A 56,652-nucleotide genomic window follows, 5' to 3' on the forward strand; every position below is an offset into this window, starting at 1 on the left:
GACGATCGTCGCCGCCCGTCGGCTTGGGCCCGTCGGCTTGGGCGCGACGTGGCCTTCCTGCGCGAACCGCTCCGACCAGCGGCTGGCACTCGACACGCTTACACCGAACCGGGCCGCCGCTCGATGGAAGGAGGCGCCCTCGGCCACGGCCGCCACGACACGCTCGCGCAGATCGACAGACAACGGTGAAGGCATCGAGGGCTCCTTCACCACTCAACGCGGCAAACCGCTAACCCGTCGCAACGCGGCCGGGCACGGCTCTAGGACGTCCTTTAGGGCTGATGGAAAGAACCTGAACGTGTCAGGTCCGAACCGTCACACCACATCGCGGGATTCTGCACCGAGGAGAGCTGCGACTCTGTAATCGCGCGGGCTCACGCCATGGTGGTGCTTGAAGCGTCGGGAGAAGTGCGCTTGGCTGGTGAAGCCGTTCTCGTAGGCCAGCATGCCGATAGAGACGTGGACGCAAGCGGGATCCGACAGGCGCGCGCTCGCGGACTCCAGCCGTCGCCGCCAGATCCAATCGGAGATGAGCTGTCCCCGGTCTTGAAACAGCTCCTGGAGCCTGCGCAACGATACGCCGACGGCGGCGGCAAGGCGCGGCGGGTCGAGGTCCGGGTCGCCCAGGTGAGCCTCGACGTACGCCTTGGCACGCTGAATCACGAGGCTGCCCTGAAGCGGCCGAGGAACCTCCCTCGCGAGCCGCTCGGCGATAGTGGCCACGATCAGGTCGGTGCCGACCTGCGCCATGCGGGCTCCGGCTTCGCCGTCGAGGTCGTGATGCACCCGGATCAATTCGTGAAAGAACCGGGTGGTCAGGGCCGTGGAAGCAAGGTCCCTGCCCATCGTCAGGGACGTATAGAACCGGCTCGGCCCGAGCATGGCTTCGAGGCGCTCGCGCGGGATCTCCATGAACAGGGTCTGGCTACCGACGCTCGACTCATGTGTCGCGGGGCGATGGTCGAGGACGACGAACTCCCCGGCCTGCTGCACAGAGGATCGGTCGTCCTGGCTGCGCCTCGCCAAGCCCGCAAGCTTGAAGATCACGACGACCGTTCCCTCCTTCCCGTTGCGGCGGATCAGACCGGGCGTCGCCTCGCTGCGAAGTGCGTCGTGCGAGACCCTGGTGATGAGGAGCGGGCCGACGTTGGCGATCTCCAGTCTTCCGTTGAACGGACCCTCGTCGATGCGTCTCTGCTCAAGGGGAACGCCGCGATCCATCAAGGTCTCGCGCCAGCGCGCATAGCGGAGGCGTGAATCGAAATGATCCGTCGAAAATAGCGTTTTCATCAGAGACAGGTCGAAGCGACGTATCGAGACATTACAGATGTCGATCAGGAACAATTTTCAGCATTTTATCCTTCCCTGAGCTACCTTTGGCGATGACCAAGACAAAAAGTCGTATCCGTGCCTGAAATATCGGCAGAATCTATTGCAAAAAGATTTCAAAAAACCTCCCTTACAATATTAAAATGACATCTATTTGAATTCCTAGAATGATCAATGTCAATAATAACTATCATCCACGCTGCCTTCAGTTTATGACAACAGCATCGATGTGAGCAAGAGTGCGCGACGCGTCTCGATCATCAGTGCGTATGATTTCGCAAATTAAGCATCGGACAATCGATGGCTTCCTCGAAATTACTAGTCGTGCGTATTTTGCCCGCTGAAATGACGATGGATGTGGTGGAAAACTACGTAGATCGTTCGATTATCGCCTGAATGAGTGTCCCCGATACCGATACCGAGAATGCTGCGATGTCCGGTTCAGCGGTCAGCACGCGGTGACGGCAGCCTCGTGGAGGTCGTAAGGCCCTCTGGATACGGAGACTGGCAGCGAATGGCGCTGCATTGCCCCCGTATCCCGATCCCTGATCCGTTCTCGTCACGCCGTTCTCGCCGGCACGGGCCGAAGTCGGTCGCCAGGGCAGATGACCTCCATGCTGGCCGAGGCGGATGATCCGGGCACGACAGCCGCGGCGGTGGCCCGGACCATACGTCCCGACCGATCGGCTGCCCCGGAGGCGGACGCCTGCGCAATCCGCTCCTCGTCGAGCGCTTACCGGCCCACCGCCTTGAGGTGCGCTGCGGAGCAATACGGACAGCGCGGTTCCTTCATGGCGGCGAATCCCCGGGTCGCGTTGCCGCGCTCGCCATGCCGGACTCCCCGACAGGGTCGGGGCGGCATCCGATGCAGATCCTGATCGGACCGCCGACAAACGTTACAGGTCGGCGTGGGCGCGCATGCGGACATGGCCGGCCGCGTCGACAGCCACCCCATCGAACGCTGACCCCGCGATCCGGCCGCACACGCGAAACGTCTGATTCGCGGTCATCGGCGACACGCCGCGATAGCGGAACGTCCGTGGCACGCGTCCGAGCAGCGTGGCGGCGAGGTTCATCAGCAAGCTCGCCTGCATGGGTCCATGCACCACGAGGTCGGCATAGCCTTCGACCTGGGTCGCATAGGGTTGATCATAGTGGAAGCGGTGGCCATTGAAGGTCATCGCCGAGTAGCGGAACAGCAGCGTCGGCGTCGCCGGTACGTCCCAGACGAGGTCGTAGGCTGCCGGATCGTCGCGTTCGGGCGCCGCATTCGTCCCGGACTGCGCCCCCGCCGCCTCGCGATAGACGATGTCCTGCCGTTCGCGCAGCGCGAGGCCGCGGCCGGTCGCGACCGCGTGGTCGACGGTGACAAAGCACAGGCGCCCGCTTCTGCCCGCCTTGAAGGCGATGTCCCGCACCGTTTCGGTCCGCGTCACCGGATCGCCTGCGCGGAGATCGGCCAGCGTCTCGATCTCGCCACCGGCCCACATCCGCCGCGGCAGCGGCACCGGGGGCAGGAAGCCACCCTTTGCGGCATGGCCGTCCGGTCCCAGGGCCTCGGCCGGCGGCGTCTCCGGCGCGAGGCACCAGTGCAGGGCCGGCGGCGCCACCCCGTCTGGGACGGGCGCCAGATGCGGCGCGAAGGTGGCGCGGAACTCGGCCAGCAGGCGCGGTGTGACGAGGTCCGACGCGTCGCGCGTGCGGCCGATCCAGGCGGAGAGATCGGACATGTCAGTACGAGCGCGGCAGGCCGAGGACGTGCTCGGACAGGTAGGCCAGGATCAGGTTCGTGGAGATCGGCGCGACTTGGTAGAGGCGCGTCTCGCGGAACTTGCGCTCGATGTCGTATTCCTCGGCGAAGCCGAAGCCGCCATGGGTCTGGATGCATGCATTGGCCGCCTCGAACGAAGCGTCGGCGGCGAGCATCTTGGCCATGTTGGCTTCGGCGCCGGGGTTTGCGCCGCCCTCGTAGAGCGCCAGCGCCTCCCGGACCATCAACTCGGCCGCGCGCATGTTGGCGTAGGCCTTGGCGATCGGGAACTGTACGCCCTGGTTGGCACCGATCGGCCGGCCGAAGACGGATCGTTCGCCCGCGTAGGCTCTGGCCCTGTCGATGAACCACTTGGCGTCGCCGATGCACTCGGCGGCGATCAGGATCCGCTCGGCGTTCATGCCCGACAGGATGTAGCGGAAGCCCTTCCCTTCCTCCCCGATGAGGTTCTGCACGGGCACCCGGAGATTGTCGAAGAAGACCTCGGTGGTGGCGTGGTTCATCATCGTCCGGATCGGGCGGATCGTGAGCCCGTTGCCCTTCGCCTCGCGCATGTCGACGAGGAGCACCGACAAGCCGTCGGTGCGCTTCATGCCTTCGGCCTTCGGCGTCGTCCGGGCGAGGAGCAGCATCAGGTCCGAATGCTCGGCGCGGCTGGTCCAGATCTTCTGGCCGTTGACGACGTAATGATCGCCCTCCAGGCGCGCCGTGGTCTTCAGGCTGCTCGTATCGGTACCGGAGGTCGGCTCCGTCACGCCGAAGGCCTGGAGCCGCAGGCGCCCCTCCGCGATCGCCGGAAGGTACTCGGCCTTCTGGGCCTCCGATCCGTGCCGGAGCAGCGTGCCCATCGTGTACATCTGCGCGTGGCAGGCGCCTCCGTTGCAGCCCGCCCGCTGCACCTCCTCGAGGATCGCGGCGGCCGCGGAGAGCGGCAGGCCGGAGCCGCCATACGCCTCGGGGATCAGCACCGACAGATAGCCGCTCTCGGTCAGCGCGTTCACGAACTCCGTCGGGTAGGCCATGTCCCGGTCGAGGGCGCGCCAGTACGGTCCCGGAAAGCCCGCGCAAAGCTTGGCGACCGCCTCGCGGATGTCGGTATAGGTCTCCATCGACAGACTCCTCAGGCTGTGCGGCCGCCATCGACGGGGAGATCGACGCCGGTGATGAAGGCCGCCTCGTCGGAGGCGAGGAAAAGGGCGGCCGCGGCGATGTCGCTCGCGTCCGAGAGGCGTCCGAGGGGGATCGTCGCGATGAACCGGTCGCGATTCTCGGGCGTGTCGAGGACGCCCATGAAATGCTCGAGCAGCCCGGTCGCGCCCATGACGGGGCAGAGGGCGTTCACCCGGATCTTCCAGGGCGCGAGTTCGAGGGCGAGGGACTTCGAGGCGAGGCTCGCCGCCCCCTTGGAGGCGTTGTACCACGTCAGCCCCGGCCGCGGCCGCAGCGCCGCCGTCGAGCTGACATTCAGGATGGCGCCGCCGCCCGCGTCGCGCATCAGCGGCGCGACTTCCCGGACGTAGTGGAAGATCGACTTCACGTTCACCCGGAAGACCCGGTCGAATTCCTCCTCGGTCACCTCCATGAGCGGCTTGTTGCGGTGGGTGGTCCCGGCGTTGTTGACGAGGATGTGCGGCACGCCGAAGCGCTGCCGGGTCTCGGCAACGCTGGCGGCGACATCGGCGGCGAGGCCCACATCCGCCGCGATGGCCAGGGCCTGGTCACCGATCTCGGCCGCGACCCGTTCTGCCGCCGCCCGGTCGATGTCCACGCAGGCCACCTGCGCGCCTTCGGCGGCGAAGCGCTGGGCGATCCCGGCCCCGAAGCCGCTGCCGGCGCCCGTCACGAGCGCGATCTTGCCGTCGAGCCTCATCGTCTCCTCCCGGGGTTTGATTCTGCCGCCGTATCTAGGGGCTCAGGTCCGCCGCGCGAACTCCGCCCGGATTTGCTTTCCATGCGCGTCAATCGCCGGCACCGGCCCGAGGGCGCGGGCCTCACCGTCGATCAGAACCGGCGGCGCAACGATGCGGGCGGGGCCTGCGGGCGTCTCCACCTCCGCGCGGATCAGGGCCGGGTGCGTGGCGAGATCCGCCAGGGTGTTGACGAAGCCGTAGGCGGTGCCGGCGGCCTTCAGCCGGGCGGCGGCCGCGTCGCGGCTCAGCCGCACCAGCGCGGCGCCGATCCGCAGATCGACGGCGGCACGGTTGGCCACCCGGGCGTTGTTGGACGCGAACCCCTCGGCCCGAGCGAGGTCCGGCTCGTTCAGTACGCCGGTGCAGAAATTGGCCCATTCGCGCTCGTTCTGGATCGAGATCAGCACGAGGCTGCCATCCGCGGTGGGGAAGGCACCGTAGGGGCAGATCGACGGATGGGCGAGGCCGAGCCGCTGCGGGACCGACCCGGTGCCCTCGAAGTAGAGCAGGGGCACGTTCATCCAGTCGGCGGCGCCGCTGAACAGGCTGACCTCGAGGGCGCAGCCCTGCCCGGAAATCCCGCGGGCGATCAGCGCCTCCAGGACCGCGGCATGGGCGTCCATCCCGCAGGCGACGTCGCAGACGGAGACGCCGACGCGCCCGGGTCCGGCCGGATGGCCGGTGATGCCGGCAAGCCCGCTCTCCGCCTGGACCAAGAGGTCGTAGGCCTTCATGTCGCTGTAGGCGTTGCCGGCGCCGTAGCCGGAGATGTCGACGGTGATCAGGCGCGGGTAGCGCGCGCGCAGCTCAGCCGACCCGAAGCCGGCGCGGGCGGCCGCCCCGGGGGCCAAGTTCTGCACGAACACGTCGGCCTGCGCGAGGATCGCGTGCAGGAGGCTCGCGTCCTCGGGATTCTTGATGTCGGCGACGAGGCTCTCCTTGCCGCGATTGAGCCAGACGAAGTAGCTCGCCAGCCCATTGACCGCCGCATCGTAGCCGCGGGCGAAATCGCCCTCGGGCCGCTCGATCTTGATGACCCGCGCCCCGGCATCGGCCAGCCGCGACGTGCAGTAGGGGGCGGCGACCGCCTGCTCGAGGGCCAGGACGGTCAGTCCTCGCAGCGGCAGGTTCGGGCTCATCCGCGTCCTTCGGTCTCGAGGCGGCCCAGCGGGCCTTCCGCCGGTTGATCTGGGTCGCCACCGAGCCCTGCCAAGCGCAATAGGGTGACACGGGCGCGTGGCCGTCGGCCCCGCGCCGGCCTGTCTCGTCCCCTTTGCAGAGACGCAATCCCTCTCGGCTCACTCCGCCGCGCGCAGTGCGGGCGGTCCGCGGACCTCCTCCACCGGCTCCGGATCGCCGCTTGTGGCGTCCACGGTCTCCGGCTTGTCCCGGAAGGACAGGCGGTGCGCCAGCCGGTCGAGGTAGATGTAGATGACCGGCGTGGTGAAGAGCGTCAGGATCTGGCTGACCGCGAGGCCGCCCACCATGGCGTAGCCCAGGGGCTGACGGATCTCGGACCCGGTGCCCGTGGCGAGCATGAGCGGGATGCCGCCGAGCAGGGCCGCCATGGTGGTCATCAGGATCGGGCGGAAGCGTAGCAGGGCTGCCTTCCGGATTGCCACCTCCGGGCTCAGACCCTCCTCGCGCTCGGCCACGATGGCAAAGTCGACCAGCATGATGCCGTTCTTCTTCACGATGCCGATGAGGAGGATGATGCCGATCAGCGCGATCAGGCTGAAGTCGAACCCCGCCCACATCAGCACCGCCAAAGCCCCGACGCCCGCCGAAGGCAGGGTCGACAGGATCGTGATCGGGTGGATGAAGCTCTCGTAGAGGATGCCGAGGATCAGGTAGACCACGAACAGGGCCGCCAGGATCAGGAGCGGCACCGTCGAGAGCGATTGCTGGAAGGCCTGGGCTGTCCCCTGGAAGCCGCTCACCACGGTCGGCGGCACCTGGATGTCCCGCATCGCTTGGCCGATCGCCTCGGTCGCTTGGCCGAGGGCGACGTCGGAGGCGAGGTTGAAGCTGATCGTCACCGCCGGGAACTGGCCCTGGTGGTTCACGGCGAGCGGCGCCACCGGATCGGTCGTCCAGCGGGCGAAGGCCGCGAGCGGCACCTGGCCGCCGCCGATCGGCGCCTTGATGTAGATCTTGTCGAGGCTGTCGACGCTGCCCTGCAGCGCCGGCAGGACCTCCAGCACGACGTGGTAGCTGTTCAGCTGCGTGAAGTACTGCGCGATCTGGCGCTGGCCGAACGCGTCGTAGAGCGTGTCGTCGATGAGCTGGGGCGTGATGCCGTAGCGCGAGGCGGCGTCGCGGTCGATCGACAGCGTCAGCGTCGTGCCCCGGGTCTGCTGGTCGGTGGCGACGTCGCGCAGCTCCGGCAGGGTCTTCATCTTGTCGAGGATGCGCGGCGCCCAGGCGTTCAGCTCGGCGAGGTCCGGATCCTGGAGCGTGTACTCGAACTGGGTCCGCGAGGTGCGGCCGCCGGTGCGCACGTCCTGGGTCGCCTGGATGAAGGTCCGGATGCCCTCCACGCGCTCCAGCTTCGGGCGCAGGCGGCCGATCACCTGGAAGGCGTTGGCGTCGCGCTCCTCGCGCGGCTTAAGCGTGATGTACATCCGCCCGGAATTGAGCGCCTGGCCGTTGCCGCCGAGCGACATGCCGACGGTCGCGACCGCCGGATCGGCCTGGACGATGGCGCCGACCTTCTCTTGCAGGGTCTTCATCGCCGAGAACGAGATGTCCTGGGACGCCTCGGTGACACCGATCATGAAGCCGGTGTCCTGCTGCGGGAAGAAGCCCTTCGGGATCGCCACGAACAGGTAGCCGGTCAGCGCCAGCGTGGCGAAGAACACCAGCAGCGTGACGCGGCGGAACCGCAGGGCGACGTCGAGGGCGTCGGCGTAGACCGACAGCAGCCAGTCGAACCCGGCCTCGCTCATGCGGTAGAGGCGCCCATGGCGCTCGGCGTCGTGCGGCTTGAGCAGCCGCGACGCCATCATCGGGGTGAGCGTCAATGAGACGAAGGCCGAGACGGCGATCGTCATCGACAGCACGACGGCGAACTCACGGAACAGCCGGCCGATGATCCCGCCCATCAGAAGAAGCGGGATCAGCACGGCGATCAGCGACACGGAGATCGAAACGATGGTGAAGCCGATCTCGCCCGCGCCCTTGAAGGCGGCCTCCATCGGCCGCATGCCTTCCTCGACGTAACGGCTGATGTTCTCCAGCACCACGATGGCGTCGTCGACCACGAAGCCGACCGAGATGGTCAGGGCCATCAGCGAGAGGTTGTCGAGGGTGTAGCCCGCCATCCACATCAGCGCGCAGGCGCCGAGCAGCGCCAACGGCACGGTCACGCTCGGGATCACGGTCGCCCAGAAGCTGCGCAGGAAGATGAAGATCACCCCGACGACCAGGGCGATCGTCAGGAGCAGGGTGAACTGGACGTCCTCCACCGAGGCGCGGATGGTCTGCGTCCGGTCGCTCAGGATGCCGACCTTGATGGCGGCCGGAAGCGTGGCGGTGAGGCGCGGCAGCTGGGCCTTGATGCTGTCCACCGTGTCGATGACGTTCGCGCCGGGCTGCTTGAACACCACAAGGAAGATGCCGCGCTTGCCGTTGGTCCAGCCCGCCTGCTTGGTGTCCTCCGGGCCGGCGACCGCGCGGCCGATGTCGCGCACGCGGAGCGGCGCGCCGTCCCGATAGGCGACGATGACGTCATCCCAGTTCTTCGCCGCGGTCAGCTGGTCGTTGGCGTAGATGGTGTAGCTGTGGCTGCCACCGTCGATGCTGCCCTTCGGGTTGTTCACGGTGGTGAGCGTGAGTTGCGCGCGCACGTCCTCCAGGGACAGACCCTTCGCGACGAGCTTGGCCGGATCGATCTGGACGCGCACGGCCGGCTTCTGCTGGCCGCCGATGAAAACCTGGGCGACGCCCGAGATCTGGCTGATCCGCTGGGCGAGTTGCACGTCGACCGCATCGTCCACGTCGATCAGCGGCATGCTGTCGGACGTGGCCGAGAGCAGGAGGATCGGCGAGTCGGCCGGATTGACCTTGCGATAGGTCGGCGGGGTCGGCAGATTCTTCGGCAGTTGTCCGCTGGCGGCGTTGATCGCCGCCTGGATGTCGCTCGCCGCACCGTCGATGTTGCGGTTGAGGTCGAACTGCACGGTGACCGTCGAGATCCCGAGGGAACTCGTCGAGGTCATCTGCGACACGCCCGGGATCTGCGAGAATTGTCGCTCGAGGGGCTGGGCCACCGAGGAGGCCATCGTCTCCGGGCTCGCGCCGGGGAGCTGCGCGGTCACCTGGATCGTCGGGAAGTCGACCTGCGGCAGCGGCGCGACGCCCAGCAGCGGATAGGCCACGACCCCGAGGAACAGGATGCCGACCATGATCAGCGTGGTCGCCACCGGAAACCGGATGAACGGCGCGGAGATGCCGCCCTTCACCGTCCAGCCTCGCGCGGAACCGCTCGCGTCACCGCCGCTTCGCTCACCCTCACCGGACTGTCTCCGCCTGCGCGGTGTGGGCGGCATGCGGGTCACCCACGAGGCTGCCGTCCTGAACCTTGTACTGGCCTGCGACGATCACCCGCTCGCCGGGCTGCAGATCCCCGCTGAGGATCCGGGTCCGCCCGGAATCGGAGCGTCCCGCCTTCAGCGCGCGCTGATGGGCGCGGTTTCCATCATCCACCGAGAAGACGAACAGACCCTCGGGACCGTGCTGGATGGCATTGTCGGGAACCGTCATGGCGACGGCGACCGTTCCGACCCGCATCTTGGTGGAGACCGACAGGCCCGGCCACAGGGCGTGGTCCTTGTTTTCGTAGACCGCCTTGAGGCGGATCGTGCCGGTCGCCGCATCGACTTGGTTGTTGAATAGGGCAAGCTTGCCGTCCGCGAGCTTCGTCAGCCCGTCCGAACTCCAGGCTTCCACCGGCACGTCGCCGTGATGCAGGGCTGCGGCGATCGCGGGCAGTTGATCCTCCGGCGCCGTGAACACGACGAAGATCGGCTCGACCTGCGTGATCGTCACGATCGGGGTCTGGCCCGCGGCGTTGACGATGTTGCCGATATCGACCTGCCGGAAGCCCGTGACTCCGTCGATCGGCGCCCGCACCGTCGCGTAGCCGAGCTGGGTCGTCGCGTTGTCGATCGCAGCCTGATCGGAGGCGACCTGCGCGGTGAGCTGGGCGACCAGGGCGGTCTGCGTCTCGGTCTGCTGGCGGGACGCGTAGGCGCCCAGGCCGGTATAGCGGACGAGATCCGCCTTGGCGTTGCCGAGATTGGCGGTGTCCTGCTCCTTCTTGGCCTTCGCCTGATCGAGGGCGGCCTGGTAGGGCCGCGGATCGATCTGCACCAGCACGTCGCCCTTATGGACGGTCTGGCCCTCCCGGAACGCGACCTTCTGAATCTCGCCGTCGACGCGCGTGCGGACCTGGACGGTGTTGTAGGCCTGCACGGTGCCGAGTCCGTTCGAGACCAGCGCGAACGGCCCCTGTTCCACGCTGCCGAGGGTGACGGGCACGGGCTGCGGCGCGGCCGCCCTGGACTTCACGGCGGGCTGGTTCAGTCGCGTATAGCCGTAGGCGCCGCCGCCGGCAGCCGCGAGCAGCAGCAGGAGGAGGAGTCCGGCCGCGCGGGAGCGCTTCGGCGCCGGTACCGTCGCGGTTCGATGGCCCGAAGCAGCGCTCCGATCCACGCCACTCTCGTCCGATCGCGACTCGTCGCGATCGTGAACGTCCCCACTCAACATGAGCCGATATCCGCCCGTTGGTTCGACCGATCCGAGCACCCGGATAATTTTGCATTCAATAGCATGCAATCCGCCCGCCGGACATCGTAGCGATTTGCCGGGCGTGCCGATCCTGCGCGGCCCGAAGGCGTGCAACCGCCATCCACACAGGTTAGCGTCGGCCAGTCCGGCGCCCCGCGCGGACGGTCAGTGCCGCGCGCGGCGGTACGCGGTGTCCGCCGGGGCTGCGTCAACGAAAAGGGACCAGAACGGCGCATGGCCTCGACTCCGGAACTGGACGGCCTGAACGAGCTGCGCGATGCCCTGATCGAGGAGCGACAGATCATCGTCGCGTCGGTCCGCAAGCTGCGCGACGCGCGCCGGCAGAAGGGCACCTTCGTGCTGGGCGAYGGGGCCGAAGCAGGACCGCGGCTGGTCGCCGTGCAGGAGCAGATCGAGGTGGTGGAATCCATCATCGCCGCGCTGACGCACTCTCAGGCTTGACGCGCCGGGAAGTTGGATCTCGCACGAGACCGCACCAGCGAAGCCTGCCCGCCGGGATTGCCATAGTTCGGTGTCCGGGATGTTTCTGAGACATTCGCCTGCCTCTCGAAACTCCGGAGAATGCTTATTTCGATAATTCAGAAATTATCGACGGCGAATGATGTTGATATAGCGACCGATATATAAATCATATCCGTATTCGAAACTGATATCGTCTTGTTGATATTTTCATAGACCGCTGGCGTCGGTCCACGCTCAAGGCTGCGCTGCGGCCAAGCCGGTCAAAGCAGGGCGGCAGCGTCCTCGTTCAAGAGCCGGCAACTGTTTCGTCAAAGCATGACGATCGGGACGGATTGTACGGGATCTGCACAACTTTCGGGCTGGACCGGCGCGAGAAAGGTCTGTTAGCGCACCACAATTCAGGGCGCGGGACTTCGAACATGGACGCCTTCGATCATAGCGACACGGCGCGCGATGCCGACGTGACCGTCGGCACGCATCGCGAAACCGAGCTTCTGGCCCTCTGGCGCGCACTCGACGCGGACAGGAGCGCCCGCGACGAGCGGACCGCCCGCTTGCGCGCCATGCGCTTGATCGGTGGCGACGACGGGACGGACTGATCAATCGTCCGTGCCGTCGTCCGACAGTCGGCTCGCCAGCGCAAATCCCACGGCCATGGCCATCGCCTCGGCTTGCGCGATCAACTTCGGTTCGCCCGCGTCGCGCGCCGCCTGAAGCAGTGCGATCGCGTGCCGGCCGAGGCGAACGTCCACATCGGTGTCGCCGACAGGATGGGGATCGGGAAGTGGCCGGTCCTGGCCTCGGTTAGTCATTGACGTGCCTCGGTTTCGAAGCGGTGCGCATCGCCTTGAACGGCGTTGAGGCCGCGATCCAGGATTGCGTGTCGGCGACGTCGCCGAAGACGCGCATGACGGCACTCACCGAACGGTGGATCTCGTCGGCACCGATCCCGTCCAGACCGTGGCTCGCCGAAGCGTCGGACAGGAACGTGACCTCCTGACCGCGATGGAAACCGTCCACCGCCGTCGCGAGGCAGGACGATTCCCCGGCAAAGCCCGCGATGACCAGCGGCGGGCATCCCCGCTCCATAGCGTCGGCGAAGGCGGGGCTGGCGTAGCAGGACGGCCGGTCCCGGTCGAAGATCATGTCGCAGCCATGCGGCTCGAAGCCTTCGATCCACCGCGCGAAGCGGCTGCCCGCCTGGAACAGGGGCGCACCGACCCAACGGACATAGGCCACCGGCATGCCGCTCCCGCGGGCATGGTCGAGCGCCCGCCGGCAATTGCGCAGGGCCGGCGCGATCCCCGACAGGGCGAGGGGCCGCCCCGCGATCTCGTATTCCTGCTGCATGTCGACCAGGACCAGAACCGGGACGCTGCGGGGCCGGCGATACAACGCAGGGTTGATCGCCCGTGTCATTGCGCGGCGGCCTTTCGATCGACGGAGGGACGGGTCACGGCGCGGCCGCGCGACCTGTCGAGGGCGCCCGCCCGGTGCCAGCGGCCCTCGGGGCGGATGATGATGTAGGGGTCGACCCCGAGGCCGATGGCCTGCGGATGCGGCTCCGCCTCCATCAGCATCTCGACGTAGTCGAAATCCGAGAACACCAGCTCCTGGGCGCCGTCGAAGACGCGGAAGCCGAAGCGGCTCCAGAAGCCGACCAGACGCTTCTGGGCGTGGCCGTAAAGCCGGCGATAGCCCTTCACCCGCGCCAGTTCGATCCCGGCACGGACCAACGTGAAAGCCATGCGCGTGTTGCGGAATTCGGCCCGGACCGCCAAGCGCTCGATCTTGGCGAAATCGGCGAAGAACCGGATGCGCAGGCAGCCCGCCGGCTCGTCCCCGACATAGCCGATCAGGTGCGTCGCCGAGAGGTCGTTGCCGTCGAACTCCTCCTCGTAGGGGCAGGCCTGCTCCGCCATGTAGACGGCCGCGCGCAGTGCGATGACGCGGGACAGATCCTCCAGGCTCCGGGCGACCGCGACGCTGGTGCCGGTCCCGCCAGGCCTGTGGCTGTCATACGAAGGCGACGGTTCGGCCTTCGGATCGCGGGCGAAGTGATACAGTCCCCCGCGCGCGGTGCCCTGCGCCGCGAAGCCGAGCGCCCTCAGGAGATCCGCGCCCTCGGGGGTGGCCGCACGGGCGTAGAAATCCACGCCGCGATAGGTCGGGCTCGACAGCCGGTCGAACACGAGGCCGACGCCACCGGACAGCCGTCGCCGCGCGTAGACGGCCCAGACGTAGATCCCGGCCGGACGTTCGTGCTGCCCGGCCAGCATTTCCGTCGGCGGATCCGTCGCGTCGAGCGTTCCCTTCTTGAGCGCGGCCAGACCGTCGGCGTTCAGCATCAGGCAGGCGACGAAGCCTTCGCCCCGCGGGTCGGCGGCATCGAACCTGTGGCGCTGGGCGATCGCCAGGACGCTGTCGGGATTGACCGACATCACCCGCTGGACGGTGCGGACCGAGGCGAGATCCGGCAGGTCGACCCGGGCGGCCTCGATCAGGCGCGCCAGATCGTCCGGCGTCGGCATGAAGGTGACGAGATGACGAGCGACGCGGTCCACGCGCAGCGCGCTCGGTTCATGCGGTGGGGCCAAAGAGACTGAGTCTGTACCGAACTGATCAGCATCCCTCGCAACGAACTGTGCGCGAGCCATGTGCAGCGTCATCGGATGACCTGTCATTCGGTGGCGGATTGACGGTCCTGCACTTCGCATCTAGCGCTGCGGTTGTATGTGCAAAATTTGGAACAGGGGCGTTCCGCATATGGAACAGCGGGAGGCGGGCCGGGAGCTGATGCCCGACTGGGAGAGCATCCGGGTCTTCCTGACGCTCCAGCGCTCCGGCAGCTTCCGGTCGGCGGCTGCCAAGCTCGGCCTGTCGGTGAATTCGGTTCGCCGGCGGATCGGTGACCTCGAGGCTCTGATCGGTGCGCCGCTGCTCACCCGCCACGTGGACGGTATCCGTCTGACCGCCGAAGGCCACGTGATCCTCAAGGCCGCGACCCGCATGGAATCGGCGGCCTTCAGCTTGGTCCGCTCGGGGGACGTCGCGCCCTTCGCCGAGTCGGGCGAGGTCCGGATCGCCGTGACGGAGGGGCTCGGCGCCTTCTGGCTGGCCCCGCGGCTCGTAGAGTTCCAGAAGGCTAACCCGCGTCTCACGGTCGACCTCCGCTGCGCGATGGAATCCGCCGATGTCCTGCGCATGGAAGCCGACGTCGCCATCCAGCTCACGCGGCCGACCAGCCCGGACCTGCGGTTGGTCAAGCTCGGCCGAATCCACATGATGCCCTACGCCGCGCGGAGCTACGAGGAGACCTACGGACTCCCGAGCCGCCCGGACGATCTCGAGCGCCACAGGATCGTGGTCCAGGACGGCGGCCAGACCATGCGGCTCGAAGACTATGCGAGAACGGTCCCCGGCTTTCCCGCAACGGTTCCGATCACGCTGAAGGTGAACGTCAGCAGCGCCTATTACTGGGCGATCGCAAAGGGCGCCGGCATCGGCCTGCTTCCGACCTACGCCAGCGCCATCGGAGCCCAGGTGGTCCCGGTGGACAATCTCGGCCGATTCAGCGTCGACATCTGGCTGACCTATCACCCGGATGCGGAGCGGATCGGCCGCGTCCGGCGAACGATCGATTGGCTGCGGTCTTCCTTCGATCCGAAGCGCTACCCGTGGTTCCGGGACGAGTTCATCCATCCCCGCGATCTGCCGGCCACCATCAAGGGAGCGCCCCTGCCCGACCTGTTCGCCGGGTTCATCGCCATGACCTCCTGACACCATGACCTCCTGACGCAGCGACCGGCGACCGCGACCCGCGATGGTCCGCGTCCTGCAGGGCGCGCTGTCCCTTGACCGCGCCGCGCGCATGATCCTTGCTCCGGCCGCCGCGACGACGAGGTTGCCCGTGCTGCTGACGCCCCGAGAGAAGGACAAGCTGCTGATCGCCATGGCGGCGCAGGTGGCGCGCAATCGCCTCGCTCGCGGCGTGAAGCTCAACCATCCGGAAGCGGTGGCGCTGATCACCGATTTCGTGGTCGAGGGCGCCCGGGACGGGCGCTCTGTGGCGGACTTGATGCAGGCCGGCGCCACCGTCCTCACAGCCGACCAGGTGATGGAGGGCGTGCCCGAGATGATCCACGACATCCAGGTCGAGGCGACCTTCCCGGACGGCACGAAGCTCGTCACCGTCCACCACCCGATCCGCGGTGCGGCCTCGGCCGATGTTCCCGGCGCGGTGACGACAGGCCCGGGCGAGATCGTCTTCAACGTCGGCGCGGAGCGGACCGTGATCGAGGTCGCCAACACGGGTGACCGGCCGATCCAGGTCGGCTCGCACTATCATTTCTACGAGGTGAATCCGGGCCTTGTCTTCGCGCGCGAGCAGGCCCGCGGCAAGCGGCTCGACATCGCGCCGGGCACCGCCGTGCGCTTCGAGCCAGGCTCGACGCGGGAGGTGGCGCTGGTGCCGCTCTCCGGCGGACGCACGGTCTACGGGTTCCGCGGCGACGTGATGGGCAAGCTCTGACCATGGCCAACACCCCGAAGCCCGCGAGCCTCTCCCGGTCGGCCTATGCCGACATGTTCGGGCCGACCGTCGGGGACCGCATCCGCCTCGCCGATACCAGCCTGGAGATCACGGTCGAGCGCGACTTCACCACCTACGGCGAGGAAGTGAAGTTCGGCGGCGGCAAGGTGATCCGTGACGGCATGGGCCAGAGCCAGGTCACGAACGCAGCCGGCGCCGTCGACACGGTGATCACCAACGCCGTGGTGCTCGACCATTGGGGCATCGTGAAATGCGATGTCGGCATCGTCCGCGGCCGGATCTTCAAACTCGGCAAGGCCGGAAACCCGGACGTGCAGCCCGGCGTCGACATCGTGGTCGGACCGGGCACGGAGGTGATCGCCGGCGAGGGCAAGATCCTGACGGCCGGCGGCTTCGACAGCCATATCCACTTCATCTGCCCCCAGCAGATCGAGGAGGCGCTGTGCTCCGGCGTCACCACGATGCTCGGCGGCGGCACCGGACCGGCACACGGCACCTTCGCCACCACCTGCACCCCCGGCCCCTGGCACATCGCCCGGATGATCGAGGCGGCGGACGCGTTCCCGATGAACCTCGCCTTCGCGGGCAAGGGCAACGCGTCCCGACCCGAGAGCCTCGTCGAGATGGTGCGGGCCGGCGCCTGCGCGCTCAAGCTCCACGAGGATTGGGGCACCACGCCCGCGGCGATCGACACGTGCCTGTCGGTGGCGGACGCCCACGACATCCAGGTCATGATCCACACCGACACGCTCAACGAATCGGGCTTCGTCGAGGACACGATCGCGGCCTTCAAGGGCCGGACGATCCATGCCTTCCACACCGAGGGCGCCGGGGGCGGCCACGCCCCCGACATCATCAAGGTGGCCGGGCTGCCGAACGTTCTGCCGTCCTCGACGAATCCGACACGGCCCTACACGAAAAACACCATCGACGAGCATCTCGACATGCTCATGGTCTGCCATCACCTCGACCCGTCGATCCCCGAGGATCTCGCCTTCGCGGAGAGCCGGATCCGGCGCGAGACCATCGCGGCCGAGGATATCCTGCACGATATCGGTGCGCTCTCGATGATGTCCTCGGACAGCCAGGCCATGGGCCGGGTCGGCGAGGTCGTGATCCGCACGTGGCAGACCGCCGACAAGATGAAGCGCCAGCGGGGCGCCCTGCCGGGGGACGCGTCCGGCACCGACAACCTGCGGGCGCGCCGTTACGTCGCCAAGTACACGATCAACCCGGCCATCGCGCACGGCATCGCGAAGCACATCGGCTCTGTCGAGCCGGGCAAGCTCGCCGACCTCGTGCTTTGGACTCCGGCCTTCTTTGGGGTGAAGCCCGATCTCGTGCTGAAGGGCGGCAGCATCGCGGCCGCGCCGATGGGCGACCCGAATGCCTCGATTCCGACGCCGCAGCCGGTGCATTACCGGCCGATGTTCGGCGCCTATGGACGGGCACCCTTCGCAACCGCCCTCACCTTCGTCTCCAAGGCCGCGGTCGAAGACGGCCTGCGGGAGCGGCTCGGCGTCCAGAAGGAGCTGGTCGCGGTGGAGAACGTGCGCGGCGGCATCTCGAAGAAGAGCATGATCCTCAACGACGCCACGCCGGTGATCGAGGTCGATCCCGAGACCTACGACGTGCGCGCCGACGGCGAGCTGCTGGTCTGCGAGCCCGCCGAGGTGCTGCCCATGGCGCAGCGCTACTTCCTGTTCTGAGCGCAGAGACCGATGATCCGCGCCACCCGCATCCTCCGCCGCGACGCCCTCTCGGGCGGCGAGATCGTCGATCGCGTCGTCCTCGATCACGGTGACCGCCATCGCCGCCGCGTCGCCATGCGGGGCGCTGGGGGGCTGGGCTTCCTGCTCGACCTTCCGGCGCCGACCGTGCTGGAAGACGGCGATGCCCTGATCCTGCAGGACGGCCGCCTCGTCTGGGTCGAGGCGGCGCCGGAGCGCCTTCTCGAGATCCGGGCCTCGAGCGATCACGCCCTCAAGCGCCTGATCTGGCATATCGGCAACCGGCACATCCCGGCCGAGATCGGCCCGGAGGCCGTCTGGATCGCGTACGATCACGTTCTGGCCGAGATGGTGCGGGGGCTCGGCGGCACGGCCGAGCCGGTGGAGCGCCCCTTCCGGCCCGAGGGCGGGGCGTATTCCGGCAGCCATGGACACGACCACGCGCACGATCACGCGCATGACGGCCATCGCCCTCACCACCATGCCGCCGGCTGACGCCCTGGAGGCGCTCCGCCTGATGGCATGGCTGTCGCCGGGCTATCCAGTCGGCGCCTACGCGTACTCGCACGGACTCGAATGGGCCGTGGAGGCGGGTGATGTGCGCGACGAGGCGAGCCTGACGGATTGGCTCACGGATGTCTGCGTGCGCGGCGCCCTGCGCAACGACCTTATCCTGGCGGCCCACGCGCATCGGGCGGCGCTGTCACCGAAGACCGACGCGATCATCGATCTCAACGACCTCGCCCTGGCTCTGGCCCCCTCGCGCGAACTGCACCTGGAGACGAGCCAGCAGGGTCGGAGCTTCCTCGACGCGACCCGTGGCGCGTGGCCCTGCGCCGCCCTCGCCGCGCTGACGGAGCACCTGCCGGGTCCGGTCGCCTATCCGGTCGCAGTCGGCCTCGCGGCCGGCGCCCACCGCATGGCGCCGGAGCCCTTGCTCGCCGCCTACGGCCTCGCCTTCCTGCAGAACCTCGTTTCGGCGGCCCTCCGGGCGGCACCCGTGGGCCAGGCCGCCGGCACGCGGGTCGTCGCCGCCCTCACCCCGTGCCTTGTTGGGCTCGCCGTGGCGGCGGGCGAAGCGGAACTCGATGACCTCGGTGCCGCCACCTTCCGCCTGGATCTCGGCTCTTTCCGCCACGAGACCCAGTATTCCCGCATCTTCCGATCCTGAGCTCGCAGCATGACCTCCACGAACGGCCCTCTCCGCGTCGGTATCGGCGGACCTGTCGGTTCCGGCAAGACTGCCCTGATGGAGCAGCTCTGCAAGCGCTTCCGCGACCGCTACGAGATCTGCGCCATCACCAACGACATCTACACGAAGGAGGACGCGCGCATCCTCACGGTCGCGGGCGCCCTGCCGGAGGACCGCATCCTCGGGGTCGAGACGGGTGGCTGCCCGCATACCGCGATCCGCGAGGATGCCTCGATCAACCTCGCCGCCGTGGCCGAGATGAACCGGCGCTTTCCGAAGCTCGACCTCGTGCTGATCGAATCCGGCGGCGACAATCTCGCGGCGACGTTCTCGCCGGAACTCGCCGATCTCACGCTCTACGTCATCGACGTCGCCGGGGGCGAGAAGATCCCCCGCAAGGGCGGTCCGGGCATCACACGGTCCGACCTGCTGATCGTCAACAAGACCGACCTCGCCCCGCTGGTCGGCGCGGACCTGTCGGTGATGGAATTCGATACGCAGCGGATGCGCGGCACGCGTCCCTACGTTTTCGCGTCCCTGCGCGAGGGTATCGGCGCGGACGCGGTCGCGCGCTTCGTGGAGGAGATGGGCGGCTTGGGCCGTTGAGCCAACGAGCCGGTCGAACCCAGCGGCGCGTCACCTTTTTTCCTAGCGCCCGGCCTCGGCGGACCGCGCGCGGACCGACCGCGCCGTCGGTAAACCCATGAGTGCATCGAGGCGGCTCATCCGCGCATCGAAATCATTCATGACGCTCTGGCGCGCCTTGATCGCAGCGTTGTGCTGCACTTCGGGCGGGGTGTGACGGGCACGGGCCTCGGCCTCGACCGCAGAGACTGCGAGGAGCGCGGCCAGCGTCGCGATCGTGAGAGTGCGGGTCATGTCGTGAGATCCCTCGCACCACCGTGTCGAACGGCGGAGCCCTTCACGAGATTATGCGCGCCCGAAGCGTAGCCGCGTGCGCGAGCGCACAGCACGCAGAAGTGATCCCGATGCGCGAAACGTGGGCTTGGCGGCGTTGACAGGGGAGATCGACTGATCCAACCCGCGGTATCGGGGCCTTCTGAACGGTATCGCGCATGCGAAATCTGCGGTGGCTCGCCGCCCTGCCCTTCCTGGGCATCCTGCTCGGCCCCTTTTTCCTCAACCGGGTCGAGCCCTTCGTCGTCGGGCTGCCGCTGCTCCTCGCCTGGCTCGTGTTCTGCGTGATCGGCACGTCGGCCGTGATGGGGCTGATCTACCTGACCGACCCCCAGAATCGCACGCCGGAGGATCCGCGATGAGCATCGCACTCCTCATCGTGGCGGCCGGCTTCGCGCTGGCGATCGGGCTCGGGCTCTACGCGCGGATGGGCCGGGAGATGGGCCTCGAGCAGTGGACGGTCGGCGGCCGCGGCTTCGGGACCGTGCTGGTTTTCCTGCTGATGGCCGGCGAGATCTACACGACCTTCACGTTCCTCGGCGGCTCGGGCATCGCCTACGGCAAGGGCGGCCCGGCCTACTACATCCTCTGCTACCTGACCCTCGCCTACGTCACCTCTTACTGGCTGCTGCCGCCGGTCTGGCGCTACGCCAAGCAGAACGGGCTCTACACCCAGCCCGATTTTTTCGCGCGCAAGTACGGCAGCCCGGCCCTGGGCATGCTCGTGGCCCTGGTGGGGATCGTGGCCCTCGTTCCGTACCTCGTGCTCCAGTTCAAGGGCTTGGGGATCATCGTCTCCACGGCGTCCTACGGGGCGATCTCGTCGACCGCCGCGGTCTGGATCGGCGCGGCCGCCCTGACGGCCTACGTGGTGGTCTCAGGTGTGCACGGCTCGGCCTGGACGGCTGTGATCAAGGACACCAGCATCCTCTTCGTGGTGGTCTTCCTCGGGATCTACCTGCCGGTGCATTATTATGGCGGCTACGAGGGCCTGTTCCGGGCGATCGAGGACGCAAAGCCCGGCTTCCTCGCCCTGCCCGATCGCGGCCAGAGTGCGACGTGGTTCACCACCACGGTCCTGCTCACCGCGTTGGGCGGCTACATGTGGCCGCACACCTTCGCGTCGCTCTACACGGCCCGCGAGCCCAGCGCGTTCCGGCGCAACGCCGTGATCCTGCCGATCTACCAGCTGATCAACCTGTTCGTCTTCGTGATCGGCTTCACCGCCGTGATGCAGGTGCCCGGCCTCACCGGCCCGGACGTCGACCTGTCGCTGTTCAAGCTCTCGCTGGCGACCTTCCCGCCCTGGGTGATCGGTCTCATCGGCGCCACGGGCGTGCTCACCGCCCTCGTCCCGGGCTCGATGATCCTGATCGCCGGCGTGACGCTGGTGGCCAACAACCTCGTCCGCCCCCTCCGCCCCGGCATGGACGATGCCGCCACGGCGCGCCTGTGCAAGATCCTGGTGCCGGTTCTCGCGGTGGTCTGCGTCGGCTTCACCCTGTCGGGGGGCGACACGATCGTGCAGCTCCTGCTGATGGGCTACAATTTCGTCACCCAGCTCTTCCCGTGCTTCATCACCAGCTTGATGCGCCGCAACCCGCTCGACCGCCGTGCCGCGATGGCCGGCATCGTCGCCGGCGTCTCCACGGTGGCGGCAACCGTCCTGAGCGGGTTCAGCCTGTCCAAGCTCGCGTTCCTGGGGCCGCTTCAGGATGTGAATGTCGGCATCGTCGCGCTGATGGTGAACATCATCGTCACGGTCGCCGTGGCACAGCTCACGCGCGAGGGGACGACCGCCGCGCAAGCGGCCGAGTGACGACACGCATCAGGCCTGCGCCCGCCTTGCCGTGAGCCAGGAGGCGAGCAGGACCGCGGCGCTGACCAGCCCGACGAGGAGGGTCGAGGCCGCGTTGATCTCTGGATTCACCCCGAGGCGGACCTGGCTGTAGAGCCGCATCGGGAGCGTGGTCGCGCCGGGTCCGGAGACGAAGCTCGCGATGACGAGGTCGTCGAGCGACAGGGTGAAGGCCAGGAGCGCGCCGGCCGCGAGAGCAGGAGCCAGGAGCGGCAGGGTCACGGTCATGAGCACGCGCGCGGGCGTCGCGCCGAGATCGGCAGCGGCTTCCTCCAGCGACCGATCGAGGCCGCGCAGGCGCGCCGCGACCACCACGGCCACGAAACCCGTGCAGAACGTCGTATGGGCGATGACGATCGTGAGGAGGCCCCGGTCCAGCCCGATCCCGATGAACATCAGCAGGAGCGAGAGGCCGATCATCACCTCCGGCATGACGATCGGTCCGAACACCAGCCCGGTGAAGAGGGCGCGTCCGCTAAACCGCCTCTGCCGCTCCAGGACCAGGGCCGCCAGGGTGCCGAGGATCGTGGCCAGCAGGCTCGCGAGGAGCGCGATCTTCAACGAGACCCAGGCGGCCGCGAGCAGCGTCGCGTCGGACATCAGCACGCCGTACCAGCGGGTCGAGAAGCCGCCCCAGACCGTCACCAGGGGCGACGCGTTGAACGAGTTGACGATCAGCACCACGATCGGCGCGTAGAGGAAGGCGAGGCCGGCCGCGAGGGCGGTGCGGGTCACCCAGGTCACGGGGCATCTCCCTCACCGGCGCGCAGGCTGTCCCGGAACAGGACCACCGGGCCGATGACGATTGCGAGGATGAGAACCGCCACGGCAGAGGCCAGGGGCCAGTCGCGGTTCGAGAAGAACTCGGCCCACAGCACGCGTCCGAGCATCAGGGTCTCGGAGCCGCCGAGCAGGTCCGGGATCACGAACTCGCCGACCATCGGGATGAAGCAGAGGCCGGCACCGGCCGCGATCCCGGGCAGGCTCAGTGGCAGGGTCACGCTCCAGAACACCCGGGCCGGCGAGGCCCCAAGATCCGCGGCGGCCTCCCGCAGGGTCGGATCGAGACGGTTCATCACCGCGTAGAGCGGCAGGACCATGAACGGCAGATAGGCGTAGACCAGCCCGATGATCACCGCGGCGTCGGTATTCAGGATCGTCAGTGGCGCATCGATCAGCCCGAGCCGGGTCAGCACGAGGTTGAGCAGACCTTCCGGTTTGAGGATCGCGATCCAGGCGTAGATCCGGATCAGGAAACTCGTCCAGAACGGCACGACCACCAGCGCCACGAGGATCGGCTGCCAGCGAGGCGGCGTCCGGGCCAGGGCGTAGGCCAAAGGTGTCCCGAGGGCGACGAGGATCAGGCTGGCCAGGGCCGCGTAGGTCAGCGAGCCGAGGGCGGCGTCGCGGTAGAGGGGGTCGGCGTAGAGCGTCCGGTAATTGTCGAAGTTGAGCGCTTCGAGAAAGGTCGACCAGCCGTCGAGACCCGCATGCCAATCGAGCACCGGCAGATAGGGCGGGATCGCTGTCGCCGGCTCCGACAGGCTGATCTTGAGGGTGATGGCGAAGGGCAGGAGGAAGAAGGCTGCCAGCCAGAGGAAGGGTGGCAATCGCACCAGCCGATCGAACAGCCTCATGGATCTCCGGCCGCTCATGGGCGGGCGGCCTGCGCGCATCGGGCCGAGCCCGCACGAGAATCCGCGTCGGTCTGAGTCGGATTCATGCCGGCAGGATCACGGCGGCCCCGGGCGCGAAACCGGCATGCGACGCCGATCCGGCCGCGGCTTCGGTCTCCGCCGGTCGCCCGCTCGCCCGCAACAGGGTGCCGTCGGGCAAGCGCAGCGTGCGGCGCACGCGGTCTCCGAGAAATACGGAATCGGCGATCACCACGGGCAATCCCTCCGCGCCGAGGACGAGATCCTCCGGCCGCACGGCCACCACCACGGCGGCCCCCGTCGCCAGCGAAGCCGGCGCAACGCCCGGAACGGTGCCGTATGCGGTCTCGACGACGCGGGTTCCGTCGGGTTTTTCGGCTGCGAGGCGACCGGGGATGAGGTTCACGTCGCCGAGCAGCCCGGCCACGAAGCGGCTCGCCGGGCGCCGGTAGAGTTCCGCCGGCGGCCCGACCTGGACCAGGCGACCCCCCTCCATGACGCCGATGCGGTCGGCGAGCATCATCGCCTCCTCGGGATCGTGGGTGACGACGATGAAGGCGGTGCCGAGTCGCCGCTGGACCGCGCGCAATTCGCCCTGTGTCTCCTCACGCAGGCCGCGATCCAGGGCGCCGAGCGGCTCGTCGAGCAGCAGCAGCCTCGGCTCCCGGGCCAGGGCGCGGGCTAGGGCGACCCGCTGCCGCTGACCACCCGACAGCGTGTCGGGCCGACGGTCGCCGAACCCATCGAGGCGCACGAGCCTGAGGAGGTCCGTCACCCGGTCGGACATCGCGGCGCGGCCGAGTCCCTTGAGGCCATAGCCGATATTGCCGGCCACGCTCATGTGCGGGAACAGGGCGTAGGACTGGAACATCATGTTGACCGGCCGCCGGTGCGGCGGCAGCCCCGTCAGGTCCTGCTCGCCCAGCAGGATCCGTCCCGCGGTCGGCGTCTCGAACCCCGCGATCATGCGCAGGAGGGTGCTCTTCCCGCAGCCCGACGGTCCGAGCAGGCAGAAGAATTCCCCAGGCCGGAGATCGAGGGTCACCGCCTCGACGGCGCGGTGCGTGCCGAAGCGTTTGGTCAGCTCCTCGATCCGCAGGCGCGGCGCCGGCAGGCCGGACAACGGATCAGGAATCCTCGCGCAGCGCCTCGGCCACGCGCGCTTCGAGGAGATCCGGACGGCGCAGGACCAGGGCGCCGCGGGTGCGGTCGACCAGACCCTCGGCAGCCATCGCGGTGAATTCCCGGGTCACCTGCTCGCGGCGGCAGCCGATCCGGGCGGCGAGGACGTGGTGGTACGGCGGCGGCGACACCACCCGCTCGCCCCCGGCGCCCGACCTCGGTACGGACAGGCGCAGCAGCTCGGCATAGAGCCGGTGCTTGAGGTCGAGCAGGGCGTGTTCCATAAGCCGCGTGTTCAGCTCGCGCACGCGCTTGGCGAGGAGCCGGAACAGCCGGTCGGCGATCGCCTCGGAGGCGAACACGATCTGCCGGAACACCGCGGCCGGCACCACGCAGACTTCGCCGCGGGTGAGCGCGGTGACGTTGGCCGAGCGGCCGATCCCGTCGATCGCGGCGAGCTCCCCGAAGAAGGCACCGCCCCGCATCTCGCCGAGGATCACCTCCTTGCCGGACTGCGTCCGGTTCAGGATGCGGACCTCACCGGAGGCGATGAAGTACACATCCGTCGAGATATCGTCGAAGTCGACGAGGACTTCGTTCTCGTCGAAGCGGCGCCAGTGACAGCGGGATTCGTAGGTGGTGAGCTCGATGCCCGGATCCTTGAAGAAGGGTATCGTCCCCAACCGCGCCATCGATCGTGTTCCCTCAACTCCGGCCTCCGTCCCTGCCCTGACGGGGGCCGACCAGCAGATCTGGGGACGGGAGCAACCCGCACAGTGAAACCGCGCCCCGCCGGGGCGGTGCTGGATCGATCGGGCGAAGGTAATCGTGACGGTCGCGGGCTGGGCGGTCAAGCCGCGAGCCGATGAACAGGAGTTTATTAGCGTGCGTTGGCTACGAGGGCTAAATTCCTCGCCCGCCGTGGCGGGCAGTTGTGATGCACCAAGACGTTCCTTTCCTGCGTTCCACCTCCAGCACGGCACCCCGTCAGCAGGCGACGGTGTCGTGCGCGTTCGAGCGGTCCGGCCGAAGCCTGCATTCCGGGCGGCATGCGACCGTCCGTGTCAGCCCGGCACCGGCCGGCCATGGCGTCGTCTTTCGCCGTCGTCTCAAGGACGGCCGCACCGTCGACGTGCCGGCACAGTGGCGATACCGCGAGCCGCAACCGCTCTCCTCGGCGATCCGGCGCGAGGGGGTCCTCGTCCGCACCATCGAGCACCTGTTGGCATCGCTCAGCGCGCTGCGGATCGACAACGTTCTGGTCGAGATCGATGCGGACGAACTGCCGATCTTCGACGGCAGCGCGACGCCCTGGTGTGAGGCGATCCGCGCGGCGGGTCGGAGCAAGCAGGCCACGCCCTGCCGGGTGATCCGCGTGGCCCGCACCGTGGCGGTCGAGAACGGGCGGCGTCGGCTCCAGATCGAGCCGGGCCGGGGCCTGCACATCACCGGCCACGTCGCGCTCGCCCATTTCGGATCGATCGACTGGTCGGGCGCGATCACGCCGGAGAGCTTCGAGCGCGAGATCGCGCCGGCGCGCAGTTTCGGCCGCTACGTGCGTGCCATGGCCGGTCGCGCCTATGGCCACCTTTTGGGAAACGACTTCCTTCAGGGGGTGTCGCCACGCTCGGCGGCGCTGCTCGTGCGGGGGCGCGTGCTCGGCGGAATGCGTGTTCCCGGCGAACCGGTCCGGCACCGGATTCTCGACCTCGTCGGCGATCTTGCCCTGGCGGGTCATCCGATCGAGGGACGCGTCGAGGCACTCCACACCGGCCACGAACTCAATCACGCCCTCGTCGCGGCCCTGATGCGAGACCCGTCGGCCTGGGAACTCGTTTGACCGCTCGCCGTCCCGCCTGCGGTCTCAGGCGGAGGCCCGACGGGGCGTGTCGCAGGCGTCCGCGACCGCGCCGAACGCGCGGACCAGATCCATGTCGAGGCGCGAGTCCATCTGCGCGAGGATCGCGTAGGCTTCACTGGCCGACTTCGGAGCCTTGTAGGGGCGTGCCTCGATCAGCGCGGCGTAGATGTCGCAGATGGTGATGAGACGCACGAGATCGGGGATCTCCGCGCCGCGCAAGCCATCCGGATAACCCGAACCGTCCAGATATTCGTGGTGCGAGCGGACGACCGATAGGGTCAGCGCATCGTAATCGCCCGTCAGCAGCATCGCGTGACCGAGCGCGGGGTGGCGATCCATCTCGCGCCGCTCCTCCGGGGTCAGGGGGGCGGGTTTGTTCAGGATGGCGAGGGAGATCTTGGCCTTGCCGATGTCGTGGAGCAAAGCGCCTTTGACCAGATATCGGGAGTCGGCCTCGTTGAGACGCAAGGCCCGGGCGAATTCCGCAGCGAGGCCGGCCACGCTGAGACAATGGCGGTGGGTGACGTCGTCGAAGCTCGCGACCACCGCGAGCCAATCGCGCACCTTCGCCTCGCGGATCGCCTGATTCACGAGGTTGGCGCCGGACTCGACAATGGCCAGCGGCGGCGCCGCATCGGCCCGGAAGATGGCGGCGAAGGCGGAGCGGGCTTCCGTGACGTGTTGCTGCCAAGGGCCCGCCGGCCGCTTGACAGGCGCGCCGCCGGTCAGGGCGGCAACGGCGTTCAGGAGCATCGCATTCGCGGCGGAGGCCGGCATGATACGGGTCGCGCCGAGGGCGGTCGCCTGGATCTCGCCCCGCCCGAGACTGCCGTGGATGAGGGCGAGGAACGGCGTTGTGGGTCCGCGCGCGACGGTCAGGGCCTGTCGGAGGCGCCGAACGGATTCGGACGTCAGCGCGCTGACGTCGCTGATGATCAGCGCAGCCCCAGCGGGCGGAGGGACGTCCCCGTAGAGATCGTGGACCGAAACGGAACCGCCGGCGCCGAGATGGCGTGCGAGGCGCTCGCCGCGGCCGATCTCGTCGGTCAAGATCAGGGTCTGGCCCACCATCTCCCTCCGCCGTTCGACTCTATCCCGAGCCCCCGACGTCCCGGCGGGCGACCGTGATAGAACCGATAATCAGCTAATCATCTGCTAGATGCACAACACCCGCTGCTTGTTTGACGCCATTCCGTTAAAAATTCAGCCGTCCTTGCAGATCTCGTTGCGATGTGAAGCGCTCGGATCAAGCGGGACGCTCGGATCGCACGCGGCGCGGGGTCGGCCTTGCCTCGCCGCGTCCGGACGGCCAGAAGGCCGCCATGCTGCGCGTCAACGACCTCACCTATCGCATCGGCGACCGTCTGATTCTCGATTCCGCGAGCTTCACGATCCCGGAGGGCGCCCGCGTGGGGCTCGTCGGGCGCAACGGCGCCGGTAAGACCACCCTGTTCAAGGCGATCCTCGGCGACCTGCCGGTCGATGCGAAGTCCGTTTCGCTGCCCAAGGGCATGCGGATCGGCGCCGTCGCCCAGGAAGCCCCCGCGGGACCGGAGACGCTGCACGCGGTGGTGCTCGCCGCAGATACCGAGCGCGCCCGCCTGATGGCGGAGGCCGAGCACGCGGACGGCTTGCGCCGGGCCGAGATCGAGACCCGGCTCGTGGATATCGGCGCGCATTCGGCGCCCGCCCGCGCCGCCGCGATCCTGCACGGCCTCGGCTTCGATGCCGCGGCACAGGGGAGACCGTGCTCGGACTTCTCGGGCGGGTGGCGGATGCGCGTGGCGCTCGCGGCGGTGCTGTTCTCCGAGCCGGACCTGCTGCTTCTCGACGAGCCGACCAACTATCTCGACATCGAGGGTACCCTCTGGCTCTACGACTATCTGGAGCGTTACCCGCGCACTGCGATCATCATCAGCCACGATCGCGATCTCCTCGACACGAGCGTCGACCACATCCTGCATCTCGACCGCGGCAAGTTGGCGATCTACCGCGGCGGCTATTCGAGCTTCGCCAGGCAACTGTCGGAGAAGCGCGTCCTGCAGGCCAAGGCGAAGGTCAAACAGGACGCCGAGCGGGCGCATCTCCAGAGCTTCATCGACCGGTTCAAGGCCAAGGCGACCAAGGCGCGCCAAGCCCAGTCGCGCATGAAGCGCCTCGCGAAGATGGAGCCGATCGCCGCGCTCCTCGAGGACGACGTGCCGGTGATTCATCTGCCGAGCCCGGAGAAGCCGCTGTCGCCGCCGATCGTCGCCATGGAGCGGGTCAAGGCCGGTTACGGCGACCGGGTCGTGCTGACCGGCCTGGACCTCAGCCTCGCCCCCGACGACCGTGTGGCGCTCCTCGGCGCCAACGGCAACGGCAAGTCGACCTTCTGCAAGCTGATCGGCGGCCGGCTCGGGCCGATCGGCGGCGAGGTCAAGCGCTCCTCCAAGATGGAGGTCGCCTATTTCGCGCAACACCAACTCGACGAGCTTCGCCCGGCCGAAAGCGCCTACGCGCATGTCCGGACCCTCATGCCGGATGTACCGGAAGCGAAGGTGCGAGCCGCAACCGCACGGCTCGGGTTCGGTGCCAACAAAGCCGACACGCCGGTGGAGAAGCTCTCGGGGGGCGAGAAAGCGCGGTTGCTCATGGGGCTCGCGGCGTTCCAAGGCCCGCATCTCTTGATCCTCGACGAGCCGACCAACCACCTCGACATCGAGAGCCGGCAGGCCCTCGTGGAGGCGATCAACGACTACGAGGGTGCCGTTATCCTCGTCTCGCACGACCGATTCCTGGTCGAAGCCTGCGCAGACCGGCTGTGGCTGGTGGCGGACGGCACGGTGAAGACCTTCGATGGCGACATGGACGACTACCGACGGTTCGTCCTGTCGGGTCCGGAGCGCGAGGCCGAGCGCGAGGCGGAACCTTCGGGCGGCCAGAAGGCAGAGGCGCGCCGCGCTGGCGTGGAGCGCCGGGCCGCCCTCGCCCCCCTGCGCAAGCGCCTCGAATCGATCGAGGCGCGGATGGCGAAGCTGACCGCCGCGATCCAGAAGATCGACGCGGCGCTCGCGGATGGGACTGCCTTCCGCGAGAACGCCGCCAAGGCCGGCGAGATCGCCAAGATGCGCGCCGACGCGGCGAGCGCGCTCGCCGTCGCCGAGGAAGAGTGGCTGACGGTGAGCACGGAGATCGAGGCGGCCTGAGTCTTTTGGCGCCTGCCGGAAAAGCCCTGTCGGCTGTCAGACCGCGCTTTCGAGGGCGCGCTCCAGGATGTCGACCCCGAGGTCGATTTCGGTATCGGTGGCGGTCAGCGGCGGCGCGATGCGAAACACGCCGCCCATGCCCGGCAACTGGACGATGTTCATGCTGAGCCCGAGGTCGAGGCACCGGCGGGTGACCGCGTCGCCAAGTTCCGGTGCCGGCACCTTCGTGGCCCGGTCGGCGACGATCTCGACGCCCTGAAGCAGCCCGCGCCCGCGCACGTCGCCGATGCAGCCGAAGCGCTGCTGGAGCGCCCGCAGCCGCGCCGAGAGCCGGGCTCCGGCTGCCTCGGCCCGCGCGACGAGGCCGTCGCGCCGGACGATCTCCAGCACCTTGAGGCCCACCGCCGCCGGAAGCGGATCGGAGACATGCGTGGTGTAGAACAGGAAGCCCCGCGCGTGGCAAAGGTCCTCGATCTCCGGGGTCGTCATGACTGCGGCAAGCGGCAGGCCGGCTCCCAGGGTCTTCGACAGGGTTAGGATGTCCGGCACCACGCCGTCGCGCTCGCAGGCGAACATCAGGCCGGTGCGGCCGATGCCGGTCTGGGCCTCGTCGAGGATCAGCAGCATGCCGCGCTCGGCGCACTTGCCCTTGAGCGCGGCGAGGTAGCCCGGCGGCAGCTCGATGATCCCGCCGGAACTCAGGATCGGCTCCGCCAGGAACGCCGCGAGGTTGCCGGTCGACTGCCGATCCAGAAGCGCGAAGGCGTAGTCCAGCTCGGTTCGCCAATCCGATGCGCCGTCCTTCTCGAACGCCGGTCGGTAGGCGTTCGGCGCGGGGATCGCGAAGGATCCGACCTGCGCCGGCCCGTAGCCCTTGCGACCGGCGCTGTAGGTCGCCGCGGCGGCTCCGGCCGTCATGCCGTGCCAGGACTGGGCGAAGCTCACCACCTCCCACCCGCCCGTGGCCAGCTTGGCCATGCGCAGGGCCGCCTCGTTGGCCTCGGCGCCCGTCGTCAGCAGCAAGGTCCGCTCGAGGCCGCCGGGGGCGATTCGCGCCAGTTCCGTTGCCAGATCGACGACGGGACGGCTCAGCATGCCGCTGAACAGGTGGTCGAGCTGTCCGACGTGATGCGCCGCGACAGCAGCGATCTCGGGATGACCGTGACCCAGGATCGCGCTCATCTGGCCGGAGGTGAAATCGAGGATCTTCCGGCCCTCGGCATCGTAGACGAAGCTGCCCTCCGCCCGCTCGATGATGACCGGCGCGAAGGCGCCGCCGTACCGGACCAGATGGCGACGCGCCCGCGTCCAGAAGTCGGGATCGTCGTTTCGCGTCATGGCCGCTGCTGTTCCCCTGTCGAACCCGCCCAGGCTAGAAGGGGATTCACACGCAGAAAAGCTTATAGTTCTGAACTGAGAGTTCACCTTTCCTGATGGGACACAGCCTCGATATCGATCTGCTCCGCAGTTTCGTCACGGTGGCGGAGACGGGCGCCCTCAGCCGCGCCGCTGAGCGCGTCAGCCGGAGCCAGGCCGCGCTCAGCATGCAGATGAAGCGCCTGGAGAATCTCGTCGCTCAGCCGCTGCTGCGCCGGACCGGGCGGGGTGTTTCGCTGACCGTGCAGGGGGAGCGCCTCCTGCGCCACGCGCGCCGGATCCTGGCCGCGCACGACGATGCCCTGGCGGAATTGAACGGGCAGAGCCTCAACGGCTCCCTGAGGATCGGCTGCCCAGACGATTACGCCCAGGCGTTCCTGCCGACGCTGTTGCGCGGTTTCGCGCGCCATCATCCCGGTGCCGCGATCGCAGTCGTGTGCGCTGCGACGCCGAGGCTGGAGAAGCGCCTGCAACAGGGCGGCCTCGACCTGGCGCTGGTCTCGGTCCCCCTCGCGGCCGGACGGGAGATGCTCAGGCGTGAGGACCTCGTCTGGGTCGCCGCGCGCGACAGTGCCGGCCCGTGGCCGAATCCGCTGCCGCTCGCTCTGGGGGACCCCGACACCCTTGATCACCGGGCTGCGCGCGCCGCCCTCGACCGAGCCGGTCGCGCATACCGCATCGCTTACGCGAGCGGCAGCCTGTCCGGTCTGCTGGCCGTGGTGCGCTCCGCCCAGGCCGTGGCGGTCCTGACCCGTTCCGCCGTCCCGCCCGACCTGCAGGTGCTGACCCGCGACAGCGGCTTGCCGACGCTGCCTAGGATCGGGGTGACACTGAATCTGGACGAACTACACGCCGCGCCGTTGACGCGAGCCTTTGCCGCGCATGTGCGGTCCGTCCTGCCGACGCTCTGACCCGGGTCGCCGGGGTCGGCGCCGAAATCATGCATCCGATCCAAGCCGCGCGCCGACGCCGGACCTCACGGCCTCCAGTCGCCGTGATCTCACATGGCCGATGCAAGGTCGTCATCCGTCATCGGAATGTTTCGGCCAGAACAGTACGATTTCATCGTTGTCGACATTGATCCAATTGATATGCGTGCCGGGATTTTCATGGCGGATCGCTTCGAAATGCTCGCTGTTGCAGAGCGGATAGATGTTCTTTTCCAAACTGCTCAAGCCGGCGTCGATCTGTGCCTGACGCAGAGCCGATCGGACGTGCGTATCCGCCAGCAATAGCCCGCGGAACTTCCGGCCGGCGATGTCGGGAAAAGCCGCGCTCCAAGTCGCCATCACCCGCGGATTGTCGTACTGAACGACCGTATCGGTCTCGACGATTCGGGACGGGCTGTGATCCAGCCGGACGTCCTCGGTCCAGTTCCGGTTGGCCGCGGCCATCGTCTTGGTCGTTTCAGGCGATACGACGGGCGTCGTCGCCGCAGCCGATGCCAGCTCCGCGACGACCTGCGCACCGCGCCGGTCGGGCGGGTCGAATGCCGCCGCGTCGGCCGCCTGGATCCGGGTCTCGGCCAACGCGAATACTGCGACGGCAGCCTCGGGCGACAGCGTGTAGATGGACCGCGGATCGAGAGGCGGCGGTGCGACAGCAATCGCCTCCTTCGGTGTGGGGGCCCCCGCTTCGACGGGCTGTGGCTTCTGGGCGGCCGCCGTGACGGCAGCGATCGAAGGTACGTAATCCATCGCCAAATCTCCGACTGTTCAGGACGATGCGAAGGCCCGCCGCCTTTCCGTTCCAGCCCGTTTTCCATCTCCCCCCGGTGCGTTGGCCGCTGAGTGCCAGCGCCACCCGGGGCCGACTGTCGTCTGGAACCCCTGTCCCCTATTGCCGCGGCCGCCGGCCGCATGAACCGACAGTCCAAGCGCCGGCGCATTGAGACCGGATTCGTGATGGCGGCCACTGTCCCAGGTGCCATAGTGCAAAGCCGGCCTCGCTGTAGGCGCGGTCCGGGTGGCCGCCACGTCGGTCCAGGCTGACGGGGATGAAAGTGAGGACGCCTCGATCGTCGGGCGCCCCGCGGCCTTCATGCCCGCGAGCGACCCATCCGCGAGCTTCATGCTCCGTTCATTCCAACGTGCACTTGGCGCCCTGAAGGTGTCAACGCTCAGTCGTGTCGAATCCAAGCATTACCGCGATCTTTTCAACCAGGATGCCGGGCATTTATCTGGACGACGGATGAAATTTTCTCTTGGAGATCTAAACAATTCGAGGTGCGCGCATCCGGTAGAACATCGACTAACTGTGCCCTCGCGACACGATGACCGCGTCGCGACTTCCGTGGCGGACCGGTCGGCGACTCCGTGGGTTCGCGCCACGGGATACGCGGTCGACCGGCGCCGAAGCGCGAGGCGCTCGACATCGGGAGCGCGACAGAGCCCCTGATCCCGGCCGAAGACCGTGATTCCCGGGGCGTGCCAGCCCGCCGCAGGCGGTGTTTGCCCGCGGCCCGCGGACATGCGAGAGAGACCGGATGTTGACCGTCGATAGCCTCTGGCGCGCGCGGCACCGGCTCGCGCAGTTCGGGAAGAAGCGGACAGGATCTCCGCGTATCCTCGTGATCGGCGTCTGTCAGGCCGGGTCCATCGCCAAGGCGATGCGTTACCTGCTGCCCGACGCGCGGGTGGATTTCGTCTCGGCCTTCACGGCCGCCCGCCGGTTCCCGCGCCTCGCGGACCTCATGGCCCATGCCGACGGTTACGACCACGTCTTCAGCAGCATCTACCTGCCCCGGTTCAAGGGCGGCGGTACGATCGACACCCTGCGGACGCACCCGAAGGTGCGGTTGATCCCGACCATCGTGTTCAGCGCCTATCATCCGGATCTCGTCCATGTCGGCGTGCAGGATTCGGTGACGCTCCACGGCCTGATCTCAGGGCCGATGGGCCATTCGCATTCCGCGATCACCCTGTTCGCCTACCTGTCGGGCTTCTCGCAGGCGCAGGCGCTGCGTCTGTTCTCCGAGCCGGTCTTCGAGCGCCTCGGGTATTTCAATTTGTGGGACGAGTCGGTCGCGTATCTGCGCGGGCTCGGCGTCCAGGCGGGCTACGACCTCGACACACATCTGACGCGGTGGGCGCGGCGGGGCTGCTTCATGCACTCCATCAACCACACCAAGCTCTACGTGGTGGCCGATCTCGCCCGCGGGCTGCTGACCAAAGCCGGCGTGCCGTTCGAGGAATGCGACCTCGACGCCTTCCTGCCCGACGACCTCGGCGGCCAGGGCAGCTGGCCGGTCTATCCGGAGATCGCCCAGCATTTCGGCGTTGCCGGGAGCGCCCTGTTCTTCAAGGCGGAGACACGCCGGTCCGGCCCCGCGCGCACGATGAGCCGGGCCGAATTCATCGCGGCCTCCTATGCCAACTACGACCGGCGTGAGCGGAAGCTCCTGATCTCGCAGCGGGTCCAGGGCTGGCTCAACGACCCGCCGACGGTAGACTTCCTGCGCGAGGCGGCGGGTCGGTGTGACGCGCCGGCGCGGTCGGCCGCCCAGGTCCCGGCCCTCAAGGCGGGCAGCTTCGCCGGGCACGCCTCCTAGCGCCGCGGATCCGGCACTTCCCGCCGGTCCCGGCGTTGTCGCGCACCGCCCGCGGATGCGGGATCGACTCGAGGTGTCCCGATGAATCCCCAGTCCCGGCACCGCACGGGCCGCATAGCGACCGCGGCGGCCCTGACGCTCGTCGGCTCGGCCGCGGGCCTCGTCGGCTGGAGCCGCCTGTCGGTGAACAGGCGGATGCCCCTGCCGCCGGCCCTTCCGGGGCGGCACGATCTGATGCCCACTCGGCGCGCCGGCGCGCTCTCGCTCTATCGCTCGACGGAGGCGGACGGTGTCCCGCTCCTGCTGATCCACTCGATCAACGCGGCCGCCAACGCCTACGAGGTCCGGCCGCTCTACCTGCGCTTCCGCAAAACGCGGCCGGTCTACGCCCTGGAGCTGCCGGGGTTCGGATTCTCCGAACGCTCGCGCCGCCGCTACACGCCGCGCCTCATGGTGGAGGCGATCCACGCCGCCGCGGACGAGATCCGGCGTTGTCACGGGGATCACCCCATCGATGCCCTGGCCCTATCCCTGTCGGCCTCGTTCCTCGCGCGGGCCAGCCTGGAACGCTCGGATGCCTATCGCAGCCTCGCGCTGGTCAGCCCGACGGGCTTCGACGCACGGCTCTCCGGTGAGGGACCGCCGGACGGTCATCGGGGACGCGACTGGCTTCGGGACATCCTCGATCGACCGCCCCTGGGCCGGCCGCTGTTCGACGCCCTGGTCACGCGTCCGAGCATCCGCTTCTTCCTGAAGAAGACCTTCGGCTCGGACAGGATCGACGAGGGCCTTCTCGCCTACGACCACGCATCGGCCCACCAGCCGGGTGCCGAGCACGCGCCGTATTGCTTCATCGCGGGTCATCTGTTCCCCACCGACGCGACACGCCTCTACGAGCGCCTGCGCCTCCCGGTCTGGATGGTGCACGGCGAACGCGGCGACTTCGTCGACTATCGGCTGGTGCCGCGTGTTGCCGATCGGCCCAACTGGCGCGTCGACACCCTGCCGACCGGCGCGTTCCCGCATTTCGAGCAGCCGGAAACGGTCGCGGACCGCTACGACGCGTTTCTGGCGCGCATCATTCGCCTGCCGGCGGCTCGACCGTTGTGATCCGGTAGCGCAGCCACACCACGCCGTCGGAGAGGCGCTCGCAGGCCGTGGGGTCGAGCCTGCGACGGCTGCCCATCGTCTCCGTCTCCGCCCCGTCGAAGTCGAAAACCGCGGGGGCGCCCGACAGGCCGTCGACCGCTGGGGCGAGGAGCGCAGGCTCAGCTCGTCGATGAGGCCGGCCCACGGATCGGCCCACCGCTGCGAAAGGGATCGAACGCGGCAACAGCCTGCATCGGTGGACCGGTCGGGCTCCCATCCGTAAGGATGGGGCCGCCGCAGGGAGCGGCGTCCACCTTGGATCCCGATGATCGATCTCACCCTCGAGGCCGCCCGCACAATCGTCGACACGGCCCTGCGGGAAGCGCGAACGCGCACACTCAAGCCGCTGGCCGTCGTCGTCTACGATGCCCGCGGCGCGCTCAAGGCGGTCGCGGTCGAGGACGGCACCTCCCTGCGCAGGGCCGAGATCGCCTGCGGCAAGGCCAACGGCGCGCTGGCGCTCGGCCTCGGCTCCCGGGCGATCCATGCCCGCGCGGAGGCTCAGCCCTACTTCGTCGCGGCCGTGACCCATCTTGCCGGACCCGCCGCTCTCGTTCCGGTGCCCGGCGGTGTCCTGATCCGCTCCACGGAGGGCCGGCTCCTCGGCGCCGTCGGCATTTCAGGCGACACCTCCGACAACGACGAGATCTGCGCGGTGGCCGGCATTCAGGCGGCCGGGCTCGTCCCGGAGACCGGCGGCTGAGATGCGCCTCACTCGGCGCGCGTGGCTGGTAGGCGCCGCCGCCGTTTCAGCCGTGGGACCGGCCCATGCGGCCGAGCTGCTGTACCGGCGCGGTAACGACGCCGATCCGGAGACTCTCGACCCGCACCGCTCGTCCACGGTTGCCGAGGCGCATATCCTGCGCGATCTCTGCGACGGGCTCCTGACCTACGACAACAGGGGTGCGATCATCCCGGGCGCTGCCCGGACCTGGACCCTGTCGGACGACGGGCTCAGCCTGCATTTCGACCTGCGGCCGGACGGCCGCTGGTCGAACGGCGAACCGGTCACGGCGGCGGACTTCGTCTATTCATTACGCCGGATGCTCGACCCGGCCACGGGGGCGAAATACGCCGAGATCCTGTTCCCGATCCGGAACGCGGCCGCCGTCAACCGCGGCGAAAAGCCGACGGACGCCCTCGGGGTTGTCGCGGAAACGCCGCTGCGGCTCGCGATCACCCTGGAACAGCCGACCCCCTACATCCTGGAGCTCCTGACCCACCAGACCGCCCTGCCGGTGCATCGTGCGTCCGTGGAGCGGTACGGCGACGGTTTCACCCGGCCCGGCAACCTCGTAACGAACGGCCCCTACAGGCTTCTGGACCGCGTGCCGGGCGGTGCGATCACCCTGGAGGCCAACCCGCTCCATCCCGACGGCGCGGCCCTCGCGATCCGCCGCGTCGCCTTCCTCCCGACTCCCGACCTGGCATCGGCCGTGCGCCGCTATGCCGCCGGAGAGATCGACTCGCTCGCCGATCTGCCCGTCGATCAGATCGCCGACCTGCGCCGCCGTTTCGGAACCCAGGTGGTGCTCGGCCCCTCGCTCGGCCTCGCGGCGCTGGTGGTCAACACCCGCAAGAAGCCGTTCTCGGACAGGCGGGTCCGCCAGGCGCTGTCGCTCGTCATCGACCGCGAATATCTGGCCGACGGGCTGAACGGCGGAACCATGAGTCCGGCCTATTCGCTGTGCCCGCCGGGTCTCGATCATTACCGGACGCCCCCCGAGATCGCGGGTCGGCAAGGCCTGCCGATCGACCACGAGGCGGAGGCGCGATGGCTCCTCGCCGAGGCCGGTTTCGGCCCCGATAATCCGCTCACGGTGGAGTACCGGTTCAACGTCAGCGACAACAACCGCACCATCGCGGTGGCGATCGGCGAGATGTGGCGCGACCTCGGGATCGTCACCCGCTACGTCTATACGGATGCCAAGACCCATTTCGCCTATCTGCGCGACGGCGGCGACTTCGATGTGGCGCGCTACAGCTGGATCGCCGATTATTCCGATCCGCAGAACTTCCTGTTCCTGCTCCAGAGCGGAAACGACGGCATGAATGCCGGGCACTGGTCGGACGCAGCCTTCGACGACCTGATGGCGAAGGCCGCCGCCGCGCGCGACCTCGTCCGGCGGGCCGACCTGCTCTACGACGCCGAGTCGATCGCGCTGCGCGAGATGCCCTGGATTCCGCTGATGCACTACCGCTCCAAGGCGCTGATCGCGCCGCGGCTGCACGGTTATCACCCGAACCTGCGTAACGCGGCGCCGACACGGTTCCTGAGGCTCGACGCTTGATCCGTTTCATGTTGCGTCGCCTCGCGCAGGCGGTCCCGACGCTGCTGGCCGTCGTGACCGTCAGCTTCTTCCTGATGCGGCTCGCGCCCGGCGGCCCGTTCGACCTGGAACGGCCCCTGGCGCCCGCCGCCATGGAGAACCTGCGCCGGGTCTACGGTCTCGACCGGCCGCTGGTCGCGCAGTTCGGGAGCTACCTCGCGGCCCTGGCGCGCGGTGACCTGGGTCCGTCCTTCTCGTTCCGCGACCAGAGTGTCCTCGACCTGATCGCCCGTGGCCTGCCGGTCTCCGCGACGCTCGGTGCCCTCGCGCTGGCCCTCGCCACGACCCTGGGGGTCGGGCTCGGCATCGCGGCGGCACTCCGGCGCGGCGGGGTCATCGACAGAGTTCTGGGAATCGGTGCCGCCCTGACGCTCTCGCTGCCGAGCTTCGTGGTCGCCCCCCTCCTCCAGATCGCCTTCGGCCTCAGCCTGCGCTGGCTGCCGCTGGGCGGCTGGAACGACGGCGCCCCGAGCCATCTCGTTCTGCCCGTCGTGACCCTGGCCCTGCCGCAGGTTGGCGCCCTGGCCCGGATGACCCGGGCTTCCCTGGGTGAGGCTTTGCGCACGCAGCCGATCCGCACCATGCGGAGCCTCGGCCTGCCGCCGGCCCGCGTCACGCGCCACGCCCTGCGGGGCGCCCTGCTGCCGGTGGTCGCCTATCTCGGACCTTTGGCGGCGTCCCTGCTAACCGGCTCGGTCGTGGTGGAGTCGATTTTCGGCCTGCCGGGGATCGGCCGCTATTTCGTGGAGGGGGCGCTCAACCGCGACTACACGCTGGTGATGGGAACGGTGCTGCTGGTCGCCGGGCTGGTGATCGCCCTCAATATCGCGGCCGACTTGGCCTGCGCGTGGCTCGACCCGCGCCTGCGGACCGCGGCGTGAGCGCGGCGTCGCCGCGGGCAGCACCGGCGCGGCGCGTGCTCGTCCGCCTCGCCCGCAACGGCACCGCCCTGGCCGCGCTCGCCGTGCTCACCGCGGTCGCCCTCGCCTGCCTCATCGGGCCTGGATTCACGGGCCATGATGCCGAACGCGCCTATCCCGACCTCCGTCAGCTCCCCGCGGGGGGCGCGGCGCAGCCGGATGCCGCGCATCTCGGCCCGGCCCTCGAGCGTCTCGCCTTCCGGATGCGGGCGAAGCTCGACGTAGTCGCCCGCGACGGCGACATGCTGCGGCTGACGCTCCGTTCCGATGCGGGTGTCGATCGACGCAGTCTGGTCTACCTGCCGCGCTCGGCCCTGTTCGGAACACCCACGGTCGTGGACACGGGGGATGGCGGCCGCAGCCTCGTGGTTGCGGTGCCGATCCAGCGACTGCACTTCCTCCTCGGCACGGACGTGCAGGGCCGCGATCTCCTGACCCGTTGCCTCGTTGCCGGCCGGATCTCACTGGCGATCGGCCTCGCCGCGAGCCTCGTGGCCCTGCTCATCGGCGTCGCCTACGGCGCCACGGCAGGTTTCGTGGGCGGGGCGCTCGATGCCGTGATGATGCGTTGCGTCGACGTGCTCTACGCCCTCCCCTTCGTGTTCTTCGTCATCCTGCTGCTGGTGTTCTTCCGACCGAGCCTGCTGCTGATGCTGGCGGCGATCGCCGCCGTGGAATGGCTCGACATGGCCCGAGTGGTGCGCGCCGTGACCCTGTCGCTGCGCGAGCGGGACTTCGTCCGCGCCGCACACGCCCTCGGTCTCGGGACACCCCGCATCATCCTCCGGCACATCGTACCCAACACCCTCGGTCCGGTGGCCGTGACGGCGACGCTCCTCGTGCCGCAGGTCATCCTGCTGGAGAGCTTCCTGTCGTTCCTCGGGCTCGGCGTGCAGGAGCCTCAGACGAGCTGGGGCGTGCTGATCGCCGAGGGCGCCCGTTCCATCGAAGCGGCCCCCCACCTGCTGGCCGCTCCGGCGACCTTCCTGATCGCCACCCTGGTGGCGCTCAACCTGCTGGGCGATGGCCTCGCCGATGCCCTGGACCCGCGCGCCGCCTAGCGTCAGCCCAGCGTCCGGATCGGAGATCCTGCGAGCCACGCCTCGATGTCCTCCACCGCCTGGGTGAAGAACGTCCGGTAGTTGTTGCGCGACACGTAGCCGAGATGCGGCAACGCCAGGACGTTCGGCAGCCGGCGAAACGGGCTGTCGGCGGGCAGCGGCTCGGTCTCGAACACGTCGAGGCCGGCGCCGGCGATCCATCCTTCCTCCAGCGCCCGCACCAGAGCCGTCCGGTCGACGATCGGCGCCCGGGAGGTGTTCACCAATAGCGCATCCGGACGCATGCGTCGCAGTTCGGCCTCGCCGAGAAGGCCCCGCGTCCGGTCGCCCAGGACGAGATGGATCGTGACCACATCGCTCGCTTCCAGCAGCGCTTCCTTGGAGGCCGCCCGCTCCACGCCGGCCGCTGCGGCCCGCCCGTCATCGAGATTCGGGCTCCACGCGATCACCCGCATGCCGAAGGCGCGCCCGATGGCGGCGACCCGTGCCCCGATCTTGCCGAGACCCAGGACGCCCAGCGTCGCGCCGGCGAGATCGGTACCGATGGTGCTCTGCCAGGGCCCGCCCGCGCGCAGGGTTCGGCTTTCCGGCGCGAGGTGGCGGGCCAGGCCGAGGATCAGAGCCCAGGTCAATTCGGTGGGCGGGGTCGGGCTCGAATCCGTTCCGCAGACCACGACGTCGCGCGCGCGGGCCGCCGCGACGTCGATGGCGAGATTGCGCATGCCGCTGGTGACGAGGAGTTCCAGCCGGGGCAGCCGCTGCAGCAGATCGCCCGGGAACGGCGTGCGCTCCCGCATGATCACGAGGATCTCGGCCTGCGCGATCCGCGCCACGAGGGCATCCGGATCCGGGATATGCTCGGAGATGGCGGATACGGTCACCCGGTCGGCGAGGCGTCCCCAATCGGCGAGCCTCAGGGCCGCGTTCTGGTAATCGTCGAGGATCAGGCAGTTCCGCATGGCGATGGTCCCAGCGCATCCCGGCAGTCGGTGGCGCGGGGGCCCCGGGGGGACGTCTCGAGCCGCCCGCGCCGGTTAGGCGCGAGCCGGCATAGCGTCAACCGCAGGTGCGCGTGCCGCGGCAACCTCAGGGCGAACGGGCTAGTCCCTCACGCATCCGCCAGCGCCGCGAAGGCCTCGGCGACGCCGGCGGCTCCCGGATCCTGGACCCCCGCGAGATCCGCCGTCGCCAAATAGCTGGACCGGCCGGCACCCGCCCGCTCCATCCGGGCCGTAGCGTCGGCACCGGCTCGGGCGGCCGCGGAGGCGGCGCGTAGATCGCCAGTCTTCAGAGCCTCGACGGCGGGGATCAGCGCGTCTAGGAGGGTCCGGTCCCCGGCGGCGGCGCCGCCATAGCCCTGTACCCGCGCCACGCCCCGGCCGAGGGCCTCCGGCTAGGCTGCGCCCTCTGCCAGGGCGGAGGCCGTGGCGGCGAAGAAGATCGAGCCGAGCACGCCGCTCGACCCGCCCACGGCTCGCCCGATCCGCTCGGCCAACGCCCGGCACAGGGCCGCCGGCTCCGCCTGCGGCAGACGGTCGAGATCCGCCAGGACCGCGCGCGCGGCGCCCGCGAAGGTCGTACCGGCATCGCCGTCGCCGACCTCCGCATCGAGGGCGTTGAGCGGGCCTTCGGCGGCGATCAGGGCCTTGGCTACGGCGGCGATCCGGCTCGCCGTGACGGCATCGTGCGAAGGCGTGAAGGTTTCACCCGCCAACCCCTCCGGCATGGGCCTCAGGACCGGCGGCGCGATCCGAACGGCGCCGGGCCAGGCCGGCACCGGCACGGGCGCCGCGAGCGCCGCTTCGCGGGCCTCGTCGAGTGGCAGGACCGACAGCGAGACGCCGTGCATGTCGAGCGCCGTCATCAGCGGCGCGGGACCGAGCAGCAGGGATACGCGCTTGCCGAGATCGGTGGCGAGGACCGCCCGCGTCAGCACCTGCATCTCAAGCGCGGTGGCCGAGCCGAGGTTGTTCACGAGGAGCGCCAGCCGATCGGCGCCGGCGACCGACTCGGAGAGCCGCTCGGCCATCATGCGGGCGAGGTCGCTCGCCCTCGGCAGGGTGATACGCTCCACGCCCGGTTCGCCGTGTATGCCGAGGCCGAGTTCGGCCTGCCCTTCGGCCAGGCGCTCGCTGCGCGGCGAGCCCGGGATCGTGCAGGTCGAGACCGCGAGACCCAGGGATTTCGCGGCGGCCGCGGCCCGCCGCGCCAGGCCGGCGACGGTCTCCAGCGGCGCCCCGGCTTCGGCGGCGTGGCCCGCGATCTTGTGCACGAACAGCGTGCCGGCGACGCCGCGGGGTTGCTTGGCCGCCGGCAGAGCGATGTCGTCGGAGACGATGACGGTCTCGATCCTGTGGCCCAGCGCCCGGGCGCGTTCCGCCGCCAGGCCGAAATTCAGACGGTCGCCCGCGTAGTTCTTGATGATGAGCAGGCACCCGGCCGGCCCGGTCACCGCGAGGATCCCGGCCAGCACGGCGTCGACGCTCGGCGAGGCGAAGACGTCGCCGCAGATTGCGGCACTCAGGAGCCCCGGTCCGACGAAGCCCGCATGGGCCGGTTCGTGGCCGGAGCCGCCGCCCGAGATCACCACAACCTTGTCGGGATCCGGCGCCGCACGCAGGACTACGCGGATGCCGGGATCGCCCTCGAGCCGCGCGAGGCGTCCGCCGCTGGCCGCGAGCAGCCCGTCGAGGGCGTCGTTGACCAGGGTGGATCAGGCGTCGATGAAATGGGCCATGGCGTGACCTTCAATGGGGCCGGTCCGCGATTCTGCGCTGGCGGATCCGCGCGCATTCTCCGCGTCATCGAGCCCTGCTAGCAACGGTGTCCGTCCTTGCGAGCGCAGCGAAGCAATCCAGTCAGCGCCACGTCGGCCGACGTCCCGCCGCCCTGGCTCGCTTCGCTGCGCGCGCGATGACGAAGGTCTGAACCGTCCCCTTACTCCTTCACTGCGCCGGTAAGTGCCGAGACGTAGTACTCGACGAAGAACGAGTAGAGGATCACCAGCGGCAGCGAGCCGAGGAGCGCGCCGGCCATCAGCGAGCCCCACTTGTAGACGTCGCCGTCCACGAACTCGCTGACCACGGCGATCGGGACCGTCTTGTTCTGGGTCGAGGACAGGAACGTCAGCGCGTAGATGAATTCGTTCCAGCACAGCGTCAGGGAGAAAATCCCGGCCGAGATCAGGCCGGGGAAAGCAAGCGGCAGAACGATCTTGGTGAGGATCTGCCACCGACTGGCGCCGTCCATCAGGGCGCATTCTTCCAGCTCGTAGGGAATGGTCTTGAAATACCCCATGAGCAGCCAGGTGGAGAACGGAATCAGGATCGTCGGGTAGGCGAGGATCAGGGCGATCGGCGAATCGAACAGGCCGTAGGCCTGGATGATCGTGGCCAGCGGAATGAACAGGATCGAGGGCGGTACGAGGTAGGCGAGGAAGATCGCCGCCCCGACCCAGCCCGCGCCCCGATAGCGGACGCGCACGCAGGCATAGGCAGCCAGCACGCTGGCGAACAGCGACAGCATCGTGGCGGCGACCGACACGTACATCGTGTTCCAGAGCCAGCGGGGATACTGCGTCTCGAACAGCAGCTTGTGGATGTGCTTGAACGTCGGATCCACGACCCAGAACGGGTTGAACCGCTCCATGTCGATCAATTGCTCGTCCGGTTTGATGGCTGTCAGTGCCATCCAGTAGAACGGGAACAGCAGCACCGCGAGAATGACCAGGAGCGGCAGGTAGGTGGTCACGAGGCGCCGGGGCAGGCGTTCGAGATAGGCCATGCCCTCGGAATTGTCGGTGAGCCCGGCCGGCCGCGCCTCCATCACCGGAGCGAGGTGCGGGTCGRCATGGGCCGGCGGTGCGGGCGCGCTCATCGGTCGGACTCCCCGGCCTGCCAGGCCCGGCGCTGCAGGCCGAACCACGAGATGCCGATGGCGACGAGCAGGAACGGCACCATGGCGGTGGCGATGGCCGCCCCCTCGCCCAGCGTCCCGGAGAGGATGCCCCGCTGGTAGGACAGGGTCGCCATCAGGTGGGTGGCGTTCACCGGCCCGCCCCGGGTCATGGCCCAGATCAGCTGGAAGTCGGTGAACGTGAACAGCACCGAGAAGGTCATCACCACCGCGATGATCGGCGTCAGCAGCGGCAGGGTGATCCGCGAGAAGATCTGCCAGTTGGAGGCGCCGTCGAGCGTCGCGGCTTCGTAGAGCGAGGGCGAAACCGTCTGGAGGCCGGCGAGCAGCGTGATCGCGATGAACGGCACGCCGCGCCAGATATTGGCGAAGATCACGCAGGCACGGGCGAGATTCGGGTCTCCCAGGAAGTCGATGTTGCCGTCGATGACCCCGAGATGGCGCAGCGACCACGAGATGATCGAGAACTGGCTGTCGAAAATCCACCAGAACGCGATCGCCGACAGCACCGTCGGCACGACGAACGGGATCAGCACGATCGACCGGATGATCGACTTGAACGGCATATTCTTGTTGAGCAGCAGGGCGAGGTAGAGGCCGACGCCGAACTTCACCACCGATGCCACCGCCGTGTAGAGGCAGGTGTTGAACACCGAGAGCCAGAACACGTCGTCGTCCCAGAGCCACGCGTAGTTCTCGAGGCCGATGAACACCCCCTCCCGGCCGATCCGCGCATTGGTGAAGGACAGCCAGATGCCCTTCAGCAGCGGGTAGGCCAGGAACAGGCCGAGGATCAGCGCGGTGGGCAGCATGAACCAGAAGGCCGCCCAGCCCCGGCTCGCCCGCAGGCGTGCCCAGGCCGAGCGGGTCGGGACCGCGACCGGGGCCGGCTGTGTCAGGGCGGTGTGCGCCATGGTCTCGGTTCCGCTCCCGGCTCAGGTGTTCCTGAAGATGCGCGTGGCGGCGCGCTCGGCATTCTTGATGGCGCCCTTCACGTCCTCGCGCCCGGTGCAGTGGCTCGCGAACATGTCGACAACCACGAAATCCGCCAGCACCGCGGCAATGCGCTCGCTCACCGGTGCGAGTCCGCCGGCCGCCAGGGAGCGCCGCCCCGCCTCGGCGAAGACCGCGTTCTTCGGGTCGCTCGTCCAGATCGGGTTCTTGGGGTAGTTCGACAGCGGCTCGCAGAGGTAGCCCTGGGCGGCCTCCAGCCAGGGATTGTAGTTCGCCGCCTCCATCATGAAGGCGATGAAGGCCTTACAGGCATTGGGCGCCTTCGAGTACTTGAAGGCCAGGATCGGGAAGGCGAGCTGGAACTCGGTGGGCTTGCCGGCCGGTCCGATCGGCCAGACCGCGTGGTCCATGTCCTCGGCGAGCTTGGGGTTGTCCTTCTTGGCGGCGGCATAGATCGAGATGCCGTTGTTGGTGAGGTAGAGATCGCCCGCCAGGAAGGCCTTGTTGTTCGACGAGTCGTTCCACGACACGGTGCCCGGCACGAAGGTCTCGTACAGGGATTTGACGTATTCGAGGGCCTTGGCGGTTTCGGGCGAGTTGATGACGATCTTCTCGTTGGCGTCCACGAGGTTGCCGCCATGGGACCAGAGCGCCCAGTGGCACCACGTGTTGCCGTCACCTGTGGCATGGCCGAGGGCGAAGCCCGCCGGGGTGTTGTTCTTCTTCAGGCCGCGGCACAGTTCGAGGAAGCCCGCCGTGTCGGTGGGAAACTTGTCGAAGCCGGCCTTCTTCATCGCCGAGATGCGGTAGTTCGGATAGCCGCCGTTGAAGGCGACGGGGATCGCGATCCACTTGCCCTTGACCTTGCCGTAGGCTTCCGCGGACGGGAACCACGGGCCGTATTTCTTGGCGAGCGAATCCGCCACATCCTCCAACGGCAGGCACTTGTCGGGGAACAGCGCGGGGAATGAGAACAGGCCCCAGACCATGTCGGGTCCCTGACCCGTATTGGCGGCCACCGACGCCTTGGGCTGGATGTCGTCGAACGACTCGTTGCTCACCGTCACCTTGACCCCGGTCGCCTGGGTGAAGGCGTCCACCATCTTCATGAAGGCCTCGTCCTCGCTGGGGACGAAGCGCTTCCAGCGCAGCAGCGACAGGCTGGCGCCGGGCTCGGGCTTCCAGGCGCTGTTCTGCGCCCAGGCCCGAGCGAAGCCGAACAGGTCGCCGCCGGCAGCGAGGCCGGTCGCGGCCGCTCCGGCAAGGAGGGAACGGCGATCGAGAACGGACATCGTAGTTTACTCCCTCGGTGATCCTGAATTCGGGGGCGCAGTGCGCCCCGCCACCTGCATCCCCCCGGCGCAGGTCAGCTTGGCAGGCGACGGCCGGTTTCGGCGTCGAAGAAGTGCACGCGGTTCGGCCGCAGGTAGACGGTTTCCCCAGGGCGCTCCTGCACGCGTTCACGCAGCACGCAGGTGAGATCCTGACCGACGGCCCGAACGGCCAGCATGGTCTCGGACCCGGTCGGCTCCACGACCACCACCTCGGCGGCGATCCCGTCCGGCGCGAGGTCGAAGTGCTCGGGGCGGACGCCCAGGATGAGCGGCCTACCTTCGACGCCGCCCGGCGCGCCGGTGAGCGGGAACGTCAGTCCGGTCTCGGTCACGAAGGTGAGGCGACCATTCGCGCGGACCTTGCCGGGCACGAAGTTCATGGCCGGCGAGCCGATGAAGCCCGCGACGAACAGGTTGTCGGGCCGGTCGTACAGTTCGAGGGGCGGCCCGATCTGCTCGACGATTCCGTCGTGCATCACCACGATCCGGTCAGCCATGGTCATGGCCTCGATCTGGTCGTGGGTAACGTAGATGGTCGTGGTCTTCAGCCTCTGGTGCAGTTCCTTGATCTCGGTGCGCATGGCGACACGCAGCTTGGCATCGAGATTCGAGAGCGGTTCGTCGAACAGGAAGACCTGCGGATCGCGCACGATCGCCCGGCCCATGGCGACGCGCTGGCGCTGTCCGCCCGAGAGCTGGCGCGGGTAGCGGTCGAGGAGATGGGTGAGTCCCAAGATCTGCGCCGCCTTGTTGACCCGCAGGTCGACCTCCGAGGTCGGCGCCTTCCGGATCCGCATGGAAAAGGCCATGTTTTCGCGGACGGTAAGATGCGGGTAGAGCGCGTAGTTCTGGAACACCATGGCGATGTCCCGCTCCTTCGGCGGAACATCGTTCACCACGCGCTCGCCGATACGGATCTCCCCGCCGGAAATGTTCTCCAGCCCGGCGATCATCCGCAGTAGGGTCGATTTCCCGCAACCCGAGGGGCCCACGAGGATCACGAATTCCCCATCCGGGATGTCGACCGACACACCGTGCAGGACGTTCGTCGATCCGAAAGCCTTGCGAACCTCGCGGATTCCCACCGAGGCCATGCTTCCTCCCGATCAAGGCCACTCTGTCGGCGGCTCTAGGGCAGCAGTACAAAGGAGCGGCCTCGTGAAAGCAAGCGCGAAGCTGCACGATCCTGCAGAATGTCTTCGTTCTGTCAGGTGCTGCCGAGAGCACCGGTGACGAGCCCGCCGCCCTGAAACACGTCGGCGGACCGCGGGCCGCCCGAGATGCTAAAGCGGGCGCCGCTCCGGCCTGCGGGTCGGTACCGCGTTCCGGATGGGTCGGGCACGGCCGCTGCCCGCGATCGAGGCGACAACGTTCGCGGTACCGGGCAACCCAGAGGCGAGCAATGCGGCCGGGTTCTTCGGGGAAGCGAGCATGAAGTCCTTATCCGCCCTCACCGCACGCGAGATCTTGCCTGCCGATGGGTGCCGCGGCGCCCTGGTCGGACGGGTCTGGCGCCCGGATGTGTTGGGTCCGAGCGTCGTCGCTATCCGCGCCGACGAATCGGGCACGGCACGGGCCATCGACATCACGCGCAGCGTGCCGACCGTCAGCGACCTGTGCGAGATGCACGATCCTGCCGCCGCCCTCCGCGCCGCGTCGGGCGAAGACCTCGGCAGCCTCGACGCGATCCTGGCCAACACGCCACCCGACAACCGCGATTCGAGCCGGCCGTGGCTGCTCGCGCCGGTCGACCTGCAGGCCTTGAAGGCGGCCGGGGTGACCTTCGCGACCTCCATGCTGGAGCGCGTGATCGAGGAGCGCGCCCGGGGCGATCTAGCCGCCGCGGCGGCGATCCGCGCCGAAGTCGAGCGCCTCGTCGGACACGACCTGCGTCGTCTCAGGCCCGGCTCGTCCGAGGCGATGGCGCTCAAGGAGGTTCTGGTGGCCCAGGGCGCCTGGAGCCAGTATCTCGAGGTCGGCATCGGCCCCGACGCTGAGATCTTCACCAAGGCGCAGCCGCTCTCGGCGGTGGGTTGCGGTGCCGATGCGGGCCTGCACCCGGAATCGCGCTGGAACAATCCGGAACCCGAGGTGGCGCTCGCCGTCGCTTCCGACCAGCGCATCGTCGGCGCGATGCTCGCGAACGACGTCAACCTGCGGGACTTCGAGGGACGCTCGGCCCTGCTCCTCGGCAAGGCCAAGGACAACAACGCCTCCTGTGCCCTCGGCCCGTTCCTGCGGCTCTTCGACGACACGTTCGGCCTCGCCGAGGTCCGGCGCACCACCGTCACCCTTGAGGTCACCGGGACGGACGGGTTTCACCTTGAGGGCACCTCGCCGCTGGCCGAGATCAGCCGCGATCCGGAGGAGCTGGTCGCCGCCCTGATGGGGCGGACGCACCAGTACCCGGACGGGGCGCTCCTGCTGCTCGGCACGATGTTCGCACCGATCCAAGACCGGCACGGGCCGGGCCTCGGCTTCACCCACGCCGAAGGCGATCGCGTCGTGGTGGCGAGCCCGGAACTCGGCAGCCTCGTCAACCGCATGCGCCCGTGCGACGCCTGCGAGCCCTGGAGCTTCGGCGCCCGCGCGCTGATGCGCAACCTCGCGGCGCGCGGCGTACTATGACAGAGCGTCGTGCGGAGCGCCGCCCGACCCGATGCCTGACCCCTCCGAGATGCCCACGATGACGAATGCCGCCTTCCTCGACCGGCTCGCCGCGATCGTCGGGGCCTCCGGCCTCGTCACAGGCGACGAGTTGCGTGGCCGTTCGGCGAACTGGACGCGCCCGTCCGAACCCTGCGCGGCCCTCGCCCTGGTCCGGCCGCGTGACACCGCGGAGACGAGCGCCGTGATGGCGGCCTGCCACGCGGCGGGCGTGGCCGTCGTACCGCGGGGCGGGGCGACAGGCCTGGTCGACGGCACGCTGTGCCAGCCCGACGAGATCACGCTCTCGACCGAGCGTATGACCGGGATCGAGGCGGTGGACCCGCTGGGCATGACGGTGGTGGTGGGCACCGGCGCCACCATCGAGAGCGTTCAGGACGTGGCCGCCGCCGCCGGCCTGTTCTTTCCCCTCGACCTCGGCGCCCGCGGGTCTGCGACGATCGGTGGAGCCATCTCGACCAATGCCGGTGGCTTGCGCGTCCTGCGCTACGGCATGATGCGCGAGATGGTGCTGGGCCTGGAGGCGGTGCTCGCCGACGGGACCGTGGTGTCGTCGATGCGCCCGCTGATCAAGAACAACACCGGGCTCGACCTGAAGCAGCTCTTCCTCGGGACGGAGGGGACGCTCGGCATCGTCACGCGGGCTGTGCTGCGGCTGCGCCCGGAGCCCGCCGGCTACGCCACGGCGCTGATCGCCTGTCCGGGCGTCGATGACGGGGCGCGGGTGCTACGGGCGGCGCAGAGCGCCTTCCAGGGCCGCGTGTCCTCCTTCGAAGGGTTGTGGCCGGACTTCTACCGGTTGATGACCGCACCCGGACGCGCGACGCCGCCGCTCGCGCACGATTACCCGTTCTACGCGATCATCGAAATCGAGTGCGTCACCGAGGAGTCCGACCGCTTCCTCGGCCTGCTGGAAGGCCTGATGGCCGAGGGCACGATCCTCGACGCCGCCCTGGCCTCGTCGGAGGAGCAGCGCCGCGGGATGTGGCGGATCCGCGACCGCGTGGAGCATCTGAATGCCGACGGGATCGAACGCGCCTTCGACGTGAGCGTTCCGCTCTCGCGGATGGACGGGTATGTCCGCGGCGCCCTCGACCGCCTCGCCGCGATCCCGGGCTGCCGGGCGGTCGTCTACGGGCATATCGGCGACAACAACCTGCACTGGAATACGACCCGCCTCGACGCCGCCGGCAACGCCGCCATCGACGCGGCGATCTACGAGCCCCTCGCGGGGCTGAACGGCTCCGTCTCGGCGGAGCACGGGATCGGACTGGAGAAGCGCGGCAAGCTCCCGCTGTCGCGTTCGCCCGAGGAGATGGCCGTGATGCGGCTGGTCAAGCGGGCGCTCGATCCGGACAACCGGCTGAACCCGGGCAAGATCTTCTGAAGGGTCGGCCGTGGCGATCCGGCTGGCTGTCCGCCTGACTCCGCGCGGCGGACGCGACGCCATCGACGGCTGGGCGCGGGACGGGAACGGCCTCGCCTACCTGAAGGCCCGCGTCGCCGCGCCCCCGGTGGACGGGGCCGCCAATGCGGCGCTCGTTGCCATGATCGCCAAGATGCTCAAGGTCGGACGCGGCTCGGTCCGAATCGTTTCAGGCGAGCAGGGCCGGTTGAAGATCCTGGAGATCGAGGCGGCCGCGCAGGCTGACCTCGATCATGCGTTCGGTCATCCCTGACGGGCGCGTCGACGCTCCGTCCACGGCTCAACGCGGCATGCCGTCCGGTGCCTGGAGGTGCCTTGCAGCGCTCGCAAGGTCGGAGGTCGCTCGCGAGCGCTCGGGCCGGGGGGCGCGTCGATCGTGACGCGCGATCCCGGGATGCGGGCCGCAGCGTCAGAACCCGACCTTGTCGCCGCCCTTGAGGTCCAACATCTCGCGCGCCTCGTCGGGCGACGCGACCGCGAGGCCCAGCCCCTCGATGATCGAGCGGACGCGGCGCACCTGCGCGGCGTTGGTCTCGGCGAGCTTGCCGGGTCCGTCCCAGAGGCTGTCCTCCAGCCCGACGCGGACATTGCCACCCATCGCCGCCGCCATCGCGGCAATGTTCATCTGGTTGCGGCCCGCCCCCAGCACAGACCAGCGGTACTGATCGCCAAAGAGCCGGTCGGCGGTGCGCTTCATGTGCATCACGTCGTCGGGATGCGCACCGATGCCGCCCTGAAGGCCGAACACCGTCTGGATGAACAGGGGCGCCTTCACGAGGCCGCGGTCGAAGAAGTATTTGAGATTGTAGAGGTGCGCCGTGTCGTAGCACTCGAACTCGAACCTGGTGCCGTTCGGGCTGCAGGTCGTCAGGATGTGCTCGATCTGACCGAACGTGTTGCGGAAGATGATGTCCTTGTTGCCGAGGTAGTCCCGCTCCCACTGGTGCTTCAGGTCCTTGAAGCGGTCGAGCATGCCGAACAGGCCGAAATTCATCGAGCCGAGGTTCAGCGAGGCGACCTCCGGCTGGAAGGTGGCGGCGGGACGCACCCGCTCCTCGATCGACATGGTCGGCGCACCCCCGGTGGTGAGGTTCACCACGCAGTTGGAGCGTTGCTTGATCACCGGCAGGAACTTGGCGAACGCCTCCGGCGACTGGTCCGGCTGACCCGTCTCCGGGTTGCGGGCGTGCAGGTGCACGATGGCGGCGCCCGCCTCGGCGGCGCCGATCGCGGCGTCGGCGATCTCCTCGGGCGTCACCGGCAGGTGTGGCGACATGCTCGGGGTGTGGATCGCGCCCGTCACCGCGCAGGTGATGATGACTTTCCGCTGGGAGGCCATGCTCAGTCCTTCTGTGAAGCCTTGTGGGCGCGCAACGCCGCCAGCCGCGCGTCGCGGCGGTCCATGCGGGCGGGGAGGTCCGTGGGCGCCTGCCACTGCGTCAGGATCGCCTCGGTTGCCGGTGCCTCGTAAACGCTCGGCGGCGCCGGATCGGCGGCGAGATTCTTGTAGAAGCCCGTATAGCGGGCGCAATAATCGGCGATGCCCCCGGGCGCGTTGAGTTCAATGGTCTCGAACGGACCCATGAAGCTCCAGCGCAGGCCGAGCCCGTCCGATACGGTCTTGTCGAGATCCTGCGGGGTCACGTAGCCCTCCGAGGCGAGGCGGAATGCCTCCGCCAACAGGGCGCCCTGCAACCGGTTGAGGATGAAGCCCTCGATCTCCTTCAGCACGGTGATCGGCACCTGGCCGATCCGCTCGTAGGTGGCCCGGGCGCGTTCCAGCACCGCCGCGTCCGTCCAGGGTGCGCCGGAGATCTCCACCAGGGGGATCAGGTGGGGTGGGTTCACCGGATGGCCGATGAGGCAGCGCCCGCGACCGGGCAGGCCCTCGGTGAACAGCGAGCAGCGAATGGCCGAGGACGAGGAGGCGATGATGGCGTCCGGCGGGGCCAGCGCGTCCAGATCCGCAAACAACGCCTGCTTCACGTCGAGCCGTTCCGGCCCGTTCTCCTGGATGAAGGCGACCCCCTCCAGGGCGGCGGCGAGGCTCCCGGCCGCGCGGATGCGGTCTGCCGCGCTCTCCGGTTCGGCGCAGAGTCCGTTCGCCGCGAGGGTCCGCAGACCTTCGGCGCAGAGGGGGACCGCGGCTTCCGCCACGCCGGCAGCGGCGTCGAACAGGCGCACATCCCAACCCGCCCGGGCGAAGATCATCGCCCAGGCCCGGCCGATCAGGCCCGCACCGACGATCGCGACGCTCTCGGTCATAGCCACAGCACCTTCCGCCTCAACTCCTGATCCTCGCGCAGCAGGCGCGACGCGCCCGTCCACTGCACGCTGCCCCGCTCCAGCGCCACGGTCCGGTCGGAGAGGGCCAGCGCGAGGTCGAGGTGATGGTCCACCAGGATGATCGCGATCTCGCGGCGCAGCCGATCGAACGCCTCGAACAGCTCCTCGGTCACGGCCGGCGACAGGCCTTCGAACGGTTCATCGAGCAGGAGGAGCCGCGTGTCGCCCGACAGCGCACGGGCCACCGCCACCATCTGCTGCTCGCCGCCGGACAAGCGGGCGGCGTCGATGGTCCAGCGCTCCTTCAGCCGCGGGAAGAACTCGAGGACCTTCTCCTCGTCCCAGTGGATGCCCGCGCCGGTGAGCCGCCGCAGCCGGCCGAGACCGAGATTCTCGGCGACGGTCATTCCCGCGAACAGCGCCCTGCCCTGCGGCACGTAGCCGATGCCGAGCCGCGCGATCCGGTCGGCCGACAGGCCTGCGATGTCCTGGCCTCCGAGCACGATGCGGCCGGCAGCCGCCGGCGCGGTGCCGATCAGGGTCTTGAGCAGGGTGGACTTGCCCGCGCCGTTGCGTCCGAGCAGCGCCACGACCTCACCCTTGCGGACTTCCAGCGTCACGCCGTTGAGGATGTGCGACTTGCCGTAGAAGGTGTCCACGCCCGCCATGGACAGCAGCGTCTCGGCCTCGGCCGCGCTGGCACGCGGCCTGGCGGCGATCGCCGCCGTGCCCGAGCCGAGATAGACCGCCTGGACCCGGGCATCGTCCCGGGCGTCCGCCACCGAGCCGTCGACCAGGACGGCGCCGTCGGCCATCACGGTCACGCGGTCGGCGAGGCGGAACACCCGGTCGATGTCATGCTCCACGAGCAGGACCGGGATGTCGGCCGAAAGCGCCTTGATCAGGTCGCCGACGCGCTCGCGCTCGGCTGCGGCGAGGCCGGCGAGTGGCTCGTCGAGGAGGAGCACCCGGGGACGCGTCGCCAGCGCCAGACCCATGTCGAGGAGCCGCTGACCGCCGTAGGACAGGCTCCCGGCCTCGGCTCGCTCGATGCCGGCGAGGCCGGTCCAGCGCAGCAGCTCGGCGGTGTCGTCGGCGACCTCGCGGATCGCCAGCGCGTCGCGCCAGGGGCTGAAGTGGGCCGGATGGCGTGCCTGTACGGCGAGGCGGACGTTCTCTTCCACCGAGAGGCCTGGGAACAGGTTGGTGATCTGGAACGAGCGCCCGAGACCGGCCCGGGTGATCGCGTGCGGCTCGAGGCCGGCGATCTCATGGCCGTCGAGTCGGATGCTGCCGGCGCTCGGGGGGAACAGGCCGGAGAGCAGGTTGAAGGCCGTGGTCTTGCCCGCACCGTTGGGTCCGATGAGGGCGTGGAGCGTCTTGTCCGCCACCGCGAAGGAGACGCCCCGCACCGCCGCTACCGGCCCGAAACTCTTCTTGATGGCATCGGCGACGAGAACCGGCCCGGCGCCGCGTCCCTCGGCGATGAAGCGCGCCGGGACGCGGCCCGAGGCGCCGGCGCGGCGGGCCGACATGGCAGCCCCTTCCGTCGGCACGCGGCGGAACGGCTTCAGGAGCCGCGCCGCGATACCGACGAGCCCGTCCGGCGAGAACACGATGAACGCGACGAACAGCAGGCCGAAATACAGGAGCCAGTCGGCGGTGTAGATCGACAGGAACTCCCGGAACAGGATGTAGAACAACGCGCCGAGGGCCGGTCCGAGAAAGGAGCGCATCCCGCCGATGACCACCATGGCCAGCAGCTCGCCCGAGAACGCGATGGAGATCGGGTCCGCGGAGGTGAAGCGGTGGCTGTAGGCGGAGAGCGCGCCGGCGAGCCCGGTGATGGTCGCCGAGATGGCGAACGCGGCGAGCTTGTACCGGTTCGTCGCGTATCCCAGGAACCCGGCGCGCTGCTCGTTCTCGCGGATCGCCACCAGAACAGTGCCCATCGGCGAGCGGCGGAAGCGCCAGAGTCCGACCAGGACTACGAAGGCGATGGCGGAGACCGCCGCGTAATAGGCGCCCGGCTCCTGAAGCATCGCCCAGCGATGCAGGTTGCCGATGCCGTTCTCGCCCCCCGTCAGGTCGGTCCAGCGGAACGCGATGGCGTAGAGCATCGCCGTGAAGGCGAGCGTCAGCAGCGAGAAGTAGACACCCCGCCGTCGCAGGATCAGGCCGCCGGCCGCGAGGGCCGCGAGCCCGGTGATCGCCAGGGCGCCGAGGAGCGGCAGCGCCATGTCGCCGGGAAAGAGCCGGGTCTGAAGGATCGCCACCGCGTAAGCGCCGATGCCGAACCACGCTCCGTGACCGAAGGAGGTGAGCCCAGTCCAGCCGACCAGGATGTTGAGGCCGAGCACGGCCAGAGCGAAGATCACCACGTCGGTGGCGGTGATCAGGGTCAGGCCGATCGCGTCGAGGGCGAAGGGCAGGACGATCAGGGCGGCGAGCGCCGCCCAGAGCTGGCGGCTCTCGCGCAGGATCAGGCCGCGCTGGGGCAACGCCAGCGGCAGCGGCTCGGCGGCTCCGGACATGGGACGCTCTCCGCTCACTCGAACCGGGCGATATGCTCGCCGAACAGGCCGCGCGGGCGCAGCAGCAGGACGAGCACCATGAGGGCGTAGACGGCGGCCTCGGTGGCCGGCGGATAGGCGTAGGCGGTCAAGCCCCGGACCACGCCGACGATCAGGGCCGCCAGGACCACGCCCCAGAACGAGCCGAGGCCGCCGATCACCACCACGACGAAGGCGAAGGTCAGGATCTCGGCCCCCATGGCGGGTTGCACGCCGGTGACCGGGGCCATCATGGTCCCGGCGAGGGCCGCAAGCCCCACCGCGATGGTGACCACGGCCGTCATGTAGGGCCGGAGCGAGATACCGAGGGCCGCGACCATGTCGGGGTTCTGCACGCCGGCCCGGACCACGCGCCCGAAGCTGGTGCGGGTCAGAAGCAGCCACAGGCCGGCCACGCATGCCACAGCCACCACGAGAATCGAGAGCCGGTAGCGCGAATAGATCAGGTCGCCGATGAAGACCTGCCCGCGCAGCCACGTCGGGATCCCGAACGGGACCGGCGCCGCCCCGAAGGCCATGCGCAGGGCCTGCTCGGCCACCATGGCCAGCCCGAAGGTGAGGAGCAGGCCGAGGGTCGGATCGCCGCGATAGAAGCGCCGCAGCAGGAAACGCTCGATCGCCAACCCAAGTACCCCGACCGCGAGCGGCGAGGCCACGAGCGCGCCGCCGAAGCCGATCGTGGGCGTCAGCAGGACGGTGAGGTAGGCGCCGATGGCGTAGAAGGCGCCATGGGCGAGATTGACGATCCCGCCGAGGCTGAAGATCAGCGACAGGCCCAGCGCGATCAGCAGGTACTGCACGCCGATCAGCAGGCCGTTGAGGACCTGCTCCAGGATGAAGACGAGCTGCATCGCCGCCTCACGCCGGGAAGGTGCAGGCGTTCTCGTCGCGGGTTGTGGCGAGGATCTCCAGGCTCTCGCCGGGACCGGGCAGCGGCCCGGTCGAGCTGAAGATGTCGTAGGGGTTCTTGACCTGATCGGCCGGCAGGGCGGTGATGGCGAACATCTCCTGCATCAGCTCATGGTCCCAGGGGCGGAAATAGCCTTCCCGTACCTTGGCGATGTCGAATTTCGCACCCGATTCCAGGTGCTCCACGATCTTGAGCGAGTCCGTCGCCTTCAGCTCGTTCATCGATTGGGCTACGATCTTCAGGGCCGTGTAGTCGCCCCAGCCCTGGTTTTCCGGCGGCTTCTTGTACTTGGCCTTGAAGGCCGCCACGAATTTCTTCGCCGAGGGCGAATCGATCTGGTGGTGCCAGATCACCGGCCACGTGCCGAGGAAGTTGCCCGGCCCCGCACCCCAGGCCAGAGCCGTGTCGAAGCCGAAGCCCGCGACCGGGAACGGCAGGCCGAATTCGCTGTACTGCTTCAAGAAGTTGGTGATTTGTGCGCCCGCGAGGTTGCAGATCACGAGATCCGGCTTGGCCTGCCGGAGCTTAAGCAGGAAGGGCGAGAAGTCGGTGAGTTCGGTGGGGATCAGGTCCTCGCCCACCAGGGTCGCGTCGTTGGCCGCGAAATACTTCTTCGCCTGCTTCAGCAGGTCATGCCCGAACGCGTAGTCGGCTGTAAGCGCATAGACCTTGCGGCCCTTGATCAGGCCGCGTTCCAGCAGGGCGCGGCCGCAGGCCCGCACCATCATGGTGTTCTGCGATTCGACGTGGAACATGAAGCGTTTGCAGTCGGAGCCGCGCAGCGCGTCCGAATTGGCGCCGGTGTTGATGAACAGGATCTTCTCGCGCTGCGCCACCTGGC

The 56,652-nt window shown here is 68.7% G+C and carries 51 protein-coding genes and 1 pseudogene (1 of these 52 only partly in view); 22 read left to right on the forward strand and 30 right to left on the reverse strand.

Features of this window, described 5'->3' with window-relative positions:
- The 8 genes from ACXJKQ_RS02755 to ACXJKQ_RS02790 form a co-directional block, all read right to left on the reverse strand.
- Window positions 1–195, reverse strand: a 195-nt coding sequence (locus tag ACXJKQ_RS02755) for a helix-turn-helix domain-containing protein (protein ID WP_457104247.1), incomplete at its 3' end; no start/stop codon positions are given.
- A 120-nt stretch (window positions 196–315) separates the two neighbouring features.
- Window positions 316–1,290, reverse strand: coding sequence for a helix-turn-helix domain-containing protein (locus ACXJKQ_RS02760; protein ID WP_457104415.1), 975 nt, complete (start codon window positions 1,288–1,290; stop codon window positions 316–318).
- A gap of 935 nt (window positions 1,291–2,225) precedes the next feature.
- The gene (locus tag ACXJKQ_RS02765; protein ID WP_457104248.1) at window positions 2,226–3,059 is read right to left on the reverse strand and encodes an FAS1-like dehydratase domain-containing protein; all 834 of its coding nucleotides are present in this window, start codon (window positions 3,057–3,059) and stop codon (window positions 2,226–2,228) included.
- 1 nt (window position 3,060) lies between these two features.
- Window positions 3,061–4,209 carry an acyl-CoA dehydrogenase family protein gene (locus tag ACXJKQ_RS02770; RefSeq protein WP_457104249.1) on the reverse strand — a complete coding sequence of 383 codons (1,149 nt, stop codon included), beginning with the start codon at window positions 4,207–4,209 and terminating at the stop codon, window positions 3,061–3,063.
- Window positions 4,210–4,220: 11 nt separating this feature from the next.
- Window positions 4,221–4,970, reverse strand: coding sequence for an SDR family oxidoreductase (locus ACXJKQ_RS02775; RefSeq protein WP_457104250.1), 750 nt, complete (start codon window positions 4,968–4,970; stop codon window positions 4,221–4,223).
- Between the two features lie 42 nt (window positions 4,971–5,012).
- A complete protein-coding gene (locus ACXJKQ_RS02780) occupies window positions 5,013–6,149 on the reverse strand; it encodes a CaiB/BaiF CoA transferase family protein (protein WP_457104251.1) in 1,137 nt (378 codons plus the stop codon).
- A 159-nt stretch (window positions 6,150–6,308) separates the two neighbouring features.
- Entirely contained in the window at window positions 6,309–9,473 is a 3,165-nt protein-coding gene (locus tag ACXJKQ_RS02785) for an efflux RND transporter permease subunit (protein WP_457104252.1), read from the reverse strand.
- Between the two features lie 49 nt (window positions 9,474–9,522).
- Complete coding sequence (locus ACXJKQ_RS02790; RefSeq protein ID WP_457104253.1) at window positions 9,523–10,779, reverse strand: efflux RND transporter periplasmic adaptor subunit; 1,257 nt, start codon at window positions 10,777–10,779, stop codon at window positions 9,523–9,525.
- Between the two features lie 189 nt (window positions 10,780–10,968).
- On the opposite strand from ACXJKQ_RS02790, the gene ACXJKQ_RS02795 reads away from it, so the two are divergent.
- Window positions 10,969–11,262, forward strand: a complete 294-nt coding sequence (locus tag ACXJKQ_RS02795) for an HOOK family protein (protein WP_457104254.1) — start codon at window positions 10,969–10,971, stop codon at window positions 11,260–11,262.
- Window positions 11,263–11,702: 440 nt separating this feature from the next.
- Window positions 11,703–11,882: a hypothetical protein gene (locus tag ACXJKQ_RS02800; RefSeq protein WP_457104255.1), complete on the forward strand. Its 180-nt coding sequence runs from the start codon at window positions 11,703–11,705 to the stop codon at window positions 11,880–11,882.
- Here the strand turns inward: ACXJKQ_RS02800 and ACXJKQ_RS02805 are convergent, their stop codons facing one another.
- The 3 genes from ACXJKQ_RS02805 to ACXJKQ_RS02815 are packed head-to-tail and all read right to left on the reverse strand — an operon-like array spanning window position 11,883 to window position 13,847.
- On the reverse strand, window positions 11,883–12,035 hold the full coding sequence (locus ACXJKQ_RS02805; RefSeq protein WP_457104256.1) for a hypothetical protein: 153 nt from the start codon (window positions 12,033–12,035) through the stop codon (window positions 11,883–11,885).
- Between the two features lie 52 nt (window positions 12,036–12,087).
- Window positions 12,088–12,678, reverse strand: a complete 591-nt coding sequence (locus ACXJKQ_RS02810) for a cysteine hydrolase family protein (protein WP_457104257.1) — start codon at window positions 12,676–12,678, stop codon at window positions 12,088–12,090.
- Between the two features lie 20 nt (window positions 12,679–12,698).
- The gene (locus ACXJKQ_RS02815; protein ID WP_457104258.1) at window positions 12,699–13,847 is read right to left on the reverse strand and encodes a GNAT family N-acetyltransferase; all 1,149 of its coding nucleotides are present in this window, start codon (window positions 13,845–13,847) and stop codon (window positions 12,699–12,701) included.
- Window positions 13,848–14,049: 202 nt separating this feature from the next.
- Here ACXJKQ_RS02815 and ACXJKQ_RS02820 point away from each other — a divergent pair, with 202 nt between their 5' ends.
- The 6 genes from ACXJKQ_RS02820 (at window position 14,050) to ureG (ending at window position 19,363) form a co-directional block, all read left to right on the forward strand.
- Entirely contained in the window at window positions 14,050–15,063 is a 1,014-nt protein-coding gene (locus ACXJKQ_RS02820; RefSeq protein ID WP_457104259.1) for a LysR family transcriptional regulator, read from the forward strand.
- Between the two features lie 130 nt (window positions 15,064–15,193).
- Window positions 15,194–15,814 (forward strand): urease subunit gamma, encoded by a 621-nt coding sequence (locus ACXJKQ_RS02825; protein ID WP_457104260.1) that lies wholly within the window; start codon window positions 15,194–15,196, stop codon window positions 15,812–15,814.
- Between the two features lie 2 nt (window positions 15,815–15,816).
- A complete protein-coding gene (gene ureC / locus ACXJKQ_RS02830; RefSeq protein ID WP_457104261.1) occupies window positions 15,817–17,544 on the forward strand; it encodes an urease subunit alpha in 1,728 nt (575 codons plus the stop codon).
- Window positions 17,545–17,556: 12 nt separating this feature from the next.
- The gene (locus tag ACXJKQ_RS02835) at window positions 17,557–18,060 is read left to right on the forward strand and encodes an urease accessory protein UreE (RefSeq protein ID WP_457104262.1); all 504 of its coding nucleotides are present in this window, start codon (window positions 17,557–17,559) and stop codon (window positions 18,058–18,060) included.
- Window positions 18,023–18,736: an urease accessory protein UreF gene (locus tag ACXJKQ_RS02840; protein WP_457104263.1), complete on the forward strand. Its 714-nt coding sequence runs from the start codon at window positions 18,023–18,025 to the stop codon at window positions 18,734–18,736. The genes ACXJKQ_RS02835 and ACXJKQ_RS02840 overlap by 38 nt, the downstream gene beginning before the upstream one ends.
- A gap of 9 nt (window positions 18,737–18,745) precedes the next feature.
- Window positions 18,746–19,363: an urease accessory protein UreG gene (gene ureG, locus ACXJKQ_RS02845; protein ID WP_457104264.1), complete on the forward strand. Its 618-nt coding sequence runs from the start codon at window positions 18,746–18,748 to the stop codon at window positions 19,361–19,363.
- 42 nt (window positions 19,364–19,405) lie between these two features.
- Here ureG and ACXJKQ_RS02850 read toward each other — a convergent pair whose 3' ends face one another.
- Window positions 19,406–19,636: a hypothetical protein gene (locus ACXJKQ_RS02850; protein ID WP_457104265.1), complete on the reverse strand. Its 231-nt coding sequence runs from the start codon at window positions 19,634–19,636 to the stop codon at window positions 19,406–19,408.
- Between the two features lie 197 nt (window positions 19,637–19,833).
- On the opposite strand from ACXJKQ_RS02850, the gene ACXJKQ_RS02855 reads away from it, so the two are divergent.
- Together ACXJKQ_RS02855 and ACXJKQ_RS02860 are read left to right on the forward strand one after the other, a co-directional pair.
- Window positions 19,834–20,037, forward strand: coding sequence for a DUF3311 domain-containing protein (locus ACXJKQ_RS02855; protein WP_457104266.1), 204 nt, complete (start codon window positions 19,834–19,836; stop codon window positions 20,035–20,037).
- Complete coding sequence (locus ACXJKQ_RS02860) at window positions 20,034–21,494, forward strand: sodium:solute symporter family protein (RefSeq protein ID WP_457104267.1); 1,461 nt, start codon at window positions 20,034–20,036, stop codon at window positions 21,492–21,494. The genes ACXJKQ_RS02855 and ACXJKQ_RS02860 overlap by 4 nt, the downstream gene beginning before the upstream one ends.
- A 9-nt stretch (window positions 21,495–21,503) precedes the next feature.
- On the opposite strand, the gene ACXJKQ_RS02865 is transcribed toward ACXJKQ_RS02860, so the two are convergent.
- From ACXJKQ_RS02865 to ACXJKQ_RS02880, 4 genes are read right to left on the reverse strand one after another with little or no spacing between them, the layout of a single operon-like run.
- Window positions 21,504–22,277 (reverse strand): ABC transporter permease, encoded by a 774-nt coding sequence (locus tag ACXJKQ_RS02865; protein WP_457104268.1) that lies wholly within the window; start codon window positions 22,275–22,277, stop codon window positions 21,504–21,506.
- Window positions 22,274–23,209, reverse strand: coding sequence for an ABC transporter permease (locus ACXJKQ_RS02870; RefSeq protein WP_457104269.1), 936 nt, complete (start codon window positions 23,207–23,209; stop codon window positions 22,274–22,276). The genes ACXJKQ_RS02865 and ACXJKQ_RS02870 overlap by 4 nt, the downstream gene beginning before the upstream one ends.
- 43 nt (window positions 23,210–23,252) lie before the next feature.
- Window positions 23,253–24,311, reverse strand: coding sequence for an ABC transporter ATP-binding protein (locus tag ACXJKQ_RS02875; RefSeq protein ID WP_457104270.1), 1,059 nt, complete (start codon window positions 24,309–24,311; stop codon window positions 23,253–23,255).
- A 4-nt stretch (window positions 24,312–24,315) separates the two neighbouring features.
- Window positions 24,316–25,002: a Crp/Fnr family transcriptional regulator gene (locus tag ACXJKQ_RS02880; RefSeq protein ID WP_457104271.1), complete on the reverse strand. Its 687-nt coding sequence runs from the start codon at window positions 25,000–25,002 to the stop codon at window positions 24,316–24,318.
- A 245-nt stretch (window positions 25,003–25,247) separates the two neighbouring features.
- Here ACXJKQ_RS02880 and ACXJKQ_RS02885 point away from each other — a divergent pair, with 245 nt between their 5' ends.
- Window positions 25,248–26,150: a UDP-3-O-acyl N-acetylglycosamine deacetylase gene (locus ACXJKQ_RS02885; RefSeq protein WP_457104272.1), complete on the forward strand. Its 903-nt coding sequence runs from the start codon at window positions 25,248–25,250 to the stop codon at window positions 26,148–26,150.
- 24 nt (window positions 26,151–26,174) lie between these two features.
- Here the strand turns inward: ACXJKQ_RS02885 and ACXJKQ_RS02890 are convergent, their stop codons facing one another.
- Window positions 26,175–26,948: an HD-GYP domain-containing protein gene (locus tag ACXJKQ_RS02890; protein WP_457104273.1), complete on the reverse strand. Its 774-nt coding sequence runs from the start codon at window positions 26,946–26,948 to the stop codon at window positions 26,175–26,177.
- A gap of 545 nt (window positions 26,949–27,493) precedes the next feature.
- Here ACXJKQ_RS02890 and ACXJKQ_RS02895 point away from each other — a divergent pair.
- Window positions 27,494–29,359, forward strand: coding sequence for an ABC-F family ATP-binding cassette domain-containing protein (locus ACXJKQ_RS02895; protein WP_457104274.1), 1,866 nt, complete (start codon window positions 27,494–27,496; stop codon window positions 29,357–29,359).
- Window positions 29,360–29,395: 36 nt separating this feature from the next.
- Here the strand turns inward: ACXJKQ_RS02895 and ACXJKQ_RS02900 are convergent, their stop codons facing one another.
- Window positions 29,396–30,697: an aspartate aminotransferase family protein gene (locus tag ACXJKQ_RS02900; RefSeq protein WP_457104275.1), complete on the reverse strand. Its 1,302-nt coding sequence runs from the start codon at window positions 30,695–30,697 to the stop codon at window positions 29,396–29,398.
- 95 nt (window positions 30,698–30,792) lie between these two features.
- On the opposite strand from ACXJKQ_RS02900, the gene ACXJKQ_RS02905 reads away from it, so the two are divergent.
- Complete coding sequence (locus ACXJKQ_RS02905) at window positions 30,793–31,647, forward strand: LysR substrate-binding domain-containing protein (RefSeq protein WP_457104276.1); 855 nt, start codon at window positions 30,793–30,795, stop codon at window positions 31,645–31,647.
- Window positions 31,648–31,758: 111 nt separating this feature from the next.
- Here ACXJKQ_RS02905 and ACXJKQ_RS02910 read toward each other — a convergent pair whose 3' ends face one another.
- Window positions 31,759–32,433, reverse strand: a complete 675-nt coding sequence (locus ACXJKQ_RS02910) for a hypothetical protein (RefSeq protein ID WP_457104277.1) — start codon at window positions 32,431–32,433, stop codon at window positions 31,759–31,761.
- Window positions 32,434–33,221: 788 nt separating this feature from the next.
- Between ACXJKQ_RS02910 and ACXJKQ_RS02915 the strand changes: the two genes are divergently transcribed.
- The 6 genes from ACXJKQ_RS02915 to ACXJKQ_RS02940 all read left to right on the forward strand — a co-directional run bounded on the left by ACXJKQ_RS02915 (window position 33,222) and on the right by ACXJKQ_RS02940 (window position 39,746).
- Window positions 33,222–34,286: a WcbI family polysaccharide biosynthesis putative acetyltransferase gene (locus ACXJKQ_RS02915; RefSeq protein ID WP_457104278.1), complete on the forward strand. Its 1,065-nt coding sequence runs from the start codon at window positions 33,222–33,224 to the stop codon at window positions 34,284–34,286.
- Window positions 34,287–34,367: 81 nt separating this feature from the next.
- The gene (locus tag ACXJKQ_RS02920; protein WP_457104279.1) at window positions 34,368–35,396 is read left to right on the forward strand and encodes an alpha/beta fold hydrolase; all 1,029 of its coding nucleotides are present in this window, start codon (window positions 34,368–34,370) and stop codon (window positions 35,394–35,396) included.
- Between the two features lie 304 nt (window positions 35,397–35,700).
- Window positions 35,701–36,138, forward strand: coding sequence for a GlcG/HbpS family heme-binding protein (locus tag ACXJKQ_RS02925; RefSeq protein WP_457104280.1), 438 nt, complete (start codon window positions 35,701–35,703; stop codon window positions 36,136–36,138).
- Between the two features lies 1 nt (window position 36,139).
- A complete protein-coding gene (locus ACXJKQ_RS02930) occupies window positions 36,140–37,726 on the forward strand; it encodes a peptide ABC transporter substrate-binding protein (RefSeq protein ID WP_457104281.1) in 1,587 nt (528 codons plus the stop codon).
- Window positions 37,723–38,646, forward strand: coding sequence for an ABC transporter permease (locus ACXJKQ_RS02935; RefSeq protein ID WP_457104282.1), 924 nt, complete (start codon window positions 37,723–37,725; stop codon window positions 38,644–38,646). Before ACXJKQ_RS02930 ends, ACXJKQ_RS02935 begins: the two co-directional genes overlap by 4 nt.
- A complete protein-coding gene (locus tag ACXJKQ_RS02940; RefSeq protein ID WP_457104283.1) occupies window positions 38,643–39,746 on the forward strand; it encodes an ABC transporter permease in 1,104 nt (367 codons plus the stop codon). The genes ACXJKQ_RS02935 and ACXJKQ_RS02940 overlap by 4 nt, the downstream gene beginning before the upstream one ends.
- 2 nt (window positions 39,747–39,748) lie before the next feature.
- On the opposite strand, the gene ACXJKQ_RS02945 is transcribed toward ACXJKQ_RS02940, so the two are convergent.
- The 6 genes and pseudogenes from ACXJKQ_RS02945 to ACXJKQ_RS02970 form a co-directional block, all read right to left on the reverse strand.
- Window positions 39,749–40,705: a D-2-hydroxyacid dehydrogenase family protein gene (locus ACXJKQ_RS02945; protein ID WP_457104284.1), complete on the reverse strand. Its 957-nt coding sequence runs from the start codon at window positions 40,703–40,705 to the stop codon at window positions 39,749–39,751.
- 149 nt (window positions 40,706–40,854) lie between these two features.
- Window positions 40,855–42,453 (reverse strand): annotated as a pseudogene (locus ACXJKQ_RS02950) (dihydroxyacetone kinase subunit DhaK).
- Between the two features lie 230 nt (window positions 42,454–42,683).
- Window positions 42,684–43,571 (reverse strand): carbohydrate ABC transporter permease, encoded by an 888-nt coding sequence (locus ACXJKQ_RS02955; protein WP_457104416.1) that lies wholly within the window; start codon window positions 43,569–43,571, stop codon window positions 42,684–42,686.
- Window positions 43,572–43,618: 47 nt separating this feature from the next.
- Entirely contained in the window at window positions 43,619–44,575 is a 957-nt protein-coding gene (locus ACXJKQ_RS02960) for a carbohydrate ABC transporter permease (protein ID WP_457104285.1), read from the reverse strand.
- Between the two features lie 21 nt (window positions 44,576–44,596).
- Window positions 44,597–45,907 (reverse strand): ABC transporter substrate-binding protein, encoded by a 1,311-nt coding sequence (locus tag ACXJKQ_RS02965; protein WP_457104286.1) that lies wholly within the window; start codon window positions 45,905–45,907, stop codon window positions 44,597–44,599.
- Between the two features lie 74 nt (window positions 45,908–45,981).
- Complete coding sequence (locus ACXJKQ_RS02970) at window positions 45,982–47,043, reverse strand: ABC transporter ATP-binding protein (protein ID WP_457104287.1); 1,062 nt, start codon at window positions 47,041–47,043, stop codon at window positions 45,982–45,984.
- A gap of 337 nt (window positions 47,044–47,380) precedes the next feature.
- Between ACXJKQ_RS02970 and ACXJKQ_RS02975 the strand changes: the two genes are divergently transcribed.
- From ACXJKQ_RS02975 to ACXJKQ_RS02985, 3 genes are read left to right on the forward strand one after another with little or no spacing between them, the layout of a single operon-like run.
- Window positions 47,381–48,577 (forward strand): fumarylacetoacetate hydrolase family protein, encoded by a 1,197-nt coding sequence (locus ACXJKQ_RS02975; RefSeq protein WP_457104288.1) that lies wholly within the window; start codon window positions 47,381–47,383, stop codon window positions 48,575–48,577.
- A 58-nt stretch (window positions 48,578–48,635) separates the two neighbouring features.
- A complete protein-coding gene (locus tag ACXJKQ_RS02980; protein ID WP_457104289.1) occupies window positions 48,636–50,003 on the forward strand; it encodes an FAD-binding oxidoreductase in 1,368 nt (455 codons plus the stop codon).
- Between the two features lie 10 nt (window positions 50,004–50,013).
- Window positions 50,014–50,295 carry a DUF167 domain-containing protein gene (locus tag ACXJKQ_RS02985; protein WP_457104290.1) on the forward strand — a complete coding sequence of 94 codons (282 nt, stop codon included), beginning with the start codon at window positions 50,014–50,016 and terminating at the stop codon, window positions 50,293–50,295.
- 156 nt (window positions 50,296–50,451) lie between these two features.
- Here ACXJKQ_RS02985 and ACXJKQ_RS02990 read toward each other — a convergent pair whose 3' ends face one another.
- The 5 genes in view from ACXJKQ_RS02990 to ACXJKQ_RS03010 are tightly spaced (at most 14 nt apart) and all read right to left on the reverse strand, a layout consistent with a single transcriptional unit that may run on beyond the window.
- Entirely contained in the window at window positions 50,452–51,381 is a 930-nt protein-coding gene (locus ACXJKQ_RS02990) for a 3-keto-5-aminohexanoate cleavage protein (RefSeq protein ID WP_457104291.1), read from the reverse strand.
- A 2-nt stretch (window positions 51,382–51,383) separates the two neighbouring features.
- On the reverse strand, window positions 51,384–52,307 hold the full coding sequence (locus ACXJKQ_RS02995) for a 3-hydroxyacyl-CoA dehydrogenase (RefSeq protein WP_457104292.1): 924 nt from the start codon (window positions 52,305–52,307) through the stop codon (window positions 51,384–51,386).
- Window positions 52,304–54,862: a branched-chain amino acid ABC transporter ATP-binding protein/permease gene (locus tag ACXJKQ_RS03000; RefSeq protein ID WP_457104293.1), complete on the reverse strand. Its 2,559-nt coding sequence runs from the start codon at window positions 54,860–54,862 to the stop codon at window positions 52,304–52,306. Before ACXJKQ_RS03000 ends, ACXJKQ_RS02995 begins: the two co-directional genes overlap by 4 nt.
- 14 nt (window positions 54,863–54,876) lie before the next feature.
- Window positions 54,877–55,752 (reverse strand): branched-chain amino acid ABC transporter permease, encoded by an 876-nt coding sequence (locus tag ACXJKQ_RS03005; RefSeq protein WP_457104294.1) that lies wholly within the window; start codon window positions 55,750–55,752, stop codon window positions 54,877–54,879.
- Between the two features lie 7 nt (window positions 55,753–55,759).
- Window positions 55,760–56,652, reverse strand: partial view of an ABC transporter substrate-binding protein gene (locus ACXJKQ_RS03010; RefSeq protein WP_457104295.1) — the 3' portion only. Its footprint extends 367 nt past the window's final position; 893 of the gene's 1,260 nt are visible here — the last part of the coding sequence; the start codon falls outside the window, past its right edge; the stop codon is at window positions 55,760–55,762.

It is taken from the genome of Methylobacterium sp. P5_C11 (genome assembly GCF_054049775.1).

Coding starts and splice junctions, on each gene's coding strand:
- ACXJKQ_RS02760 (WP_457104415.1), bottom strand. CDS start 1,290: ATGAAAACGCTATTTTCGACGGATCATTTCGATTCACGCCTCCGCTAT.
- ACXJKQ_RS02765 (WP_457104248.1), bottom strand. CDS start 3,059: ATGTCCGATCTCTCCGCCTGGATCGGCCGCACGCGCGACGCGTCGGAC.
- ACXJKQ_RS02770 (WP_457104249.1), bottom strand. CDS start 4,209: ATGGAGACCTATACCGACATCCGCGAGGCGGTCGCCAAGCTTTGCGCG.
- ACXJKQ_RS02775 (WP_457104250.1), bottom strand. CDS start 4,970: ATGAGGCTCGACGGCAAGATCGCGCTCGTGACGGGCGCCGGCAGCGGC.
- ACXJKQ_RS02780 (WP_457104251.1), bottom strand. CDS start 6,149: ATGAGCCCGAACCTGCCGCTGCGAGGACTGACCGTCCTGGCCCTCGAG.
- ACXJKQ_RS02790 (WP_457104253.1), bottom strand. CDS start 10,779: ATGTTGAGTGGGGACGTTCACGATCGCGACGAGTCGCGATCGGACGAG.
- ACXJKQ_RS02800 (WP_457104255.1), top strand. CDS start 11,703: ATGGACGCCTTCGATCATAGCGACACGGCGCGCGATGCCGACGTGACC.
- ACXJKQ_RS02820 (WP_457104259.1), top strand. CDS start 14,050: ATGGAACAGCGGGAGGCGGGCCGGGAGCTGATGCCCGACTGGGAGAGC.
- ureC (WP_457104261.1), top strand. CDS start 15,817: ATGGCCAACACCCCGAAGCCCGCGAGCCTCTCCCGGTCGGCCTATGCC.
- ACXJKQ_RS02835 (WP_457104262.1), top strand. CDS start 17,557: ATGATCCGCGCCACCCGCATCCTCCGCCGCGACGCCCTCTCGGGCGGC.
- ACXJKQ_RS02840 (WP_457104263.1), top strand. CDS start 18,023: ATGACGGCCATCGCCCTCACCACCATGCCGCCGGCTGACGCCCTGGAG.
- ureG (WP_457104264.1), top strand. CDS start 18,746: ATGACCTCCACGAACGGCCCTCTCCGCGTCGGTATCGGCGGACCTGTC.
- ACXJKQ_RS02850 (WP_457104265.1), bottom strand. CDS start 19,636: ATGACCCGCACTCTCACGATCGCGACGCTGGCCGCGCTCCTCGCAGTC.
- ACXJKQ_RS02855 (WP_457104266.1), top strand. CDS start 19,834: ATGCGAAATCTGCGGTGGCTCGCCGCCCTGCCCTTCCTGGGCATCCTG.
- ACXJKQ_RS02860 (WP_457104267.1), top strand. CDS start 20,034: ATGAGCATCGCACTCCTCATCGTGGCGGCCGGCTTCGCGCTGGCGATC.
- ACXJKQ_RS02870 (WP_457104269.1), bottom strand. CDS start 23,209: ATGCGCGCAGGCCGCCCGCCCATGAGCGGCCGGAGATCCATGAGGCTG.
- ACXJKQ_RS02880 (WP_457104271.1), bottom strand. CDS start 25,002: ATGGCGCGGTTGGGGACGATACCCTTCTTCAAGGATCCGGGCATCGAG.
- ACXJKQ_RS02885 (WP_457104272.1), top strand. CDS start 25,248: ATGCACCAAGACGTTCCTTTCCTGCGTTCCACCTCCAGCACGGCACCC.
- ACXJKQ_RS02890 (WP_457104273.1), bottom strand. CDS start 26,948: ATGCCGGCCTCCGCCGCGAATGCGATGCTCCTGAACGCCGTTGCCGCC.
- ACXJKQ_RS02895 (WP_457104274.1), top strand. CDS start 27,494: ATGCTGCGCGTCAACGACCTCACCTATCGCATCGGCGACCGTCTGATT.
- ACXJKQ_RS02900 (WP_457104275.1), bottom strand. CDS start 30,697: ATGACGCGAAACGACGATCCCGACTTCTGGACGCGGGCGCGTCGCCAT.
- ACXJKQ_RS02905 (WP_457104276.1), top strand. CDS start 30,793: ATGGGACACAGCCTCGATATCGATCTGCTCCGCAGTTTCGTCACGGTG.
- ACXJKQ_RS02910 (WP_457104277.1), bottom strand. CDS start 32,433: ATGGATTACGTACCTTCGATCGCTGCCGTCACGGCGGCCGCCCAGAAG.
- ACXJKQ_RS02915 (WP_457104278.1), top strand. CDS start 33,222: ATGTTGACCGTCGATAGCCTCTGGCGCGCGCGGCACCGGCTCGCGCAG.
- ACXJKQ_RS02920 (WP_457104279.1), top strand. CDS start 34,368: ATGAATCCCCAGTCCCGGCACCGCACGGGCCGCATAGCGACCGCGGCG.
- ACXJKQ_RS02925 (WP_457104280.1), top strand. CDS start 35,701: ATGATCGATCTCACCCTCGAGGCCGCCCGCACAATCGTCGACACGGCC.
- ACXJKQ_RS02930 (WP_457104281.1), top strand. CDS start 36,140: ATGCGCCTCACTCGGCGCGCGTGGCTGGTAGGCGCCGCCGCCGTTTCA.
- ACXJKQ_RS02945 (WP_457104284.1), bottom strand. CDS start 40,705: ATGCGGAACTGCCTGATCCTCGACGATTACCAGAACGCGGCCCTGAGG.
- ACXJKQ_RS02955 (WP_457104416.1), bottom strand. CDS start 43,571: ATGGAGGCGCGGCCGGCCGGGCTCACCGACAATTCCGAGGGCATGGCC.
- ACXJKQ_RS02960 (WP_457104285.1), bottom strand. CDS start 44,575: ATGGCGCACACCGCCCTGACACAGCCGGCCCCGGTCGCGGTCCCGACC.
- ACXJKQ_RS02965 (WP_457104286.1), bottom strand. CDS start 45,907: ATGTCCGTTCTCGATCGCCGTTCCCTCCTTGCCGGAGCGGCCGCGACC.
- ACXJKQ_RS02970 (WP_457104287.1), bottom strand. CDS start 47,043: ATGGCCTCGGTGGGAATCCGCGAGGTTCGCAAGGCTTTCGGATCGACG.
- ACXJKQ_RS02975 (WP_457104288.1), top strand. CDS start 47,381: ATGAAGTCCTTATCCGCCCTCACCGCACGCGAGATCTTGCCTGCCGAT.
- ACXJKQ_RS02980 (WP_457104289.1), top strand. CDS start 48,636: ATGACGAATGCCGCCTTCCTCGACCGGCTCGCCGCGATCGTCGGGGCC.
- ACXJKQ_RS02990 (WP_457104291.1), bottom strand. CDS start 51,381: ATGGCCTCCCAGCGGAAAGTCATCATCACCTGCGCGGTGACGGGCGCG.
- ACXJKQ_RS02995 (WP_457104292.1), bottom strand. CDS start 52,307: ATGACCGAGAGCGTCGCGATCGTCGGTGCGGGCCTGATCGGCCGGGCC.
- ACXJKQ_RS03000 (WP_457104293.1), bottom strand. CDS start 54,862: ATGTCCGGAGCCGCCGAGCCGCTGCCGCTGGCGTTGCCCCAGCGCGGC.
- ACXJKQ_RS03005 (WP_457104294.1), bottom strand. CDS start 55,752: ATGCAGCTCGTCTTCATCCTGGAGCAGGTCCTCAACGGCCTGCTGATC.